The organism is Neolewinella marina, from assembly GCF_002631205.1.
Classification (GTDB): Bacteria; Bacteroidota; Bacteroidia; order Chitinophagales; family Saprospiraceae; genus Neolewinella; species Neolewinella marina.
This window is the reverse complement of record NZ_PDLO01000002.1, coordinates 633,519-689,026: the sequence shown is the minus strand read 5'-3', so window position 1 is coordinate 689,026 and position 55,508 is coordinate 633,519. Positions and strand designations below refer to the sequence as shown.

The 55,508-nt window shown below is 62.4% G+C and carries 59 protein-coding genes (2 of these 59 cut by a window edge); 38 read left to right on the top strand and 21 right to left on the bottom strand.

Features of this window, described 5'->3' with window-relative positions:
• The 3 genes from CGL56_RS08370 to CGL56_RS08360 all read left to right on the top strand — a co-directional run.
• A protein-coding gene (locus tag CGL56_RS08370) for a LamG-like jellyroll fold domain-containing protein (RefSeq protein WP_099106072.1) crosses the window boundary here: on the top strand, positions 1-293 show its end. It extends 547 nt beyond the left edge of the window; 293 of the gene's 840 nt are visible here — the last part of the coding sequence; its start codon lies beyond the left edge, outside the window; its stop codon occupies positions 291-293.
• A gap of 297 nt (positions 294-590) precedes the next feature.
• A complete protein-coding gene (locus tag CGL56_RS08365) occupies positions 591-1,814 on the top strand; it encodes a LamG-like jellyroll fold domain-containing protein (RefSeq protein WP_099106071.1) in 1,224 nt (407 codons plus the stop codon).
• Positions 1,815-1,915: 101 nt separating this feature from the next.
• A complete protein-coding gene (locus CGL56_RS08360) occupies positions 1,916-3,073 on the top strand; it encodes an aldose epimerase family protein (protein WP_099106070.1) in 1,158 nt (385 codons plus the stop codon).
• Between the two features lie 9 nt (positions 3,074-3,082).
• Here the strand turns inward: CGL56_RS08360 and CGL56_RS08355 are convergent, their stop codons facing one another.
• Positions 3,083-5,002 carry a sulfatase-like hydrolase/transferase gene (locus CGL56_RS08355; protein ID WP_099106069.1) on the bottom strand — a complete coding sequence of 640 codons (1,920 nt, stop codon included), beginning with the start codon at positions 5,000-5,002 and terminating at the stop codon, positions 3,083-3,085.
• A gap of 184 nt (positions 5,003-5,186) precedes the next feature.
• Between CGL56_RS08355 and CGL56_RS08350 the strand changes: the two genes are divergently transcribed.
• Positions 5,187-7,496 carry a glycoside hydrolase family 2 protein gene (locus tag CGL56_RS08350; protein WP_099106068.1) on the top strand — a complete coding sequence of 770 codons (2,310 nt, stop codon included), beginning with the start codon at positions 5,187-5,189 and terminating at the stop codon, positions 7,494-7,496.
• A gap of 4 nt (positions 7,497-7,500) precedes the next feature.
• Here CGL56_RS08350 and CGL56_RS08345 read toward each other — a convergent pair whose 3' ends face one another.
• The gene (locus tag CGL56_RS08345) at positions 7,501-8,370 is read right to left on the bottom strand and encodes a DUF6503 family protein (protein WP_099106067.1); all 870 of its coding nucleotides are present in this window, start codon (positions 8,368-8,370) and stop codon (positions 7,501-7,503) included.
• A gap of 144 nt (positions 8,371-8,514) precedes the next feature.
• Between CGL56_RS08345 and CGL56_RS08340 the strand changes: the two genes are divergently transcribed.
• The 8 genes from CGL56_RS08340 to CGL56_RS08305 all read left to right on the top strand — a co-directional run bounded on the left by CGL56_RS08340 (position 8,515) and on the right by CGL56_RS08305 (position 18,513).
• Complete coding sequence (locus CGL56_RS08340; RefSeq protein WP_099106066.1) at positions 8,515-8,829, top strand: hypothetical protein; 315 nt, start codon at positions 8,515-8,517, stop codon at positions 8,827-8,829.
• Positions 8,830-8,871: 42 nt separating this feature from the next.
• Positions 8,872-13,179, top strand: a complete 4,308-nt coding sequence (locus tag CGL56_RS08335) for a CusA/CzcA family heavy metal efflux RND transporter (protein ID WP_099106065.1) — start codon at positions 8,872-8,874, stop codon at positions 13,177-13,179.
• Complete coding sequence (locus tag CGL56_RS08330) at positions 13,172-14,413, top strand: efflux RND transporter periplasmic adaptor subunit (RefSeq protein WP_099106064.1); 1,242 nt, start codon at positions 13,172-13,174, stop codon at positions 14,411-14,413. The genes CGL56_RS08335 and CGL56_RS08330 overlap by 8 nt, the downstream gene beginning before the upstream one ends.
• Before the next feature lie 75 nt (positions 14,414-14,488).
• Positions 14,489-14,689 carry a hypothetical protein gene (locus tag CGL56_RS08325; protein WP_099106063.1) on the top strand — a complete coding sequence of 67 codons (201 nt, stop codon included), beginning with the start codon at positions 14,489-14,491 and terminating at the stop codon, positions 14,687-14,689.
• A 42-nt stretch (positions 14,690-14,731) separates the two neighbouring features.
• Positions 14,732-15,637 carry a cation diffusion facilitator family transporter gene (locus CGL56_RS08320; protein ID WP_099106062.1) on the top strand — a complete coding sequence of 302 codons (906 nt, stop codon included), beginning with the start codon at positions 14,732-14,734 and terminating at the stop codon, positions 15,635-15,637.
• Between the two features lie 40 nt (positions 15,638-15,677).
• The gene (locus CGL56_RS08315) at positions 15,678-16,214 is read left to right on the top strand and encodes a GNAT family N-acetyltransferase (protein ID WP_099106061.1); all 537 of its coding nucleotides are present in this window, start codon (positions 15,678-15,680) and stop codon (positions 16,212-16,214) included.
• Between the two features lie 168 nt (positions 16,215-16,382).
• Positions 16,383-17,189, top strand: a complete 807-nt coding sequence (locus tag CGL56_RS08310; protein ID WP_099106060.1) for a phosphatase PAP2 family protein — start codon at positions 16,383-16,385, stop codon at positions 17,187-17,189.
• Between the two features lie 160 nt (positions 17,190-17,349).
• Entirely contained in the window at positions 17,350-18,513 is a 1,164-nt protein-coding gene (locus CGL56_RS08305) for an MFS transporter (RefSeq protein WP_099106059.1), read from the top strand.
• A gap of 64 nt (positions 18,514-18,577) precedes the next feature.
• Here the strand turns inward: CGL56_RS08305 and CGL56_RS08300 are convergent, their stop codons facing one another.
• The 18 genes from CGL56_RS08300 to CGL56_RS08220 all read right to left on the bottom strand — a co-directional run bounded on the left by CGL56_RS08300 (position 18,578) and on the right by CGL56_RS08220 (position 37,937).
• Positions 18,578-18,796 (bottom strand): heavy-metal-associated domain-containing protein, encoded by a 219-nt coding sequence (locus CGL56_RS08300; protein ID WP_099106058.1) that lies wholly within the window; start codon positions 18,794-18,796, stop codon positions 18,578-18,580.
• A gap of 41 nt (positions 18,797-18,837) precedes the next feature.
• Positions 18,838-21,087 (bottom strand): heavy metal translocating P-type ATPase, encoded by a 2,250-nt coding sequence (locus tag CGL56_RS08295; RefSeq protein ID WP_099106057.1) that lies wholly within the window; start codon positions 21,085-21,087, stop codon positions 18,838-18,840.
• Positions 21,088-21,268: 181 nt separating this feature from the next.
• Positions 21,269-21,862, bottom strand: a complete 594-nt coding sequence (locus tag CGL56_RS08290) for a DUF2911 domain-containing protein (RefSeq protein ID WP_099106056.1) — start codon at positions 21,860-21,862, stop codon at positions 21,269-21,271.
• A gap of 42 nt (positions 21,863-21,904) precedes the next feature.
• On the bottom strand, positions 21,905-22,042 hold the full coding sequence (locus CGL56_RS18235; RefSeq protein WP_167641595.1) for a hypothetical protein: 138 nt from the start codon (positions 22,040-22,042) through the stop codon (positions 21,905-21,907).
• Positions 22,043-22,050: 8 nt separating this feature from the next.
• A complete protein-coding gene (locus tag CGL56_RS08285) occupies positions 22,051-22,605 on the bottom strand; it encodes a DUF2231 domain-containing protein (protein WP_143470664.1) in 555 nt (184 codons plus the stop codon).
• A gap of 24 nt (positions 22,606-22,629) precedes the next feature.
• Positions 22,630-25,155, bottom strand: coding sequence for a multicopper oxidase domain-containing protein (locus CGL56_RS08280; RefSeq protein ID WP_167641596.1), 2,526 nt, complete (start codon positions 25,153-25,155; stop codon positions 22,630-22,632).
• 65 nt (positions 25,156-25,220) lie between these two features.
• Positions 25,221-25,550, bottom strand: coding sequence for a four-helix bundle copper-binding protein (locus tag CGL56_RS08275; RefSeq protein WP_099106053.1), 330 nt, complete (start codon positions 25,548-25,550; stop codon positions 25,221-25,223).
• Between the two features lie 17 nt (positions 25,551-25,567).
• Positions 25,568-26,020: a DUF305 domain-containing protein gene (locus CGL56_RS08270; RefSeq protein ID WP_099106052.1), complete on the bottom strand. Its 453-nt coding sequence runs from the start codon at positions 26,018-26,020 to the stop codon at positions 25,568-25,570.
• Positions 26,021-26,097: 77 nt separating this feature from the next.
• Positions 26,098-26,622 carry a DUF3347 domain-containing protein gene (locus CGL56_RS08265; RefSeq protein WP_099106051.1) on the bottom strand — a complete coding sequence of 175 codons (525 nt, stop codon included), beginning with the start codon at positions 26,620-26,622 and terminating at the stop codon, positions 26,098-26,100.
• A gap of 82 nt (positions 26,623-26,704) precedes the next feature.
• Complete coding sequence (locus CGL56_RS08260) at positions 26,705-27,277, bottom strand: helix-turn-helix domain-containing protein (RefSeq protein ID WP_099106050.1); 573 nt, start codon at positions 27,275-27,277, stop codon at positions 26,705-26,707.
• 11 nt (positions 27,278-27,288) lie between these two features.
• On the bottom strand, positions 27,289-29,058 hold the full coding sequence (locus tag CGL56_RS08255; protein WP_099106049.1) for an efflux RND transporter periplasmic adaptor subunit: 1,770 nt from the start codon (positions 29,056-29,058) through the stop codon (positions 27,289-27,291).
• A 12-nt stretch (positions 29,059-29,070) separates the two neighbouring features.
• The gene (locus CGL56_RS08250) at positions 29,071-30,327 is read right to left on the bottom strand and encodes a TolC family protein (RefSeq protein WP_099106048.1); all 1,257 of its coding nucleotides are present in this window, start codon (positions 30,325-30,327) and stop codon (positions 29,071-29,073) included.
• Positions 30,324-33,920 (bottom strand): efflux RND transporter permease subunit, encoded by a 3,597-nt coding sequence (locus CGL56_RS08245; RefSeq protein WP_099106047.1) that lies wholly within the window; start codon positions 33,918-33,920, stop codon positions 30,324-30,326. The genes CGL56_RS08250 and CGL56_RS08245 overlap by 4 nt, the downstream gene beginning before the upstream one ends.
• A gap of 73 nt (positions 33,921-33,993) precedes the next feature.
• Positions 33,994-34,407: an HYC_CC_PP family protein gene (locus tag CGL56_RS08240; RefSeq protein WP_143470663.1), complete on the bottom strand. Its 414-nt coding sequence runs from the start codon at positions 34,405-34,407 to the stop codon at positions 33,994-33,996.
• A gap of 54 nt (positions 34,408-34,461) precedes the next feature.
• Positions 34,462-34,785, bottom strand: a complete 324-nt coding sequence (locus CGL56_RS08235) for an ArsR/SmtB family transcription factor (RefSeq protein ID WP_099106045.1) — start codon at positions 34,783-34,785, stop codon at positions 34,462-34,464.
• A gap of 2 nt (positions 34,786-34,787) precedes the next feature.
• The gene (locus tag CGL56_RS08230; RefSeq protein WP_099106044.1) at positions 34,788-35,264 is read right to left on the bottom strand and encodes a DUF6428 family protein; all 477 of its coding nucleotides are present in this window, start codon (positions 35,262-35,264) and stop codon (positions 34,788-34,790) included.
• Between the two features lie 76 nt (positions 35,265-35,340).
• Positions 35,341-37,335 (bottom strand): heavy metal translocating P-type ATPase, encoded by a 1,995-nt coding sequence (locus tag CGL56_RS08225; protein WP_099106043.1) that lies wholly within the window; start codon positions 37,333-37,335, stop codon positions 35,341-35,343.
• A gap of 32 nt (positions 37,336-37,367) precedes the next feature.
• Positions 37,368-37,937, bottom strand: coding sequence for an HD domain-containing protein (locus tag CGL56_RS08220; RefSeq protein ID WP_099106042.1), 570 nt, complete (start codon positions 37,935-37,937; stop codon positions 37,368-37,370).
• 230 nt (positions 37,938-38,167) lie between these two features.
• On the opposite strand from CGL56_RS08220, the gene atpD reads away from it, so the two are divergent.
• Entirely contained in the window at positions 38,168-39,685 is a 1,518-nt protein-coding gene (gene atpD, locus CGL56_RS08215) for a F0F1 ATP synthase subunit beta (RefSeq protein ID WP_099106041.1), read from the top strand.
• A gap of 81 nt (positions 39,686-39,766) precedes the next feature.
• Positions 39,767-40,078, top strand: a complete 312-nt coding sequence (locus tag CGL56_RS08210) for a F0F1 ATP synthase subunit epsilon (RefSeq protein WP_099106040.1) — start codon at positions 39,767-39,769, stop codon at positions 40,076-40,078.
• 76 nt (positions 40,079-40,154) lie between these two features.
• On the opposite strand, the gene CGL56_RS08205 is transcribed toward CGL56_RS08210, so the two are convergent.
• Entirely contained in the window at positions 40,155-40,991 is an 837-nt protein-coding gene (locus tag CGL56_RS08205) for an alpha/beta fold hydrolase (RefSeq protein WP_099106039.1), read from the bottom strand.
• 207 nt (positions 40,992-41,198) lie between these two features.
• On the opposite strand from CGL56_RS08205, the gene CGL56_RS08200 reads away from it, so the two are divergent.
• The 24 genes from CGL56_RS08200 to rpsE all read left to right on the top strand — a co-directional run.
• Complete coding sequence (locus CGL56_RS08200) at positions 41,199-41,792, top strand: HAD family hydrolase (RefSeq protein WP_099106038.1); 594 nt, start codon at positions 41,199-41,201, stop codon at positions 41,790-41,792.
• Positions 41,793-41,824: 32 nt separating this feature from the next.
• On the top strand, positions 41,825-42,787 hold the full coding sequence (gene ftsY / locus CGL56_RS08195; RefSeq protein ID WP_099106037.1) for a signal recognition particle-docking protein FtsY: 963 nt from the start codon (positions 41,825-41,827) through the stop codon (positions 42,785-42,787).
• 250 nt (positions 42,788-43,037) lie between these two features.
• Complete coding sequence (gene rpsL, locus CGL56_RS08190) at positions 43,038-43,412, top strand: 30S ribosomal protein S12 (RefSeq protein WP_099106036.1); 375 nt, start codon at positions 43,038-43,040, stop codon at positions 43,410-43,412.
• A 70-nt stretch (positions 43,413-43,482) separates the two neighbouring features.
• Complete coding sequence (rpsG, locus tag CGL56_RS08185) at positions 43,483-43,959, top strand: 30S ribosomal protein S7 (protein ID WP_099106035.1); 477 nt, start codon at positions 43,483-43,485, stop codon at positions 43,957-43,959.
• A 49-nt stretch (positions 43,960-44,008) separates the two neighbouring features.
• Positions 44,009-46,141, top strand: a complete 2,133-nt coding sequence (gene fusA, locus CGL56_RS08180) for an elongation factor G (RefSeq protein ID WP_099106034.1) — start codon at positions 44,009-44,011, stop codon at positions 46,139-46,141.
• A gap of 124 nt (positions 46,142-46,265) precedes the next feature.
• Positions 46,266-46,574: a 30S ribosomal protein S10 gene (gene rpsJ / locus CGL56_RS08175; RefSeq protein WP_099106033.1), complete on the top strand. Its 309-nt coding sequence runs from the start codon at positions 46,266-46,268 to the stop codon at positions 46,572-46,574.
• Positions 46,575-46,697: 123 nt separating this feature from the next.
• Positions 46,698-47,318, top strand: coding sequence for a 50S ribosomal protein L3 (gene rplC, locus CGL56_RS08170; protein WP_099106032.1), 621 nt, complete (start codon positions 46,698-46,700; stop codon positions 47,316-47,318).
• 27 nt (positions 47,319-47,345) lie between these two features.
• On the top strand, positions 47,346-47,999 hold the full coding sequence (rplD, locus tag CGL56_RS08165) for a 50S ribosomal protein L4 (RefSeq protein WP_099106031.1): 654 nt from the start codon (positions 47,346-47,348) through the stop codon (positions 47,997-47,999).
• Complete coding sequence (gene rplW / locus CGL56_RS08160) at positions 47,992-48,288, top strand: 50S ribosomal protein L23 (RefSeq protein ID WP_099106030.1); 297 nt, start codon at positions 47,992-47,994, stop codon at positions 48,286-48,288. Before rplD ends, rplW begins: the two co-directional genes overlap by 8 nt.
• A gap of 90 nt (positions 48,289-48,378) precedes the next feature.
• A complete protein-coding gene (gene rplB, locus CGL56_RS08155; protein WP_099106029.1) occupies positions 48,379-49,215 on the top strand; it encodes a 50S ribosomal protein L2 in 837 nt (278 codons plus the stop codon).
• Positions 49,216-49,218: 3 nt separating this feature from the next.
• Positions 49,219-49,485, top strand: a complete 267-nt coding sequence (gene rpsS / locus CGL56_RS08150) for a 30S ribosomal protein S19 (protein WP_099106028.1) — start codon at positions 49,219-49,221, stop codon at positions 49,483-49,485.
• Positions 49,486-49,651: 166 nt separating this feature from the next.
• Positions 49,652-50,050: a 50S ribosomal protein L22 gene (rplV, locus tag CGL56_RS08145; protein ID WP_099106027.1), complete on the top strand. Its 399-nt coding sequence runs from the start codon at positions 49,652-49,654 to the stop codon at positions 50,048-50,050.
• 6 nt (positions 50,051-50,056) lie between these two features.
• Positions 50,057-50,803 (top strand): 30S ribosomal protein S3, encoded by a 747-nt coding sequence (gene rpsC, locus CGL56_RS08140; RefSeq protein ID WP_099106026.1) that lies wholly within the window; start codon positions 50,057-50,059, stop codon positions 50,801-50,803.
• Between the two features lie 294 nt (positions 50,804-51,097).
• The gene (rplP, locus tag CGL56_RS08135; RefSeq protein ID WP_099106025.1) at positions 51,098-51,517 is read left to right on the top strand and encodes a 50S ribosomal protein L16; all 420 of its coding nucleotides are present in this window, start codon (positions 51,098-51,100) and stop codon (positions 51,515-51,517) included.
• 61 nt (positions 51,518-51,578) lie between these two features.
• A complete protein-coding gene (gene rpmC / locus CGL56_RS08130) occupies positions 51,579-51,839 on the top strand; it encodes a 50S ribosomal protein L29 (protein ID WP_099106024.1) in 261 nt (86 codons plus the stop codon).
• A gap of 7 nt (positions 51,840-51,846) precedes the next feature.
• Positions 51,847-52,281, top strand: coding sequence for a 30S ribosomal protein S17 (rpsQ, locus tag CGL56_RS18460; RefSeq protein WP_099106023.1), 435 nt, complete (start codon positions 51,847-51,849; stop codon positions 52,279-52,281).
• 33 nt (positions 52,282-52,314) lie between these two features.
• Positions 52,315-52,683 (top strand): 50S ribosomal protein L14, encoded by a 369-nt coding sequence (gene rplN / locus CGL56_RS08120; protein WP_099106022.1) that lies wholly within the window; start codon positions 52,315-52,317, stop codon positions 52,681-52,683.
• A 12-nt stretch (positions 52,684-52,695) separates the two neighbouring features.
• A complete protein-coding gene (rplX, locus tag CGL56_RS08115; RefSeq protein WP_099106021.1) occupies positions 52,696-53,064 on the top strand; it encodes a 50S ribosomal protein L24 in 369 nt (122 codons plus the stop codon).
• On the top strand, positions 53,064-53,627 hold the full coding sequence (rplE, locus tag CGL56_RS08110; protein ID WP_099106020.1) for a 50S ribosomal protein L5: 564 nt from the start codon (positions 53,064-53,066) through the stop codon (positions 53,625-53,627). The genes rplX and rplE overlap by 1 nt, the downstream gene beginning before the upstream one ends.
• Complete coding sequence (gene rpsN, locus CGL56_RS08105; protein WP_099106019.1) at positions 53,627-53,896, top strand: 30S ribosomal protein S14; 270 nt, start codon at positions 53,627-53,629, stop codon at positions 53,894-53,896. Before rplE ends, rpsN begins: the two co-directional genes overlap by 1 nt.
• 63 nt (positions 53,897-53,959) lie before the next feature.
• The gene (gene rpsH, locus CGL56_RS08100; RefSeq protein ID WP_099106018.1) at positions 53,960-54,370 is read left to right on the top strand and encodes a 30S ribosomal protein S8; all 411 of its coding nucleotides are present in this window, start codon (positions 53,960-53,962) and stop codon (positions 54,368-54,370) included.
• A gap of 60 nt (positions 54,371-54,430) precedes the next feature.
• A complete protein-coding gene (rplF, locus tag CGL56_RS08095) occupies positions 54,431-54,988 on the top strand; it encodes a 50S ribosomal protein L6 (RefSeq protein ID WP_099106017.1) in 558 nt (185 codons plus the stop codon).
• 13 nt (positions 54,989-55,001) lie between these two features.
• Positions 55,002-55,355 carry a 50S ribosomal protein L18 gene (gene rplR / locus CGL56_RS08090; protein ID WP_099106016.1) on the top strand — a complete coding sequence of 118 codons (354 nt, stop codon included), beginning with the start codon at positions 55,002-55,004 and terminating at the stop codon, positions 55,353-55,355.
• Between the two features lie 11 nt (positions 55,356-55,366).
• On the top strand, positions 55,367-55,508 hold the 5' portion of the coding sequence (gene rpsE, locus CGL56_RS08085; protein WP_099106015.1) for a 30S ribosomal protein S5. Its footprint extends 434 nt past the window's final position; only the first 142 of its 576 coding nucleotides appear in the window; the start codon lies at positions 55,367-55,369; its stop codon lies beyond the right edge, outside the window.

Here is a 55,508-nt window from a genome sequence, read left to right as displayed (position 1 = left end):
ATGCCACTCTCTACTACCGGCTGCGGCAGGTGGATCACGACGGCAGCGCGATGTACTCCAGCCTGGTCACCGTAGCTCCCCAGCAACGCAATGAATTGACGGTTTTTCCGAATCCGGCCTCCACTTCCCTGACGGTCAGCGGCAGCGGGGCCTACGCCATCCTGGATGGGTTCGGGAGGCGGGTAGCCTCCGGGACGGTAGTGGGGCAAGAGCGTATTGCGGTAGCCGACCTCCCCACCGGAACGTATACCCTTATGGTAAACCAGCAAGTTACCCGCTTCGTCAAGCAATAGCACACCCGGGCAATCGACCATCTCTCCTAGAGAATTTCTCTTGCAGAGCAACACCCCGCCTTCATTCGGAAGCGGGGCGCTTTTTTTATTGTGGAAAACCCGAAAAATATTTCTTAACACATAATTTCAGGTTGTTACACGGGTTATAATGGTGTCTCCGGCGACTATGAGGCAAAGTAGCGGTTGGAGAAAGGGGTTGTTCCGTCGCTTGGCGGGCAGCTTCGAATTGCTCTTGCCCCACCTGATGCGGGGCAGCGGGCATGTGTTTTGGTTTTTCACAGGTTATAAGACACTAACATGAACATTCACGCAATCCGTGTGAGCCTACTATTGTGGGCTCTCCCCCTGGCCGTTCTGGCCCAGGCCCCTTCCACCGATGGACTCATCGCCTACTGGAAATTTGACGAAACCTCAGGTACCACAGCCCTCGATCCGGCCGGATCCAACCACGCTACCCTCAATCCTGGTGCCAGTTTTGCCGTTGACCAGGGGCAGTCGGGCGGCGCTCTCTTGGTCGGGGACGGCCCAGGTGTTGCCACGGTTCCGTCTTTTGACATTGGAGGCAGCGCCATTACAATAGCCGCCTGGGTGTACCCCAACGTTAGCGGTGCGGGTGGCGTTGCCTCACCAGGACGCATCATTAGCAAAGCCAGTAGTAGTAAGGAATACTTTGTTCTTACCTTGGATACCCCCCGTTCCATTCAATTTCGCATGCGGTTAAACGATAAGACCTACACCTATTCGGCCCCAGCAAACTTGATTGACGAAGGGGCCTGGAGCCACGTAGCCTACACCTATAATGGTTCCCAGGTCAGACTTTACCACAATGGTGCCCTGGTGACGACTTACTCTGCCTCCGGCATGCTGACGGCGGGGCCCGGGGTGGATTTGGGAATTGGCAATAACCCCGCCGCCGTGGGTACGGGCAACCCCCTGAATGGGAAACTCGACGAGCTGCGGGTGTACAACCGCAGCCTGAGCGACAGCGAGATCGCCGCCCTGATCTCCGTCCAGGCTTACCGCCAGTTGCCGGTAACCTTCACATCTTTTCGGGCCGAGCCAGCTTTTGCCGGTGTGGAACTGAAGTGGACCGTGGAAGACCAGCGCGACAACGCGGGCTTCGCCGTAGAGCGGGCCACCGGCGATGAGGGCGTATTTACCGAAGTCGGATTTGTGGCAGCCCACGCTCACGGTGACTATCACTACACAGACTACTACGCCCCCCAGAATGCCACCCTCTACTACCGGCTGCGGCAGGTGGATCACGACGGCAGCGAGATGTACTCCAGCCTGGTCACCGTAGCCCCCCAACAGCGGCAGGAGCTGTCGGTCTACCCAAATCCGGCCTCAGCCTACCTGCGGGTAAACGGCAGCGGCCCCTACGCCATCCTGGATGCCTACGGGCGGCGGGTAGGGTCCGGAATGGCCACCGACCACCAATCCATCGCCGTAGCCGATCTGCCCGCCGGAACCTACACCCTGCACGTGAACCGGGAAGCGGTCCGCTTCGTGAAACAGTAAAGGAGGGACTTGCTATCTTGGAGGGTCATTCGTTTTCCGCCGTCTTCGGTCGGGCTTATCCCCGCTGGATTTCCAAGATGGCGACTGCTACAACCCACCACATGAAAGTGCTGCTCCCCTTCCTTCTCCTTTGCCTGGCTTCCTGTGGTTCCCCGGAACCCGCGGCCGCGCCCCCGGACACCCATACGGCCGACGACGGTGGGCTCACCGTCACCGAAGCCCCCTACGGCACCACCGAAGACGGGGCCGTAACGGAGTATACCCTGGAAAATGAGCAGGGGCTGCGGGTGAGCATTATCAACTACGGGGGAATCATCACCAGCATCTACGCTCCGGACCGGGAGGGGAGACTGGACGACGTGGTGCTGGGATTCGACAGCCTGGCGGGCTACGAGGGGGAACACCCCTACTTCGGGGCCCTGATTGGCCGCTACGGCAACCGCATCGCCGGGGGTAAATTCACCCTCGACGGAGCAACCTACCAATTGCCCACCAACAACGGACCCAACAGCCTCCACGGCGGTGACGTTGGCTTCGACCACAAGTGGTGGCGCGGCCGCCCCCTGCGGGAAGAAAACCGGGTAGGGGTGGAACTCACCGGCCGCAGCCCCGACGGGGAAATGGGCTACCCCGGCAACCTGGATGTGACGGTGCGGTACTGGCTCGACAACGACAACGCCCTCACCCTGGAATACGAAGCCACCACCGACCGGGCCACCCCGGTGAACCTCACCAACCACACCTACTTCAACCTGCAGGGCGCCGGCAAGGGCGATATCCTGGACCACGAGATCCGCATCCACGCGGAGCGCTTCACCCCGGTGGATGAGTCGCTCATCCCCCTGGGCGAACTGCGGGAAGTAGCGGGCACCCCCTTTGACTTCCGGCAGTCCACCGCTATCGGCGAGCGCATCGATGCCGAGGACGAGCAGCTGGGGGCGGGCGGCGGTTACGACCACAACTTCGTGCTGGACGGTGAAGGGAACGGGCTCCGCCCCGCCGCCACCGTCTACGACCCCGAAAGCGGCCGCACCCTGGAAGTGGCCACCACGGAGCCGGGGGTGCAATTCTACACCGGCAACTTCCTCAACGGCAGCGTGGTGGGCAAGGGCGGCAAGGCCTACGCCTACCGCACGGGCTTCTGCCTGGAAACCCAGCACTTTCCCGATTCTCCGAATCAGGAGGACTTCCCCTCCACCATCCTGCGGCCCGGCGATACCTACCGCAGTACTACGGTCTACACCTTCGGTACGCGGTAGCGGCCAACGTCAGTACGACAGCTCCCCTTCCCCGAGCAGGAAGAGGGTAGTCTCTACGCTGCTCCGCAGGTTGTAGGCCAGGTTTTCGTCTTCTCCCGGATCATCCTCCAATTGGCGCAGCTTTTCCCGGAGTACGGGCAGGAAGCTGCGGCGTGCTGCGCCCGCATACTGGATTTCCTGGAGGGCGGACAGTGCCCGGTAAGGTTCCTTTCCCAGGGCGTAGTGGCCCAGTAGCTCCGCCGCCCCTTCATCCGGGACGCCGTACCGCAGCAGTCCCCCCGCCGCCGCGATGGCTACCGAAGGGTGGGGGTCATCGAGTACAGCCCGGAGGGCAGCGGCGGTGGGCGGCGACAGCGAGTCCTGCCCGAGTGCCACGGCGGCGCGGTAGCGCACCAGCGGTTCCCGGCTCATCAGGTCCCGCCGCAGTTGTTCCGCCGCGGCCGGGCGGGCGGGGTCGAGCAGGGCCGTAGACAGGCCGGCGGCCAGCGGATAGGCCAGGGTGTCCAGCCGCCAGGTGTAGGGCATCTCCAGACCGGCCAGGGCTACCTCGGGAAGGAAATGGACGTCGCGCACCGCCAGAATATGGTCTTCCAGCGCCCGTCGCATCCGCTTTACCCGGTCGGCGTGGGCGGGGCTGTCCGCGAGGTTGTGCAGCTCCCAGGGGTCGGCTTCCAGGTCGTAGAGGGTTTTCCGGGGCTGGGGAGAGAGGATGCGCCGCTGGAGGGAGTCCAGCCGGTCGGCCCGCCCATCGGCCCGGATGGTGCGCACGATGTCGGATACGTCGGCGTACTTCTGGGGCTTCTGCGGCGGGAAGCGGGGCAGGAAATTGCGGGTGTATAGGTAGCGACCGTCGGTCACCGAGCGGGCCAGGTCGGGGGTCTCGTCTAGGCGGTTGCGGCCGGCGTAGATGTATTCGGGGGCCGGCGTACGGTGGGGGCCGAGCACCGCCCGCCCGTCCATGTAGTCCGGCACTTCGCCGCCACCCAAACTGACCACGGTGGGCCCGAGGTCGAGGAAAGAGAGCAGCTCTTGACTGACGGAACCGGTTTCCCAGGGCGATAAATGGCGGTAGGCCTCCGGGAACCAGACCAGGAAGGGGACCCGGTAGCCCAGTCCGCTGGCCGTGGCCTTCCCGCCCGGCATCGCCTCCCCGTGGTCGGCGTAGACGAAGATGATGGTCGAGTCGCGCAGCCCGTCCGCTTCCAGGCGGTCGAGGAGCTGCCCCATTTTCAGGTCGGCGTAGTTGATCGAGTTATAGAGGCGGGCCAGGTGTTCCCGCATCTCCGGGGAGCTGCGGTAAACCGGCGGAACCTCCAGCTCACCCGCCCGGGTGACCAGGGAATCGGGCAACTGACCCAGGACGTGCTCCTCGTACCAGGCCCGCGGGTGGGTCATGGTGCGCGACTGGTGGCTTTCGTTGAAGTTGAAAACGCTGAAGAAGGGCTGCCCCGGGGCCCGGTCCCACCAGCCGGCTTTGTTGGAGGACTCGTCCCAGGAGGCGGCGATGAGGGCCTTGGCGCGACTGGTATTGTAGTCGGTCTTGGCGTTGTTGGTGGTGTAGTAGCCCACGTCCCTCAGGTAGGCGGGGAACCCCCGGATAAAGTCCGGGATCGGATAATTGCTGCGGTGGTTTCCCGTACCCAGCTTGTCCGGGTTCACCCCGGTAATCATGGCGTTGCGGGCAATGGCGCACACCGGAGCGGGAGCAAAGGCCCGGGTGAAGCGGACACCCTCCCGCGCCAGCCGGTCGATATTCGGGGTGTGTACGTAGGGATTGCCGTAAGCCCCGATGAACTGGGGCGAGGTGTCCTCCATGGTGAGCCACAGGATGTGGGGGCGTTCCTCCGGAACTCGCGGACCCGCCGCCCCGTCCTGAGCCGCAAGGGAACACGATACCAGCAGGAAAAGAAAGACAATAAAACGGGTCATATACAGAAGTTTGGGCGCTGCCGCGGGTGCCGGGAAAGGGGTAAACGGCCAAAAAGATAGTACGGCGCCGCGACTACCGTGGCCGAAGCCCTTTCGCCGTTGCTCCGGGGCGACAACGCGGTGGGTAAACGGGCGATATGTGCTACTTTTCAGGACTTTCCTTCACCGCTGACCTTTTCTCTCTATGCGAACCCTGCTGCTCGTTCTCTCCTGGTTCACCGCAACTACCCTGGTGGCCCAGGAACGCGGCGTACTCGATTTTGATCTGTCTACCCCCTGGACCGACCAGGTAAACCGCAACCAACCCTGGGACGTCTACCCCCGCCCCCAGATGACCCGCGAGGGCTGGACCAACCTCAACGGTCCCTGGGACTACGCCATCCGACCCGTGGCCGAATCACAGGCCCCGGCGCGGTGGGACGGCAAGATCCTGGTTCCCTTCGCCGTGGAATCCCAGCTGAGCGGGGTGAAAAAGCTGGTCGGGGAAGACCACTACCTGTGGTACCGCCGCAACTTCACGGCGCCCCGGCTGGCCGACGGCGAGCGGCTGCTGCTGCACTTCGGCGCGGTGGATTTCCGCGCGACGGTCTACGTAAACGGACAGGTGGTCGGCGGCCACGAAGGCGGCTACGTACCCTTCAGCTTCGACGTGACGCCCTACCTGAAGGGCAGGGGAGCCCAGGAACTTTCGGTGCGCGTATGGGATCCAACCGACGCGGGACTGCAGCCCCGCGGCAAGCAGGTCAACGAACCCGGCGGCATCTTCTATACCCCCGTCACCGGCATCTGGCAGACGGTCTGGCTGGAAGTGGTGCCCGGCGATCACCTCACCGACCTGCGCATCACCCCGAACGTGGATGAAGCGGCGGTGGATGTCCAGCTCCTCACCAGCCCCCTGAGTCGCGACCTCACTGCCCGCCTGAGTCTGACCCGGGCGGACGGCAGCGAAGTGACCGTGCAGGAGGTGCCGTTGGTGGCCGGCAGTGCGTCCGCGGCCGTGCGCCTGCCCCTGTCGGAGGCCCGGCTGTGGTCGCCCGAGGACCCTTATCTCTATCCGCTGGAAGTAGTCCTTACCGACAGGAACGGCATGGTAGTGGACCGGGTGGATAGCTACGTGGGCATGCGCAAGGTGAGCCTGGGCAAGGACGCCAACGGTTACACCGTTCTGCTGCTCAACGACCAACCCTATTTCCAGTTCGGCCCCCTCGACCAGGGGTGGTGGCCCGACGGGCTGTACACCGCGCCCACCCCCGAAGCGATGGTCTTCGATATTGAAATGACCAAAAAGTGGGGCTTCAACATGCTGCGCAAGCACGTCAAGACCGAGCCCGCCACCTTCTATCACGCCTGCGATACCCTGGGCGTGCTCGTCTGGCAGGACATGCCCAGCGGCTACATCCACGACCGCACCTTCGTAGCGCCGGAGGCCGCCCGCGACGCCCGGCAACCCTTCGCTGATCGCATCCACTTTGAGCGGGAGTACCGGGAAATGATCGATGCCCTCTACGACTTTCCCAGCATCGTGGTGTGGGTACCCTTCAACGAGGGCTGGGGGCAATACGACACCGAGCGGATCGCCGACTGGACGCGGGCCTACGACCCCAGCCGCCTGGTCGACGCCCCGAGCGGCTGGACCGACCGCGGGGTCGGAGACATGTACGACGCTCACCTCTACCCGGGCCCCGGCATGGAAGCTCCCGAAGAAAACCGGGCCTCGGTACTCGGTGAGTTCGGCGGCCTCGGACTGGTCGTGCCCGACCACCTCTGGTGGGACAAGCGCAACTGGGGCTACCAGAGCTATACCAACCAGGAGGAGCTGAACGCCGGCTTCCGTTCGCTCATTGAGGCGCTGTACGGACTGCGCGCCCGGGGGCTGGGCGCGGCCATCTATACCCAGACCACCGACGTGGAAGGGGAGGTGAACGGACTCATGACCTACGACCGCAAGGTGATGAAACTGGATACCAACCGCTCGCCGGAGCTTTTCGCCCCCCTCTACGCAGCAGCCCCGCGCCACCGCGTACTGCTGCCGACTTCAAAAACGGAGCCGCAGCTTTGGCAAATGGTCACCGCGGAGGGGGAGGACCTCCTGGCCGACGGGCGGCTGCCGGAGGACGCGCCGGTGCGTAGGGTCAATGGCCCCTTTGCTACCTACGCCGACTTCTTCCAGCCCCGCGGCACCCAGTGGGCGGTGGACGAATTCCTGTACCTCAGCCGTAGCTTTCGTGTAAATCGCCTGCCGCAGCACCTCTTCGCGGAGTTCTATAACCAGCGGGTGGATTTCGTGGTCTACCTTAATGGTGAGCTGCTGATGGACGTGAAGGCCGGTGGGGGTGGATTCGGCCACTACAACGTGCGGCGGATTGACGACAGCCTCAGTCAGCTCCGCGAAGGAGAAAATACCGTGACCATCCGGGTAAAGCGGGCGGGCGACGCCGAGAACCTGTCGTTCGACTTCGGGCTGTTCGGCACCGAGACCACCGGCGGCCGGTAGGTCGCTACTCCGGCAGGTCGTTGAACACCCGGGCGTCGGCGGGCATGTTGAAGAAATCATCCCCCAGTTCGGGGCGGAAGGCGTAGTCCGTCACCTGGGTTTCGGTGACCTTCTCTCCGGGGTTGCCGTCGTTCCAGTAGTGGGTGTCGTAGCCGGTGGGCAGGGTGATGCCGTCGACCTTGGTCTTGCCGGTAACCTTCATCAGTTTCTCGGGCGTCTGGCCGCCGTCGGGGAAGTATCCGGGGTAGGAAACGATGTACCGCAGGGCGTCGAGCTGGGCGGTTTCCGGGTTCAGGTAGAGGACGTAGTAGTCCTGATCGGCGTCGCCGGTGCCCTCGGCGTAGGTCACCTTCACCAGGTCGTAGGTGGTGCCGTCCAATTCCTCGGCGGGCAGGGCCTCGAAGTGGATGCCCTCATCGGCCAGCACGAAGGGGAGCCCTACGAAGTAGTAGGGCGTCAGCGACCAGAAGCGGGGGCTCATCCCGTCCACCCGTTCGCCGGTCATGGACCAGGCCTGCTGCCCGTCGAATCCGAACCGTTGGGTGGTGTCGGTGGCCAGCAGGTGGACGGCCCGGCTGCGGCGGTAATCGTTGTAGGCCAGGGTGTTGCGCGGGGAGCCGTCGTCGAGCGGCTGGTAGTTGAAGTGGAAGTACAGGGGACTGTTGGCGTACCAGGCCTCGAGGCCGCCGTGGGCTTCGATGGCGCGCAGCACTTTTTGCGCCGGAGCGCTGGTGCCGAGGCGTTCATAGGCCGCCGCGACCCGTTCGGCGTAGGGATCCATGGACATTTCCGGGGCGGGGGCTTCGGTTTCGGGCGCGGGGTCCGACTGGCAGGCCATGAGCGCGAGCAGGAGCAGGAGGGCTAGGTAAGGCATGGGGTTGGTTTGGGGTTAAGGACAATGGAAGGGGGGAAAGGTTGTGTCAGACATCGGATGTCTGTCAAAATGACAGACATCCGATGTCTGACAAGTTGTCACCACCCTCAACCCTTCCCGCCGCCGGCGTGTCTTCCATCCACCATGCGCGTTGCCCTCCTCCTGCTGGCCCTTCAGATGACCTTTCTGGCCCTGTCCCCCTGTGGGGACCTGGTAGCCGGCGTGGAGTGCGGGGAAACCACGGAAGCGGAGGACCACGGCGCTCCCGACCACGACGACGACTGCGCGTCTTTCTGCAGCTGCTCCTGCTGCGGACTCCTTGCCGACGCTCCGCCCGCCCTTGCGGAACTCGAAATGGCGGAAACGCCCCCGCCCACCGGCCAGGCCCGCCCCGCGAGCCACCAGGACTGGAAGACCATTGTCCCTGATACCGGCACCGGACCACCGCCCCGCGGCTAGCTACTCCGTTTCACTCTTTCGGTTTAGCTAATCCTTTCCTACATGTTTGATGCTATCATTGCTTATTCCGTGCGGAATAAGCTAGTGGTCGGACTATTCGTCCTGGCCCTTATTGTCTGGGGTATTTTCTCCCTGCGGCAAATCCCCATCGATGCCGTCCCCGACATCACCAACAACCAGGTGCAGGTCATCACCACCTCACCTACCCTGGCCACCCAGGAGGTGGAACAGTTCATCACCACTCCCGTGGAGCTGGCCCTGCAGAACCTTCAGGACCTGGAGGAGATCCGCTCCATCTCCCGCTTCGGGCTTTCGGTGGTGACGGTGGTCTTCGAAGAGGACACCGACATTTACCTGGCGCGGCAACTGGTCACCGAGCACCTGCGGGAAGCGACCGAAAACATCCCGCCCGGCCTCGGCAGCCCCACCCTGGCGCCCATCTCCACCGGCCTCGGCGAGATCTACCAGTACGTGCTGCGGCCCGAGCCGGGCTACGAGGACCGCTATTCCCCCACCGAGCTGCGCAGCATGCAGGACTGGATCGTGAGCCGCCAGCTCTCCGGCATCGAAGGGGTAGTGGAGGTGAACAGCATGGGGGGCTTCCTCAAGCAGTACGAGGTAGCCGTGGACCCCGACCAGCTGAAGGCCATGGCGGTGACCATCCCCGAGGTGCTCTCCGCCCTGGAGAACAGCAACGAGAATACCGGCGGAGCCTACATCGAGAAGAACCCCCGCACCTACTACATCCGCACCAACGGCATCACCCGCACCCTGGACGACATCCGGAAGATCGTGGTAGCCGTGCGCGGCGGGCGGCCCATCCTCATCCAGGATGTCGGCACGGTCGGCTTCGGCGCCGCCCCGCGCTTCGGCGCCCTGGTGCGCAACGGCGAGGAGGTCGTCGGGGGCCGGGTGATGATGCTCCGCGGCGCCAATTCCGCAGCGGTCACCGAGCGGGTGAGGGAAAGGGTGGAACAGGTACAGAAGTCGCTGCCCGAAGGGGTAGTGATCGAGCCCTACCTGGTGCGCGACAAGCTGGTGACCACCGCCGTGCGCACCGTGGCCACCAACCTGATTGAGGGAGGGCTTATCGTGGTCTTCATCCTGGTCCTGCTGCTGGGCAACTGGCGGGCCGGACTGGTGGTTGCCTCCGTCATCCCGCTGTCGATGCTCTTCGCGATCTCCATGATGAACCTGCTGGGCATCTCGGCCAACCTGATGAGCCTGGGGGCCATCGACTTCGGCCTCATCGTCGACGGGGCCGTCATCATCGTGGAGGCGATCGTCCATCGGCTGGGCAGCCGCTTCCCCGGCCAGCGGCTCACCCGTTTCCAGATGGACGAGGAGGTCACCACCGCCGCGGTCCGCATCCGCAGCTCCGCGGCCTTCGGGGAGATCATCATCCTGCTGGTCTACCTGCCCATCCTGGCCCTGGTGGGCATCGAGGGCAAGATGTTCCGCCCCATGGCCCAGACCGTCATGCTGGCCATCGCCGGCGCCCTCATCCTCTCACTCACCTACGTGCCGGCTTTATCGGCCCTGGTGCTGAAGAAGCACATCAGCAACCGCCGCACCTTGGCCGACCGCATCATCGGGTTCTGCCAGCGGCTCTACGCGCCGGTCCTGCGCGCCGCCCTGCGCTGGCGCGGACTTACGGTAGCGGGCACCGCCCTGCTGTTCCTGCTTAGCCTGTGGCAATTTACCCGCCTCGGGGGGGAGTTCATCCCTACCCTGGAGGAGGGCGACCTGGCCATGCAGCAAATCCTGCCCCCCGGCACCTCGCTTTCCCAAAGCGTAGAGGTCACCCGCAAGGTGCAACGGCGCATTCTGGAAGAGATCCCGGAAGTGACGGACGTGGTCACCGCCATCGGCTCGGCCGAGATCCCCACCGACCCCATGCCGGTCGAGGTGGGCGACTACACCCTGGTGATGCTGCCCCGCGACGAGTGGGAAACGGCCGACGACCGCCAGGGAATGTTCGAGGCCATCGAGGAGGCGCTGGAGGTGTTTCCCGGCGTGGGACTGGAGTTCTCCCAGCCCATCCAGCTGCGCTTCAATGAACTGATGACGGGCACCAAGGCCGACATTGCCATCAAACTCTACGGTCCTGACCTGGACCTGGCCTACCGCAAGGCCAGGGAAGCAGAAGCCATCATCGCCGGCCTGCCCGGGACGGGCACCGTCACCGTGGAGCAGACCACGGGCATGCCGCAGATCGTGGTCGACTTCGACTACGGCAAGCTGGCCCAGTACGGACTGCAAGTCCGCGACGTCAACCGCGTCGTCGAGGCCGCCTTCGCCGGCCGCTCGGCGGGGACCGTCTACGAGAACGAGCGCCGCTTCGACCTGACGGTACGGCTGCAGTCGGCCGACCGTACCGACCTCCAGGACGTAGCCAATCTCTACATCCCCCTGTCCGGCGGCGGGCAGGTGCCGCTGCGCGAAGTGGCTGCGGTGCGCCTCATCGATGCTCCCATGCAGATCAGCCGGGAGAACACCAACCGCCGCACCGTGATCGGCGTAAACGTGGGAGATACCGACGTGGAAAGGCTAGTGAAGAACATTCAGCAGGCCCTCGACGACCAGCTCCAGTTGCCCCCGGGATACTACCTGACCTACGGCGGGCAGTTCGAGAACCTGCAGGCGGCCAGCGCCCGGCTCGCGGTGGCGGTACCGGTGGCCCTGGCGCTCATCTTTTCCCTGCTCTTTTTCACCTTCGGCAGCTTCTCCCAGGCCCTGTTGATCTTCGTGGCCATCCCGCTCTCCGCCATCGGTGGGGTATGGGCCCTGGAGCTGCGGGGCATGCCCTTCAGCATCTCGGCCGGCATCGGTTTCATCGCCCTGTTCGGGGTGGCCGTGCTCAACGGCATCGTGCTGGTAGGCTACTTCAACCAGTTGAAGGAGGAGGGGTGGACCGACGTGCGCGACCGCATCGTGGAAGGTACGCGCGTCCGGCTCCGACCGGTGATCATGACGGCCGCCGTGGCCTCGCTCGGCTTCCTGCCCATGGCCCTGTCCAATTCCGGGGGCGCCGAGGTGCAGCGCCCGCTGGCCACGGTGGTCATCGGGGGGCTTATCACCGCTACTTTCCTTACGCTGGTGATCCTGCCGATCGGCTACTACTGGCTCGAGCGGTGGCAGGACCGCCGTACGGGCCGGACGCGCAATCTGGTTATCCTGTTGCCGCTGCTGTTCGCTTCCGTGGGCGCCGGCGCGCAGGTGCCAAGGATTCCGGTCGAGGATGCCGTGAACCGGGTACTCGACCTCCATCCCGACCTGAAGGCCGCCAATAAGTCCCTGGAAAGGGACCGCGCCCTGCTCGACCTGCCCTACGCTCCGGGAACCACCGACCTGAGCTACAACGGCGACGGACTCTTCCGGGAGAACGGGCAACGGATGAGTCAGCTCTCGGTCCTCCAGCGGTTCGATCACCCCGGGGCGCTCCGGGCGGCCAATGCCCTGCAGGATGCCGTGGTGGCCGGTGACCTTGCCTCCCGCGACCTCACCGCGGCTGAGGTCCGGCTGTCGGTACGTACCCTCTTCGGCCGCATGCGGTTCCACGAAGCCCTGGACCGCCACTACCAGCGGTTGCTGGACACCTACGCCGGCTTCGACCGCATCGCCCGCGCCCGTGCCTCGGCCGGTGCGACCAATCTGGCCGAAGCCCTGCGGCTGGAAGCCGAAATGGACCTCATCCGCCAGCGGGCAGAAGCCAATCTGACGGCCCTGGAGGGACTGCAATCACAACTCTCCCTGCTCGCCGACGGACAATCCTGGCTGCCCGCCGATACCCTCCGCCTGGAAGTGTACACGGGACCACCCGGCAGCGGCGATCCGGATCACCCGAGCGTAGCCCTGGCCCGCCGCCGCGTGGAGCAGCGTACCGCCGCGGTGGACCTGACGGCCGCGGAAACCCTGCCCACCTTCCGGCTCGGTTATTCCGGCCAGCAGTTCACCGAGGGGGGGTACCTGAGCGGACTGGAGGCCGGGCTGACCCTCCAGCTCTTCACCGCCCCCAACCGCCGCCGGGTGGAGTCCCGCCGCATCGACGTTGCCCGCGCCGAATCCGAACTGGCGGCCACCGAGCTGGCCTACCAGCGCGAAATGGTCCGGCTGGAGACCGAGCTCAGCCAGTCGGCCACCAACGTACTCCGCTACCGGGAGCGGGCCGAAGGGGTCATCCCCGAGCTCGTCCGCATTACCCGCCTGAACTACCGCGCCGGCGAATTGGGCTACCTGGAAGTCCTCGACGCCCTACGCAGCCTGGCCGATACCCGCCACGACCTCCTCCAGGAAATCCTGACCCACAACCTGGCCCTCTACCGCCTCCAATACCTCCGCAATGAATAAGTACGGAATCAACTGTCTGGCCCCCGCCTTCCGGAGCCTCACCGCCCTGCTCTTGCTGGCCTTCCTGGGCACCTGCGCACCGGCGCCCGATGATCAAGACGACCACGATGACCACGAAACGGGCCACCACGAGGATGCGCACGGCGACGACCACCATGAAGAAGGGGGTAGCATCCACCTGACCGCCGCGCAACTGGACGCCATGGACATCCGCTTCGGGGAAGTCCGCGACCTGAAACTGAACGACTACCTCACGGCCACCGGTACCCTGGGGCTGCCCCCCAACGGCTACGCCGCCGTGAGCGCCCGTGCCTCGGGCTTCGTGCGCGACGTGGCCAACTACGTGGAGGGCGACTACGTGAAGCGGGGTGCCCTGCTCGGCTATCTCGAAAACCCCGAGTTCATCGACCTGCAACAGCGCTACCTGGAGGTCCGGGCCCAGCTCGGCTACGCCGAGCAGGAACTCGCCCGGCAGGAGCAGCTATACGCCGATTCCGCCGGGGTACTGAATACCGTGCAGCGGCTGCAGGCGGAGGTTGCTACCCACCGCGCCACCGTGGCCGGACTGCGGCAGCGACTGGAATACCTGGGCCTACCGGTTGACGGGCTTACCCCGGAATCCATCAGCCGGCGGATCCAGCTCCGGGCCCCCCGGGCCGGCTACATCACCAGCATCGTCCTTCACGACGGCATCTACGTGGAGCCCCGCACCGAGTTGATGGAGTTGATCGACGAGGACCACCTTCACCTGGAACTCGACGTATTCGAGCGCGACATCGGCAAGGTGGAGGTCGGGCAGCGGGTCACCTACCGCATTCCCTCCCTCACCCCCGAACCCTACACCGCCGAGATCCACGTGGTGGGCAAGGACTTTGATGCCACGAACAAGACCGTGCGGGTACACGCCCACCTGGTCGGGGAGCAGCCGCCCTTCATCCGCGACCGCTTCGCCGAGGCCCGCATCTGGCTGGCGGAGGGCACCGTTCCCGCCCTGCCGGAATCGGCCATCGTACGGGAGGGGGAGCTGCATTACGTATTTGCCGCCCCGCCGCAGACGGAAGGGGAGAACGAAGTTGAGTTTACCCGACTGCGGGTGAATCCCGGCGTGACTGAGGATGGCTTCACGGCGGTGCGCTTCGTGGATTCCCTGCCCGCCGGTCACCGGCTGGTGACCGACAATGCCTACTTCGTGCAGGCCCAGGGGATGGCCAGTGAGCTGGGGCACGAGCACTGATTTTTTGTCAGACATCGGACGTCTGTCATTTTGACAGACATCCGATGTCTGCTAAATTGGCATAAAATCAACGCCATGGCAAATCCGCCTACCCCAAAGCCACTTGTCGAAGCGGATTTCGGTCCGGACTTCAGCGACTACGAACCCAAGCTCAGGCAAATGGCCCTCGAGATCGGCAACGAACTGCTGCGGGACGAGCCGGAAAAAACCCGGACCGATATTATCCGGATTGCCCTGGAGCGGGCCCGCCGCTGGTGGCTTGACCGGGCCGGGTGAACACCGAGGGTGGTCACATCCTTTCACCCACAAACCAGATCCATGGCGAACGACCATCATCATCACGCTGCCGGCGACAACGGAAAGGGCGTAGCGACGGCCTTTTTTCTCAATCTCGCCTTCACCGTAGTAGAGATCATTGGCGGGTTCTGGACCGGCTCCATCGCCATCCTGTCCGATGCGCTCCATGACCTGGGCGACAGCCTGTCGCTCGGAGTAGCCTGGTATTTTCAGCGGTTGTCGCGCAAGGGGCGGACGCCGAACTTCACCTACGGGTACAAGCGCTTCAATACCCTTGGCGCCATCATCACTGGGGTGGTGCTAGTGGCAGGGTCGGTCCTCATTCTTACGCGGGCCGTTCCTGCGCTATGGGATCCCGGGGAGCCTGAAGCGGAAGGTATGATCTACCTGGCCATCTTGGGGGTGGTCGTCAACGGCGCGGCGGCCTTCCGCGTCCGCAAGGGTGGCGACAGCCTGAACGAGCGGGTCATCAGCTGGCACTTACTGGAGGACGTACTCGGCTGGGTAGCGGTGCTGGTGGGCAGCATCATCATGTATTTCTATGACCTGCCGTGGATCGACCCGGCCCTGTCCATCGGCATCACCCTCTACATCCTCTACGGCGTGGTGCAGCAACTCTGGAAAGCCGGCAAAATCATTGTACAGGCGGCTCCGGAAGGACTGGACTACTCAGACATCGAGCAGCGACTCAAAAGCGTGGCCGGAGTGACCGATGCCCACCACCTCCACCTTTGGACGCTGGACGGACAGTACCACCTGGCCTCGGCCCACCTGGTGGTGGAGGACGCCACCTCCGTAGCAGACCTCAGGGAACTCAAGGAGCGGGCGCGATCGGTACTCCACGAGGCAGGGGTGGAACACGCTACCCTGGAGTTCGAAACGGAGGAGGAGTGGGCCGGGCACCGGCCTGACACACCGGATGTCTGACATCCTGTCAGACATCCGATGTTGTCCGTAGCTTTGCCACATGGAAATTTCTCCCCCGGAGATCAGCTACGCCCCCCTGCGGGAATCCGATCAGCCCCAGTTGGCGGAGTTGATGGACCGCATCTATCCGCCAGCCTACGCCCACTTCTGGCCCGACGGTGGCAGGTGGTACCTGGACAGCCAGTACGGCCCGGAGAACTTCGCCCGGGAAATGGCCGACCCTGCGGCCGTATACCAGTTCGTACTATATGAAGGCCGCGAAGTCGGCATTGTACGCACGCTGCCCGGCCTGTCCCCCCCGGAGCAGCCCGGGGCCAGCGCGACCAAGTTGCACCGGCTTTACCTCGATCCCCGTCTCCACGGCCGTGGCCTGGGCCGGCGGGTAGTGGAGGACGTGAGCCGCAGCAGTCGCCAACGCGGTGACGAATTACTGTGGCTCGAAGCAATGGATACTTCGTCCCCCGCCTTGGCCTTCTACGACCGCCTGGGGTTCGCTCGCCTGTCCCACTTCACCCTGGATATGCCCCGGATGTACCCCGCCCGCCGGGGTATGTGGCGACTGGCCAAATCGTGGTAAGCCGGACGAGTGTCGCCCCTGCGCCATAGCAGAGGCAATAAAGAAGCCGCAAAAACCGCCTATCTTATAGCGGCCCGACGGCTGCCCCGACTTCCTTCCCCCGTGCACCACTGCATCCCTCCCCGCCGCCCGCGCTGCAGTGCAAATGCATACGTACCCACCGGCAGAATGCGCTTTATCGTCCATCTCCTGATTTTATTGGTGCTCTTGCTGAGCGCCCCCCTATCCCTCGTGGGGCAGACCGTCGAGGCACGGCAGCCATACTACCTGGGACTGAAACGCGACCTGCTTTACGGGGCCGGGGCCGCGGGTTCCGTGGTACTCGGGAAGGTCCTTCGTGAACGGACGCCGGACATCGTGCTGGCCGATCTGCGCCTGAACAGTATACCCGACTTTGACCAGGTAGCTACCCAGTTCAGCTCCCCAACGGCCCGCAACTGGTCGGATCATTCCCTTTACGCTTCCGCCGCCCTCCCGGGTTTGCTGCTGCTGTCACCCGCCGGCCGTAAACATGCGTTTTCGATCGGCGTACTCTTCGCCGAAACCATGCTGCTGAACCAGGGGCTGACCGACATCATCAAGTCGTCCGCCAAGCGGCCGCGCCCTTACGTTTTTGACGAGAACCTGCCCCCGGAAACCGTCATCAAGGGGAATGACCGCGCGGCATTCCTGTCGGGCCATACCAGCACCTCGGCGGCGGCCGGCTACTTCTTCGCCCGGGCCTTCGCCGACCTCCACCCCAATTCCAATTTGCGGCCCTTCGTTTGGGGATTGGGAGCTGGCCTCCCGGCCCTGACGGGCTACCTGCGGATCCGCGCCGGACAGCACTATCCGTCCGACGTACTGGCGGGCTACGTTCTGGGAGGCGTAATCGGCTACCTCCTCCCCGCCCTACACCGGCGGCCCACCCGGAAACGGCGGCTGGCCCTCACCCTTAATGGGGCGGGTGGGCGCCTGGTTTACCGCCTGCAATAAGTGAAAGGGATACCCCGCTTCGGGGTATAAGCGGAGGTTTGTGCAGGAATATTTCTGGCCTCCGGCGGCGGACTGCCTGAATTGCGGGTTATACCCCCAGCCGGGGAGTATAGCCTGAAGCCGCGCCAAGCTGTTCTCCGGTGGCAATCTTAAAAGATTCATGCGCCCCCGGATCATTACCCGCACCGTCTTGTTGCTTGGCCTGGTGAGTCTGCTCACCGACGTGGCCAGCGAGATGCTCTATCCGGTCATGCCGCTCTACCTGGAAAGCATCGGCTTTTCGGTAGCGGGTATTGGGCTGCTGGAAGGAGCTGCTTCGGCCACGGCGGGCCTCAGTAAGGGCTACTTCGGACAGTGGTCTGATCGCCTGGGACGGCGACTGCCCTTCGTACAGATAGGTTACGGGATCAGCGCGGTGGCCAAGCCGCTCATGGCGGTCTTTATTGCACCCTGGTGGGTGTTCCTGGCCCGTACCGCCGAGCGCCTGGGCAAGGGCATTCGTACCGGTGGCCGCGACGCCATGTTGTCGGGTGCGGCTACCCCGGCGACCAGGGCCCGGGTATTCGGTTTCCACCGGGCCATGGATACGACCGGCGCCGCGCTGGGTCCCCTCCTGGCCCTGGCTTTCCTGTGGTTTTTTCCGGGGCAGTACCGCTGGTTGTTCATTGCCTCGGCCCTGCCTGGCCTGCTAGCGGTGGTGGCCACCCTCCTGCTGAAGGAGCAGCGGGTACCGCCCCAGGAGGGGGGGAGGCCGGGGCTACTGGAATTTGCCCGTTACGTCAGAGCGGCCGACCCCGCCTACCGCCGCTTGTGCTGGGGGCTGATCTCCTTCGCCTTGATCAACAGTTCCGACCTTTTTCTCCTCCTCATGCTCAAGCAAGCCGGACTGTCCGATACCGCCCTGATTGGGTGGTACGTTTTTTACAACCTGGTCTATGCAGTACTGGCTTACCCCTTCGGCGGACTGGCCGACCGCTGGGGACCCAAACCCGTCTACCTCGGTGGTTTGCTGGTATTCGCCGGGGTGTACCTCGGCTTGACGCAAGCCGTTGCTTGGTGGCACTTCGGCATCCTGTTCGCGGCCTACGGACTGTACGCCGCGGCCACGGAGGGCGTGGCGAAAGCCTGGATCAGCAAACTCGTGCCCCAGCGTGACCTGGGGACCGCCATCGGGACCGTCAGCGCGGGCGAAAGCCTGGCCACCCTGGTGGCCAGTACCGCCGCGGGAGTAGCTTGGTTGACCTTCGGAGCCGAGGCCCTCTTCATCGGTACGGCAGTCCTGTCGCTGCTCGTGGCGGGCTACGTGAGTCGGTTGGCAGGGTAGGCAGGCGTACCGCTGAGTACCCGGACCCGGGGCTGGATACGGCACCCGCGCGCCGCCGCCCCGATCAGCTTCCGATCGGCTGGGCATTGAAGCCGGCGTCGGCCACCACCGCACTCACCTCGTGGGCCGTGATCTCGTCGTCGGCCTCCACGGTCAGGATGCGGTCCTCGCTCTCCAGGTCGACCTTCCAGTCGCGGATGTGCTCGTTATCATTCAGGGAGGGTGTAACGCCGCGGACGCAGCCGCCGCAATTGATGTTGGTTTTGAATTTCAGGGTTTGCATGTGAAATCTGGTTTGGGTTAGGAATAATTCGTGGCGGGTCGTCAGCCAATGTTGCGCATTCTCAAGCGCAGGCTGTTGGTGACCACCGATACCGAGCTGAGCGCCATGGCGGCACCGGCAATCATCGGGTCCAGGAGAAAACCGTTGATGGGGTAGAGGACCCCCGCCGCGATGGGAATGCCAATCAGGTTGTAGATGAAGGCCCAGAAAAGGTTCTGGCGGATGCCCTGCACGGTTAGCTTGGATAATTCTAGGGCTTTGGGAATGGCCTGGAGATCGGAGGTGATCAGGGTCATTTTGGCCACATCCATGGCGATGTCGCTGCCGTGGCCCATGGCGATGCTCACGTCGGCGGTGGCCAGGGCCTGGCTGTCGTTGATACCGTCGCCTACCATTGCCACCACTTTGCCCCGTTGCTGCAGGTCCTTTACGAAGTCGGCCTTGTCCGACGGCATTACCTCGGCCCGGTACTCGGTGAGGCCTACTTCCCGGGCTACGGCTGCGGCGGTCTGGGCATTGTCGCCGGTAAGCATATACACTTCCACCCCCCGTTGCTGCAGGTTGCGGATGGCGGCGGCGGAAGACTCCTTCACGCGGTCGGAAATGGCGAGCAGGCCGAGTACCTCCACCTCGTTGGCAACAAAGACGACCGTACGGGCGGCGTCGCGCAGGTGGGAAGCCTGGTCTGCAAGCCCCGCGGAGAGGGTCAGCCCGTTTTCCCGCATCAGGCGCTCGTTCCCTACCCGGTAGGTGGTACCGGCGTGTACTACGGATACGCCCCGGCCGGTCAGGCTCTCGAATTCGGTAACCGGCGCGGCGGGGATCCCCTCGGCTTCCAGCCGGTCGGCGATGGCCCGGGCCAGGGGGTGCTCGGAGCGGGATTCCGCGGCCAGCAGGATGGATTTCAGCTCATTCACCTTCGCTTCCGGGCTCCAGTGCTCGTCCGTTACTTCCGGGCGACCCACGGTGATGGTCCCGGTTTTGTCGAGGACGATGGCGTTGACCCGTTTGCCGAGTTCGAGGCTCTCGGCGTCCTTGATGAGGATGTTGTTTTCGGCTCCCTTGCCGATACCGACCATGATGGCGGTAGGGGTGGCCAGGCCGAGGGCACAGGGACAGGCGATGACCAGCACGGCCACCGACGCCAGCAGGGCATGGGAAAAAGCCTCCTCGCCCCCCAGCAGCATCCAAACGATGAAGGTGACCACGGCAATGCCCAGTACGGCGGGTACAAATACTCCCGCGATCCTGTCCACCAGTTTCTGCACCGGGGCCTTGCTGCCCTGGGCTTCCCGTACCAGCCGGATGATCGAAGCCAGCAGGGTAGTGCTGCCCACCTTTTCCGCGGTCAGCCGAAAGCTGCCGCGCTGATTTACGGTACCGGCAAATACCTCCGCCCCCTCCGCCTTGCGTACCGGCACCGGCTCTCCGGTGATCATACTTTCGTCGACGAAGCTTTCCCCTTCACTGACCTTTCCGTCTACCGGTATTTTCTCCCCGGGCCGTACGATGAGTGTCTGTCCGACCGTCACCTCGGAAATGGGGAGCTCCACTTCCTTACCGTCCACAAGGGCGTGGACGGTGTTGGGCTGCAGGCCGATCAGTTTCTTGATGGCCGAGGAGGTATTTGATTTGGCCCGCTCCTCCAGCAGTTTTCCTAGGGAGATGAATACGATAATCACCGTGGCGGTCTCAAAATACACGTGGGGCTCCAGCCCGCGCGACAGCCAGAAAGCCGGGTAAACGGTGTTGAACGCACTGAAGAGGTAGGCGATGCCGGTACTCAGTGCGACCAGGGTATCCATATTGGCTACGCCATGCCGCGCCTGCCGGTAGGCGCCCTCGAAGAAGTGGCGTCCGAACCAGAAAAGCACCACGGCGGAGAGCAGCAGGGAGATCCAGCGGCCGGCTTCCCAGTCCATGTAGAACATGCCGATCACCACCACGGGTACGGTGAGCACGGCCGCCCACAGGGTTCGCTGCCGGATGGTCTGGTAGGCCTCTTCCCGCAATTCCTCCTGCAGCGTATCCGGGTCTTCGACGTCGATGATGAGGTCGTAGCCCACCGCCTGGACGGCGTTTCTCAGCTCCTCGGCCGAGATCCGGGCGGGGTCAAAGTCCACCTGTGCAGTGGTGTTGGCATAATTGACACTCACGCTGCGCACGCCCTCGACCTTCGAAAGGATGCTTTCCACGCTGGCCGCGCAACTCGCACAACTCATTCCCGTAACGGGAAAGGAGGTGGGAGAAGCGGTCCGGTCGGTAGTCAGCGGTTCGGTTTGTGCACTCATCGGTTTGTATTTACCCAGTGATCAGGGTTGGTGGTCACCTTGGTTCCCGTAGCCATTAAGCCTGCCTGAAAGCCGGAGAAGCTTGGTGGTACGCCCACATACCAAACAGTTGGCTTTCCGCGAGGTTGGGGCGGCGCTGGTGGCGGCAGACGTACCCCGATTTGATCATGCCTGGTGGTTTTTATTCAATGGCAGAAACGGGCAGGGCAACCTTCAGCGAGTCCCAGGCGACGGTGATGGCGCCACCCGCCCCGTCGGCCGCAGGCTCCACGGCGTAGGTGAGGGACTCTACCGGTTCCGCCAGTTTTTCCGGTTGCACGGTCACCCGGACGAGATCCAGGCTTTGGTCGTAGTCGTCGGCCAGGTGCTGGTCGTAGTTCTCATTCAGGATGATGGTCCACTCTTCCCGCCCGGGAATGGTGAAGAAGCCGTAGGTGCCGGCGGCGATTTCGGTGCCCCCGACGCGAACCGGCTCACTGAACGTGACGGCCGTAGCATTGTGTGCCCCGGTCGACCAGACCTGGTCGTAGGCTACCAGTCCGCCCCAAATGGTGCGGCCCCTTACGCTGGGGGAGGAGTATTCGATGTGGACGTGGGCGTCCCCGATGTTGCCCATGGCGGTGGTGTGGGGGCTTTTGGACTTCCCGGCGGTGGCTTCGGCCGCGGGGGCAGCCTCGTGGTGGTGGCCTCCGTCTTCGGGAGCCTCGTTTTCGGCACAGGAGCCCAGGAACAGGAGGAAGGCAATTAGGGTCAGGGAGCGAAGTGTAATCTGCATAATAAAAGAGTATTAAAGTGAGTGATGGTTATTCAGTTGGTGCTACCCGGCCATGACTTTGAGCAGCGCGAGCACTGCGCCACCGGCCAGGACAAGGACGACGATGATGGCCGTCAGGTTATTCAGCAGCCGTTTTACGGGGCCGGTAGAATTATTTTCGGAGTTGCAACAGTCTTTCATAGGGTCATTCAGTGTTCGTGATCGGACTCACCGGTAACGTAGTTTCCCTGAACCCCTACGCCGTGCAGGTAGACCAGGGTGGCACCGTAGTGGCCGGCCATGGAAACGGTGAAGGCCGACCCGGCAAGCACCAGGGTAGTGAGCAGTTCAAGCCAGCGCTTCTTCTGGAAGAGCCATAGGTCTCCAGTTTTAAGTATCAACGCCGTGGTGCTCAGCCCCACCGTCCAGTAGGCGTAGCTATCGTGGCGGTCCAGCACTTCCTGAGCGGCGGAGGTGAGATCAAGGGTGTGGGGGTGGAAGATCAGGCCCGCCGCCACGGCACCCGCGACCCCGCCCGCCAGGGCGATTAGGGTTACCCAACCGAGTGGCTGCTTCCAGAGGAAGAGGGAAGCAACCTGGGTTGCCAGGGCTACGGGAAGGAGCATGATCGGTAGGTGCACGATCAGGGGGTGGAGGTTCGCAAAATCATTCAGCGAGGCGTCTACCACGGTTGACTCTTGCAGCACCTGGGCAAATACTGCCAGGGGCAGCAGCAGCAAGGAACATGACAGTAGTTTACGCATGGTGGTTGATCTTTGGGTTACCGGTTACCAGATGATTTTCAGTCCGCCGCCCAGCCCGTAATCGCTATCGTACAGGGCCGCGAGTCCCCAGTACTGCCCGATCTGGTAGCTGGTGCCCAGGGTGTATTCCAGTTCCCCGTGGCTGAAATTGTATCGACCTGCGGCCGAGGCCCGCCAGCGGGTGGTCAGTGGGATGTCTTCCCTTTCCAGTTGAACCTCTATGCGACCCCGGTGGTCGATCCGCAGGTCGGACCACACCATCATCGGCAGGAAATAGCGGACGCCCGCGAGGGCGGAAACTTCGGTGACCAGGGTTTCACTCCCCGTTTCTGCCGCCATCCGTTGCTCACCGTCCACCTCCACGCCCAGGTAGGCGGAGAAGAATTGCCGGGGATCGATGTAGCGCATCGCCTTGGCTTCCGCTTCAAAGTTCCCCTGGTAATCGGCCTCTCCCTCCAGGCTGAATTCCTTGTTGAGGTTGAAATAGGCGAGGTCGGCCCATGCGCCGTTGGAGAGTGCGGTGAGACCGCCCATCCCGAAATACTTCCGGTCGTCCATGGCGAACATGTCGTAGTCGGCCTGGTCGGCAATCAGCAGGTCGCTGCTGCCCTGGTAGCCAATGATGCGGGCCATGCCTGACATCATGTGGTACAACAGGTGGCAGTGGAAGAACCAATCCTTGTCTTCCGTCGCGGCAAACTCTATAATGGTGGTTTCCATGGGGGCCACGTTGACGGTATGTTTAAGGGGGGCGTATGCGCCCTGCTTGTTGACCACCCGGAAGAAGTGGCCATGCAGGTGCATCGGGTGGCTCATCATGGTGGTATTGTGAAAGACGAAGCGGACGTTTTCCCCCCGCTCAATCATGATCTTATCTGCGGCCGATAGTGGCTGGTTGTTGATCATCCACACGTAGCGGAGCATATTGCCCCCCAGATAGAGGTGGACGACCCGCACCGGCCGGTTGTCGTGGAGTTCCGTAGGCACCGGGGAGCGCAGCATATGGTAATCGAAGATCTTTTCATCCGGGTTTGCCTCCTGCAGTTCGTAGTAGCCGGTCATCATGACCCCCATGGGAGCGTCAGCCCCCATATGGCTGCCCATATCCATGGTTTTCCCGTCCATTTCCCGCGCGGATATGGTACGGCCCTGCGGCAGGGAATCTTGGTTTGGGGCGGGTTGGTCGTGACCCATCTTACCGTGGTCCATACCCGGCATATTGTGGTCCATTTCCGGCTTGGGCGTATTGTCCTGCTTCGTGGGGGGCATGCCATGATCCATCTTACCGTGGTCCATGCCCGGGGCGGGTTGGGGGGGCTCCATGTCCATCTGCATCCCCATTTTCATCATGGATTCCATCTGAATGTCGGCGTTGCTGGGAGCCATCCCGGCGGGGTAGACCCTTGGTGGGGGGATGTCGGAGGGGGCTTTTCCCATCTGCATGTCCGGCATGTCAGCCATCATTTCCTTCATTTCCTGGGTCAGGGCATAGTAATCAACTGGAGGAAGGTCGGGGGCTGGATGCTCGCTTCCGGTGCCAAGCCAGACGGTGGTATGCCGGTAGCGGTCCCAGGAAGTGGCGCGGAATTCGTAGCTGCCGTCGGCGGGCAGGGTGACTTCGATATCGTAGGTTTCCGCGGTTGCGATGAGCAGTTTGTCCACCGCTACGGGTTCTACTTCCTGGCCGTCGGCTGCAACGATGGTCATTTTTCCTCCCGCGAACTGCAGCCAAAAATGGGAGGAAGCCGATCCATTGATGATGCGGAGCCGCAAGGTTTCACCAGCCTGAACATCCGGATAGGCTTCGGCGAGCTTGCCGTTGGCGAGAAAGGCGTTGTAATACACGTCGGCCAGGTCCATGCTGGGCATGCGATTCCATTCCAGCCAGAGTTGTTTGCCCAGGTTTCCCGTGGCCAGGGCCCTGCCATAGCTCTGTACGGCATTGCGTTTGATGGCGTACCAGTCGGTGTGCCGCTTGATCTGCCGCAGCACCTCGTGGGGGTCCTGCTCGGTAAAGTCGGAGAGTACCACCACTTTTTCCCGGGTTGGCAAACCATCTTTCGGTTGAATAACGATTGGACCATACATCCCTTTTTGCTCCTGGAATTCGGTGTGGGAGTGGTACCAGTAGGTACCGTGCTGAATAATGGGGAAAGCCGCTACGTAAGTATCGCCCGGCTGGATGAGCTCAGTGTTCAGCAGGGGCACACCGTCAAATTCGTTCGGCAACAACAGCCCGTGCCAGTGGAAGGAGACCGTGCCGCCGGTTTGATTCGTTACGTAAATCCGTGCCGAATCCCCCTCGGTAAAGGCCAGCACGGGAGCGGGTATCGATCCATTGGTGGCCAGGGCCGGGGTGGGGTTTCCCGTAAAATTTACGGTAGTGTCCGCTACGGTAAGGTGATAGGTCACCACCTCGCCGGAAAATGCCGTTACGCTTTGCCCGGGGATCATTTCGTAAGTACTGCTCATCCCATCGCCGGCCTCCTGGGCAGCGCCGCGGAGAGAAGTGAACAAGAGGAGCAGTAGAAGGGCTGAATATCTGATCATGGCGGCGGGTGAACGGGTGAGGAAATAAAAAAGGCGCTGCACCGGATGGTGCAGCGCCTTCGGGCTTAAGCAGCCAGTTTGCGACATTCCTCGACGCACTTGCGGCAGCTTTCGGCGCAGCGCTGGCACCAGTCTTCGTCGTGCTCGGCGCAGTGCTTGGCGCAGTATTCGCACACCTTGGCACAGAGCTGGCAGTGCTCCACGGCGAACTTGCTGTCGGCCGCCATTAGTCCGATGGTAGCCTGCAGCACGTCGATGGCCTGCACGCAGCAGTAGGGGCAGTCGTTTTTGGATTCCATCGTGGCCATTTTGCTCAGGCACACCTTGCAGTCGATCAGGCAGGCCTGGCAGGCTTCGATACAGTCCAGGTATTTGGTGTTTATTAAAGCACTCATAGGTAAAACGGGTTTGGTTAGTCTTCCTGCTCCAGGCGGTAGAGGATGCGCCGCATCTCGGCGATCTCCCGCTCCTGGGCTTCGATAATTTCTTCGGCGAGTTTGATGGCCTGGGGGTCGCTCAGGTGGGCCTTCTGGCTCACCATGATGGCGGAGGAGTGGTGGGGGATCATGGCCTTCATCCATTGCTCGTCGCTCACGAAGGTCTGCTGCCGCAGTCCGATGAAGCAGAGCACGAAAGTCACCACCGCGGCCCCGATGATGAGCCAGTTGTAGAGCTTGTTCTTGTACATGCCCCACATGAAGCCCATCATGATCACCACCATGGGAGTGATCATAAGGAAGGTCATGTAGGTACGGGTAGGGCTGAGGAGGATGTGGTCGAAGACGTCCACGTTGAAGAACATGGCCGCGTACATGACCACGAAGGAAACGGCCATCATCAGGCCAAATTTCAGGTAGGGATTCATAGTGTGGCAGTTTTAGAGGGCGGCGGTACGCGGGTGCCGTACCGCCGCCGTAAAGCAAAGGGGGGTAGGAGAGATTCCTACATCTGGATGGTCTCTTCCACCTTGCCGCAGGTCAGCATTTTTTCCCCGTAGTAGGGGTTGCGGACCTGGTCGACTTCCGAGTACCAGTCGCCGCCCTCGCCGTCGAAGGCCATGGGGCAATGCATCCGGTAGATGGTGCCGGCCGACAGGCCGGATTCGAGCAGGTCGCCCAGTTGGCCGGTCAGTTCGCGGAAGTGCTCCCGCTGGACTTCCAGGTCACCGGCGTCGGCGATCTGCTGGGCCAGGGTACGCAGCTCGGCGCGGTCTTCGGTGAAGGTGTCGGCCATGTTGCCCGCGGCGGTGGCGGCGGCGGCCTGGTCGGAGTCCACCAGCGCACTACGCAGGGTGAGGTAGTTCTGGAACACCTTGTCAACCAGGGGGTCCTGGAACTCGGCGTCGGCCCGGGCTACGGTCTCGGTCGGGGTGTCCAGACCCACTTCGGTGGCGTTTTCCGTGGTCGAACCGTCCGAGCAGGCGGTCAGAATAACGAGAGGGAGAAGAGGCAGATACTTGATAATCATAACGATACACTGGTTTTAGAGAAACCCCTTATTTAGGTAAGGTGCTTTCTCATTGTTTGATAAGAGTTGCGAAAATTTGCTTTTATAGGCTGTCCAGGGCTTTGGGCTGGTATTCTCCCCGTTCACGGAACTCAGTAGGGGAGAGCCCGGTAGCTTCCCGGAAGGCCGCAGTAAACCGCCCGCAAGTGGCATAGTGCAGCCGGTAAGCGATCAGGGAAACCTGTTCATCGGTGGTGACCAGGAGCCTGCGTGCCCGCTCCATGCGCTGGATTCGGTAGAACTCCGTAATGGTGCGGCCTTCCTCCCGCTTGAAGAGGCGGCTCAGGTGGGGGTAGCTCTGGCCGATGTCCTGGGTGATCAGGTCGGAAATCCGGGTAGAGGAGTTGGCCAGGTCGTCGTACACAAAGGCGATGATCAGACCCTTGATGCGGCTGATCACATCGCCGGAACCCTGCCGGAGGCGGAAGCCCACGGTGGCCAGCTGTTCGGCGAGGCTGTCCAGCTGCTCCTCGGTGGAGCGGGGAGGGACGCCAGTGAGGCGACCGAGTTCGAGCGATTGAATGCGCCATCCCAGGTTCGTTGCGATCTGACGGACGGCGGTTTTACATCGGTCACAGACCATGTGGTCAATGTAGACGGTTTGCGTTTTGGTCATCGGGTCGCTGGTTATTGGGTAAGGGTATCCAGGGTAGAGCCGCAGGTCAGCATCGCGTCCCCGAAGTAGGGGTTGCGGATGGCCGGGTCAGCGCTGAGCCAGTTGGCACCCTCGTTGTCGAAGGCCATGGGGCAGTGCTGAACGTAAAGGGTATCGTTGGCGCCGAAGGCCGTCAGGGTATTGATCAGGGCCTGGGACAGGAAGCCGAATTCCCGGCGCTGTTCCTCCAGTTCCTCGGCACCCGCGAGCGCGCCCAGGTGGGAATTCAGGGCGTTGAACTGCTCCATCCAGAACTGGTGGGGCTGGTCTTCCAGTAGGGACATATCCACCCGCGCCAGGGCCGACCGCAGGGGCAGCAGCAGGTCCTCATCCGCCGGCTGGGAGGCGACCATACGGTCCTTCAGGGGCAGGTAGGCTTCGGCTACGGCCGTGAGCTGGTCCCGGAAGGGGGCCGGCGTCTGTTCCCGGAAGTCGGGCAGCGTCATGGCGGTCATACCCCCGGGTTCGCGGCCGCGGATGACCACATCGCGGTTCATCATGCTGGACTGGTTGTTGAGCTGGGCGGCGGCATCGATCTGGAATACGCCGTTGGTGACCACCCGTTCCCCCCGCTCGAGGCCCGAGAGTACCTGGTACCCCCCGGCGGCAGCCGCGCCCAGTTCCACTTCCCGGAACTGGTAGGTGGGCACCTCGGCGTCGGGCACTTCCACGTAGACCACCGATCGGTTGCCCGTCCAGAGGACGGCGGTGCGGGGCACGTAAAGTTCGGTGGCGGCTTGTGATCCGCTGCGGGGGGAACCCGTCTCGATCGTGCCGGTGATGAACATTTCGGGTTTCAGCTTGCCGCGGCGGTTGGCTACCTCGGCGCGGATGCTGGCGGTGCGGGTGGCGGGGTTGATCAGGGGGTCGATGAAGGTCACCCGGGCGGTGAACTCCTCACCGGGCAGGGAGGCTACGGTGAAGGTCACGCGGTCGCCCACGTCCACCGCCGCGAGATCCCGCTCGTAGGCGTCGAACAGGGCCCAGAGCTGGCTGAGGTTCGTCAGGGTGTAGAGGGCCTGTCCGGCGCTCACGTAGTCGCCCACCCGGGCGCGGACTTCCAGCACGGTGCCGCTGCGCTCGGCGTACACCGGGAAATCAGTGATTACCTCTCCGGACTGCTCAATCTGGGCGATTTGCTCGTCGGTGATCTTTAGGTTGCGCAGCTTGTTGCGGGCGGCGACCAGCAGCTCGGGCGACAGCTCCTGCAGGCGGCGCGCCTCCAGCAGTTCCTGCTGGGCCACCACCAGTTCGGGAGAATAAATGGTGGCGATGCGCTGCCCGGCGGTAACCTGTTCCCCCGGATAGGTAATACGCAACCGTTCAAGCCGGCCGGGGTAGTTGATGGCCTGCACCTGGGTAGATTGCTCGTCCAGCGCCAGGCGACCGGTGAGTCGGCGGGTGTCCGGTCCGGGGGCGTCGGGGCCTTCCGCACTGCCGCCAACGGTGGTGGTGCGTACCCGGGCCAGGGCCACGGCGGCTTCCGTCATGGTGAGGATGGTCGGGTCGGACCCTACGCCGGTTTCCAGGGGGATGAGGTCCATACCGCAGATCGGACAATCACCGGGTTCGTCCCGCTGAATCTGGGGGTGCATGGAGCAGGTCCAGGTGGTGCCCTCCGCCCCGTGGTCGTGGGCCCCGGCAGTTGCGGAAGCGGCTTCCGTTCCACTGAACAGCAGGTATCCGCCAAACAGTCCGATCAGGAGCGCCAGCAGGATATAGAGAATGACTTGAATTTTCATATCGCTTGGGATTTAGCGCCGGGGCAGGTAGCGGTCGACGGTGGCGGCCTGGATGAGAAGGGTACGTTGGGCCTCAATGGCTTCGAGGCGGTAGTCGATGAGCTGGTCCTGGACTTCCAGCAATTCATCGAAGGGGCGCTGGGAGTTGGCGTACTCACTGCGGGCGATCTGCAGGATGGCGTCCAGGGTAGCGACCTGGTCGGCCAGAAAGGACAGCCGCGCCGCGGCATCCAGGCGGGCAATGTCCGCCCGCTCCAGGGCGGCGACCAGTTGCCGGGTTACCGCCTCGCGTTGGGAGGCGATGGACTGCAGGCGGAGTTGTTCCTCCTCCCGCTTGGCCCGGTACTTGCCGCCGCTCAGCGGCACGCTCACCATCACGCGGGGCATGATGGCGTCGCGACCGTTGCCGTTGACCCGCATGTCCATCCGCCTGCCCACAAGCATGTAATCTACGCCTACGCCAAAGTCCGGCCGGGCCTCCAGGTCGTTCAGGGCGACGGCCCGGCGGGAAATCTCTTCCTGTAAACGGAAGATGCGCAGCAAGGGATGGCCTTCCAGTTCTTCCCTGGCCGGCAGGGGGCGGGCAACGGGCGGGGTGACCGGAAAGGCTTCGCGGGGCAATTCCTGGTTCACCAATTCCTCGATCATCGTCCAGGCCATCGCCTGTTCCGCCTGCAACTCCTGGATGCGGCGCTGGGCGGCCGTGAGCTGCACCTCGGCGCGGTAGACGTCCACCGAACTGCCCCGCGAAGATTCGACCCGGCTCAGGGCCAGGCGCCGCAGGCTGCGGTAAAGCTGCAGGGTGGTGTCGAGTACTTCAATCTTGGCCTCGGCGGCGAGTACCTCGAAGTAGCTTGTCTCCAGCTGGTAGATCAGGTCGAGTTGCATGGCCGCCGCCTCTTCCAGTACCGGCTGGGCCTGGGCATCGGCTAGGGCCGCCATAGCGGCCAGGGTGCCCGGCCAGGGCAGCATCTGGGTGGCGCCGAAGCGGGCCTCCTGGGGCCCGAGGCGGGTTTCCACGGGCATGACGGACACCATGGTGCCAATTTCCAGGTCGGGCAGCTGCGACATCTGGCGACCGACGGACAGGTTCGCCCGGTATTCGTATGCCAGCGCCTGGAGGTCGGGGTTGTTTTCCCGCAGCAGTTGCCGCAGGCTGTCCAACGGTTGAGCCCCCAGCAGCCCGCCCAGGAGGAACAGGAAGGGGAGCAAGCTCCAACGCCGGAGGGGAACGGAGGTACGCGGACCAGTTATAGGGTTGATCTTCATCGTTGTGCTCGTTTAATCCGACGTTTTACTTTCCACTCCTCCCGGATGGCCCACAGCACCGGCACGGTGAACATGGTAACCACCTGCAGCAGCATGCCCCCGAAGCTCGGAATGGCCATGGGGACCATGATGTCGGCCCCCCGGCCCGTAGCCGTGAGCACCGGCAGCAGGGCCAGAATGGTCGTGGCGGTGGTCATGAGTGCAGGGCGGACGCGCCGCAGGCCGCCTTCCACCACCGCCTCCCTGACTTCGGTTACGGTGGTCGGTTCATTGCGCTGGAAGCTGTCGCGCAGGAAGGTGGCCACCAGCACCCCGTCGTCGGTGGCGATGCCGAAGAGGGCCAGGAAGCCTACCCAGACCGCCACGCTCAGGTTGATGGTGCGCATCTGGAAGAGATCGCGAAGGTTGGTGCCGAAGAAGTTGAAGTTCAGGAAGTCCGGATCGGCGTAACCGGCCAGCAGGAGGAAGCCACCGCTGAAGGCCACAAACACTCCGCTGAAGACCATCAGGGTGGTGCTCACGGACTTAAACTGGAAGTACAGGATCAGGAAAATCAGCGACAGGGCAATGGGCAGCACCAGCATCAGCCGGGCGTCGGCCCGCACCTGCTGCTCGTAGTTGCCGGCGAATCGGTAGCTGACCCCCGGGGGGACGTCCAGTTCGCCCGTGCGGGCCAGCGATTCCAGGTACTCCTGGGCGTTGTTGACTACCTCTACTTCGGCGTAGCCGTCCTCCTTGTCGAAGAGAACGTAACCCACCAGGAAGCCGTCTTCGCTCTTGATCATCTGGGGGCCCTGCTCGTAGCGGATCTCCACGAAGTCGCCCAGGGGGATCTGCTGTCCGTTGCCCACCGGCACCAGGATCCGGCTGATGGAGGACGGGTCGTCGCGTAGTTCGCGGGGGTAGCGCAGCCGCACCTGGTAGCGTTCCCGTCCCTCCACCGTGGTAGTGAGGGGCATACCACCGATCGCCGTCTCGATCTGCTGTTGCACCTCCGTGATGGAGAGGCCGTAGCGGGCGATGGCGTCGCGCTTGATGTCCAGGAGGAGGTAGGGCTTGCCCACGATCCGGTCGGCGAATACCGCGGCGTCCTTTACCCCTTCCACGTTTTTAAGTTCGCGCTCAAGTTCCAGGCCAAACCCTTCGATGGTCTCCAGGTCGGTACCGCGGACCTTGATGCCCATGGGGGCCCGCATACCGGTTTGTAGCATCACCAGGCGGGTTTCGATGGGCTGCAGCTTTGGCGCCGAGGTAACCCCGGGGAGATTTACCGCACTGACGATCTCCTGCCAAATGTCATCCGGGCTGCGGATGTGGTCCCGCCACTGCCGGAAGTAGCGGCCGTTGCCGTCCGGGATCAGGTCGTCCACTGACAACTGGTCCGACCGGGAGTTGCTGGAGCGGGTTACCCAGTTGCCCTCCTCGTCCACCTGGAACCGCAGTCGGCGCCCGTCCGCATCGGTGGCGTACTCGCTTTTGTACTGAATGACGTTCTCGTACATGGACAGCGGGGCCGGATCCAGGGCGCTGTTTACCCGGCCGGCCTTGCCCACGATCATGTCTACTTCCGGAATGGTGGTGACGGCCATGTCGAGGGTCCGGAGGTTATTCAGGTTTTCGGCGACGCCGGCGTGGGGCATGGCCGTAGGCATGAGCAGGAAAGCTCCTTCGCCCAGTGCGGGCATGAATTCTTCACCGATGCTCCGGTACACCCCGAAGCCGGCGGCGGTAATCAGGACGATCAGCAGTAGAAATAGATATTTCACCCGCAGCAGGAAGCGCAGGATCTGCTCGTAGAAGTGGATGACCACCCAGAAGAAACCCAGGAATCCGCCGGCGACCACGACGATGAAGAGAAAGTTCAACCACTGGCTGTCGTCGACCCCCAGGGGCATCCAGATCCCGGCCAGCAGCCAGGTCAGGAGAAGGGCCAGCAGAATATTCACCGCCCGCTTGCCGTAGGTTAGGTAGGCCGGGCGCGGACGGTTGACAGTGGCACCCGCGCGCCGCCGCGCCCTCAGGGAAAACAGCTGGTGCGCCAGGGCGGGAATGAAGACGATGCTGACCAGGATGGCCGCCACCAGGGCAAAGGTCTTGGTGAAGGCCAGGGGGCGGAACAGCTTGCCCTCGGCGGCCTCCATGGTAAATACCGGCAGGAAGCTGATTACCGTCGTCGCCACCGCCGTCAATACCGCCGAGGCCACCTCCATGGTCGCTTCGTAGATGCTTTCGAGCTTGCTTTCTCCGGGGGGCGGGTTCTCCAGGCGGTTGACCATACTCTCCGCCAGAATGATGCCCATATCCACCATGGTGCCGATGGCGATGGCGATGCCGGACAGGGCCACGATGTTGGCGTCCACCCCGAAGTAGCGCATGGCGATGAAGCAGATCAGTACCGCCACCGGCAGGGTGCTGGCCACCAGCAGGGAGGAGCGCAGGTTGAACAGCACCAGGATGATCACGATCGCAGTAATGAGTATCTCCAGGGAGAGGGACTCCTCCAGGGTGCCGATGGTTTCCCGGATCAGGTTGCTGCGGTCGTAAAAGGGTACGATGGTGACCTGACTCACGGTACCGTCGGCCAGGGTGCGGGTAGGCAGCCCCGGGGCCAGTTCGCCAATGCGGGCCTTCACGTTCTCGATTACTTCCAGAGGGTTGGCGCCGAAGCGTGCGACAACCACTCCGCCCACGGCCTCGGCGCCGGACTTGTCCAGCAGCCCCCGCCGCTCGGCGGGACCTATGGTTACGCGCGCCACGTCAGCCAGCCGGATGGGCACGTTGTTCGCCTCGGCAACCACGGCGGCCTCCAGGTCTTCCAGGCTCTGCAAATAGCCCAGTCCGCGCACGAAGTACTCCGCCAGGTTGATCTCCAGGGTAGCCGCGCCGATGTCCTGGTTGCTGCCCCGGATGGCGGCCATCACCTGGTCGAGGGTAATGCCGTACACCCGCATCTTCTCGGGGTCGACGTCCACCTGGTATTCCTTCACGTGACCGCCGATGCTGGCGACCTCGCTGACGCCACCGGCGGCGGCGAGTCCATAGCGGACGTAGAAATCCTGGATGCTGCGCAGCTCGTCCAGGTCCCAGCCCCCCACCGGCTCGCCCTCGGGGTTGTGGCCTTCGAGGGTATACCAGTACACCTGCCCCAGGGCGGTGGCGTCGGGGCCCAGGGCGGGTACGGCTCCTTCAGGGAGCAGCCCGCCCGGCAGGCTGTTCAGCTTTTCCAGGATGCGGCTGCGCGACCAGTAAAACTCCACGTCTTCCTCGAAAATGAGGTAGATGCTCGAGTAGCCGAACATGGAGGTGGAGCGCACCGACTGCACGCCGGGAATGCCCAGCAGGGCGGAGGTCAGGGGGTAGGTCACCTGGTTCTCCACGTCCTGGGGCGACTGTCCCGGCCAGTCGGTAAAGACGATTTGTTGGTTCTCCCCGATGTCGGGGATGGCGTCGACGGCCACGGGGTCGCGGGGCAGCCAGTCCAGGCCGTCCCAATTAAAGGGCGCCGTGGCCACGCCCCAGCCGACGAAGCCGAGCAGGAGGAGCCAGACGACTACCTTGTTTTCCAGGAAAAAACGAACGATTGTAGCTAACATAGATCAAGCCTTATCACAACGAGGATAACCCCTGCCGAATACGCGGCACGGGGCAACAAGAGGGATAAGGAAACTACAACCGGAAGACCTGCCAGCGGCTCGGCACATCGATGACGAGCGGGGGCGGTCGGTAATGCTGGTAGCGGCGCAGGGCGGCGTCGAGCAGGTGCAAGGCGGGTGCAGAGAAGCCCGCGGGCGGGGCGGGGGGCAGCGCCCAGGCCAGGGCGGGCAGGGGAGCCGTTTCGCTCAGTTGCCGGTCGTCGTCCCACTGCACGAAATCCTGCTCATCGTCGCAGCAGCCCTTCTTTGCGGGGGCGGCGTGCATCGGGCAGGCCGGAGCCTCGGCGAGGGCCATGGCGCAGGGCTGCTCCTCACCGAATAGGGAAAGCGATTTGAGTTCCCCCATGCAGAAATGGCGGTTCACCGTCACGCCGACGGAGCCAGCGAGCACGGTAAAGGCCAGGAAGAGGGATAACAATCGGTTCACGTGGCAAAAGTAGTTAGATAAATACAACTCACTGCCCCGGTAGTTCATCGGTGATCAACATCCACCGTCGCGGAAAGCCGCAAACAGGGCATTGGTGAGCCCCTGGACCTCCCGCCACCTATGCGGCGCGATGCGGTAACGGCGGGTGGTGCCCGCCACGGCATCCTCAATGAGGCCCACGTCCTGCAGCTCCCGCAGGTGGCGGGAGAGGGTGGGCTGCGAGAGGTCGATGCAGTCCGTCAGGTCGCGGCAGATGCAGCAGTCCACCTCGAGCAGTTTCTCCAGGATGGCGATGCGCGCCGGATGCCCCAGCGCGCGGAACAGGGCCGCCATCTCCAGCTGGGGCTCGGTGTAGGCCTCGGTTTTCGTGACGCCCATGACTAGCAGCATCCATTTCCGGGGACGCAACCGCTGGCGGCAGCGGCCACGTAGGCACCCAGGGAAACGGCCTTGGGCTTCTCGGGGATTCCGCATTTGTCTTTGGCCAGACAGTCGGTCGTGAGGGGGGTGAGCTCGAGTCCTTCCCCGGCAATCGCCAGGCCGAAACGCTGAATGGTTTCCGTGCCCTGGTACTCCACTTCGAGGTCCAGGTCGCCGAGGCCGAGCTGGGTTTCCGCCAGTTCGATGATGTGCACCAGCTTGCCGGGGGCCAGCCGGTGGTTGTAGTCGTCGGCCGACCAGAGCTGGAGGCTGGCCATGCGCTCACGTCGCAGGGTGCCACCGCAGTCGATGAACGATTTGGTCACTTCGCCCACCTCGGTAACGTGGAAATGGGAAGGGACCAGGCTGCCGTCCGGGAGGCTGATGGTGAAGTTGTCCACCTGACGTAGCCAGGTCTTGAGCTGGGAGAGTTTCATGGATTGTGGGTTTGTTAATATAGCAATATTGCTATGAACGGCGCGGGTAACCGGGAAGTTGCTCCCTGAGAAATATTTAGTCGTAGGCCAGCAACCGCAGGGCGTTGAGGACCACCACCATGGTGGAGCCCTCGTGGGCAATGACCGCCGGACCCAGGCTGGCGATGCCGAGGAGGGTGAGGGGTACCAGCACCGCCACTACGCCGAGGCTGATCCAGAGGTTCTGGCGGATGATGCGGTGGGCCGCCCGGCTGAGGCCGATGGCGAAGGGGAGGTTGTCGATGCGGTCGGCCATCAGGGCTACGTCGGCGGTTTCCAGGGCTACGTCGGAACCGGCGGCACCCATGGCCACGCCGACGGTACTGCTGGCCATGGCCGGGGCGTCGTTTACCCCGTCGCCGATCATGGCTACCCTACCTTCTTCGGCCATCAGCCGCCGGATGGCGTTCACCTTGTCTTCGGGCAGCAGGCTGCCGAGGGGGTCGGTGATGCCGATGTCGCGCGCCACGGCGTCGGCCACCCGCTGGTTATCGCCGGTGAGCATGACCATGCGCTGGATGCCGAGCTTGCGCAGGGCCGCCAGGGTGGGCCGGGCGGTGGGCCGGGCGACGTCCATCACGGAGATGATGCCCAGGTAGGTATCGCCCCGGTGCACCAGCATGGCGGTGTGGCCGGCGGTCTCCAGTTCCGTCATCTGGCGGTCGATGTCGGGGGGAACATCCCTGCCCGTCGTTTCCTGCAGCAGCCGGCGGTTGCCGATGTGGACGGTCTGTCCGTCGTAGCGGGCCCGGATGCCGCGGGCGGTGAGGGCCTCGAGGCCGCTGGCGCGGATTTCCACGGGGCCGCCCAGTTCCTCTTCTCCTCCGGCGACGATGGCCGCAGCCAGGGGGTGATCGCTGAGTTCCTCCACCGCAACGGCGGTGGTGAGCAGCTCTCGCCGGCTGATACCGGCCGCGGGCAACACGGCCGTAAGCCGGGGTTTCCCTTCGGTGAGGGTGCCGGTCTTGTCGAAGGCGATGGCGGTAAGGCCGCCGAGGTCCTCCAGGGGGCGGCCGCCTTTGACCAGTACACCCCGCTGGGCCGCACGGGCCACTCCTGCCAGTACGGCGCTCGGGGTGGAAATGGCCAGGGCGCAGGGGGAGGCGGCTACCAGGACGGCCATGGCCCGGTAGAAGCTCTGCTGGAAGGTTTCATCGAGGACCAGAAAAGCGAACAGCAACAGGCTCACCAGCACCAGCACGGCGGGCACGTAGTTGCGCTCGAAGCGGTCGGCGAGCTGCTGGGTCGGCGATTTCTGGTTCTCGGCCTCCTGGACCAGGGTAATCAGTTTGGCCAGGGTGCTGTCGCGGGCGGGTTTCAGTACGCGGACCTCCAGTACGGAGCCTCCGTTGACGGTACCCGAGAAGGTGCGGTGCTCGGGCGGTAAGGTCGCCAGATCGATGGCCCGCTTGGTGGGCCCCACGGGCATCTTCTCTACCGGGACGCTCTCGCCGGTGATGGCCGACTGGTCCACGGCGCCGGTCCCGCTGATCACCACCCCGTCGGCCGGGATCTTGGTGTTGGGCTTGACGACCACCACGTCGCCCACGCGGAGGTCCTCCACGTCAACCTCATGGGTATCGCCGTTTCCGTCGCGCAGCAGGGCCGTGGCCGGGGCGAGTTTGGCCAGGGCGGAGATCGACTTGCGGGCCCTGGCCATGGCGTAGTGCTCCAGGGCGTGGCCGAGGCTGAACAGGAACAGCAGCAGGGCGGCTTCCCCCCACTTTCCCAGGGCGGCCGCGCCGGCCGCGGCGACGATCATCAGGAAGTCGATCTCGAAGCGGCCCGCCCGCACGCCTTCATAGGCCTCCAGGGTGGCGTAGTAACCGCCGAATAGTATGGCGGCGACGTAGAGGATAATGCCTACGGGTTCGGACAGATCGGTGAGCAGGGCCAGCAGGAGTCCAGCCAACCAGAACACGCCGCTGGCGGCGGCGAAGTAGAGTTCCGTGCGTTCCCCCAGCAGCCCCGGGGCGTGGGCGTGCTGAGCCGCGGCACTTTCGGTTGCGGGGGGTGGGGGAGGGTGGTTCATAGGGGCGGTGAATGCGCAGGGTCGACTACAACTTACACGCTTTTCCGGGATTCCAGGGTGCGCCGCCCGTAGTCGGTGAAGTAGCGGTGGCCGCTCAGGAAGGCGGCGTTCTGCTGGTTCCAGTCCTCGTCGCTCACGTCGATGCCGAGCTCGCGCCGCCACTCCTCGCGGAGCATTTCCTGGTAGTGGTCGTAGGTGTTGAAGGAGAGGTGGTACAGGTCGGCGTCGCAGATCACGGCCTCCAGCTTGGTCTTTGGATGTTGCGGCATGGTCGTCACCTCGATGCAGCGCACCACGGCGTCGATGCGGTCGGGCGGATACTGCTCGCCCTCCAGCCACCGGCGGGCGATCTCGGCGCTCACTTCCTCGTGGCCGGTGTAGGTCCTGATGTGGCCGGTGTCGTGGAACCAGGCGGCCAGCATGACTACCTCCAGTTCCTCCTCGGTGAGCTGCTCCTCCCGCCCGATCTTCAGGGCGCCCTGGGTGACGTTAATCGTGTGGTGGAGGTTGTGGAAGACCCGGTCCTTGGGCAACTGGTGGATGAGCAACTGGGTCACGTAGCGGCCGGCACGGTAGAGGATGGAGTTGCGGTGGGTATTCATGGGGGTCGGTGAAGGCGGGGAAGGGGGGAGCAGGCGGTCCGGGGCGGCGGGGCCGGTCCGGGTCGACGAAAAATACCACACATTGTTAATAATGTGTCATTTAACCCCTCTGCAGCCCGTGTTCCGCCCGTCCCCGCAGGGAATATTGTCCGCAGCTCCCAAGTTTGAAAATCCTTTCTTACTTTTGCGCCTCAATTGTAACCCCTTCCCTTACTTAGAAGCTCAGATAAATGGCCAACATCGGTAAAGTCAAGCAGGTAATCGGACCCGTCGTCGACGTATCCTTCGCCACCGAAGGCGCCACGCTGCCCGCCATCCTCAACGCCCTCGAGATCACCCGTGAAAACGGGGAGAAGCTGGTGCTCGAAGTGCAGCAGCACCTGGGCGAAGACGCCGTCCGCACCATCGCCATGGACGCCACCGACGGCCTGACCCGCGGCGTTGACGTGCTCGACACCGGTATCCCCATTGCCATGCCCGTAGGCCCGGCCATCAAGGGACGCCTCTTCAACGTAGTCGGCGAGCCCATCGATGGTATGCCCGCCGTACCCAAGGGAGCCGACGCCCGGCCCATCCACGCCGACGCGCCGATCTTCGAAAACCTGGCCACCGACCGTGAGCCCCTCTTCACCGGCATCAAGGTGATCGACCTGATCGAGCCCTACACCAAGGGTGGCAAGATCGGTCTCTTCGGCGGTGCCGGAGTAGGCAAGACCGTACTCATCCAGGAGCTGATCAACAACATCGCCAAAGGATACGACGGTATCTCGGTATTCGCCGGGGTAGGGGAGCGTACCCGTGAGGGCAACGACCTTCTGCGCGAAATGATCGAAGCTGGCATCATCCGCTACGGCGATGCCTTCAAGGAGGACATGGAGCACGGCGGCTGGGACCTCAGCAAGGTAGACATGAAGGAGCTCGAGCAGTCGAAGGCCACCTTCGTGTTCGGACAGATGAACGAACCTCCCGGCGCCCGCGCCCGGGTAGCCCTTTCGGGACTGACCATCGCGGAGTACTACCGCGACGGCGACCTGAGCGACCCCACCGGCGGCCGCGACATCCTCTTCTTCGTCGACAACATCTTCCGCTTCACCCAGGCCGGTTCGGAAGTATCCGCCCTGCTGGGCCGGATGCCCTCCGCCGTAGGCTACCAGCCCACCCTGGCCACGGAAATGGGTCTGATGCAGGAGCGGATCACCTCCACCAAGCGGGGATCCATCACCTCGGTACAGGCCGTATACGTTCCCGCGGATGACCTTACCGACCCCGCTCCCGCTACGACCTTCGCTCACCTCGACGCCACCACGGTACTGAACCGGAAGATCGCTTCCCAGGGCATCTACCCCGCCGTAGACCCCCTCGACAGCACCAGCCGGATCCTCGACCCCGCCATCATCGGTGAGGAGCACTACAACACCGCCCAGCGCGTGATCAACATCCTGGCCCGTTACAACGAGCTACTGGACATCATCGCCATCCTGGGTCTGGACGAACTCAGCGAAGAAGACAAACTGGTTGTAAGCCGCGCCCGCCGGGTACAGCGCTTCCTGAGCCAGCCCTTCCACGTGGCCGAGCAGTTCACCGGCCTCAAGGGCGTCTTTGTCGACATCAAGGACACCATCAAGGGCTTCAACATGATCATCGACGGAGAGGTAGACAAGTACCCCGAGGACGCTTTCAACCTGGTAGGCACCATCGAGGACGCCATCGCCAAGGGTGAAAAGCAACTCGCCGCCAACGCAGCATAATCAGTTACGGCAGTACGGTAGCCCCGTACTGCCGTACTAACTCTACTGAAGTACTGCCGTCTTACCCCCAACGCGACTACTATGAAGATCTCCATCCTCACCCCCGACCGTACCATCTTCCAGGGCAACGTGACCAAAGTGGCCCTGCCCGGTACCGACGGCAGTTTCCAGCTGCTGGACAACCACGCTCCCCTGGTTTCGAGCCTGACGGAGGGACGGGTGACCATGGTGACCGCCGCCGGCGAGTACAGCTACTACGACGAGGACGCCAAAGGGATGACCAAGGACAGCACCGCAAACCGGAGCCTGACCTTCACCATCGACCGCGGCTTCGTGGAGGTGCTCAACAACGAGGTGAACCTGCTGGTGCAGGGCGCGCGCAATATGCGGTAGCCCCCCGGCCCCCGGGTTTTCACTCCCCCTTATTCCAATTTTCGCTGATTAATTATACCGGCCGGCTCCCGCAGCTTCAGGGTGCCGCCTGACTTGCCGTGGGCCGTGCTACGGGCTTCCCCAGGAACTGGAGGACGGCCTCGTTAAAGCGCTGCACCTCTTCCAGGTTGCAGAGGTGGCCACAGCCCTCGATCACCACCAGCTGGGCGTGGTGGGCCTGCTTCTTGGCAAAGCGCTGGGCGGCCTCAAGGAAGACGTGGTCCTGCCCGCCCATTACGATGAGGCTGGAGGTATGCAGCTTGCGGCGGTAGAAGCGGCGTACGATCGAGAAGAAATCGCGGTACAGCCCCAGCCACTTCAGGAACTCCCCCGGGGTGAGCTTCTTCGACTGCAGGCGATAAAGCCGGCGGCTGGGGGCGTGGTTCTCCCGCGGCAGAACGATCAGGATGAAAGTATCGTAGATCCAGCGGAAGGGTACGAAGTAGCTCAGAAATTTCCCGCTATGGGCGAAGAGGCGGATCTTCCAGTCGGCCTTGAACACCCCACCGGCCATGATCATGGACTCGATCAGCTCGGGGCGGCGGTCGTAGAGGCGCTGGAGCACGATGCTGCCCAGCGACAGCGAGAGGAAGTGGGCGCGGGTCACGCCGACGTGGTCGATGGTGCGCAGCACGTCGTCCGTCACGATGTCGAAGTCGTAGGTGCTGTATTCTGGCTCCAGGTCCTTGCTGTAGCCATGGTCGCGCATGTCGATAAGGAGCAGGTTGAAAAAGGGCTTGAAGGCCTTCACCTGGTGCTTCCAGGTGATGGAGCTGCCCCCGGCGCCGTGGATAAATACCATCCACTCCGCCGGCGCGTCCTGCCGGTGAATCGTATGGTGAAGGATGCCTGCGGCGCGGACTTTCTGCTTCATAGGGGTACTAACGTCCTACCATCGTTAAGGGTTTGTAAGGTAATGGCCCGGAAGCCGCCCCTGGTATTAAGCCTACATTAAATCCTGGTCCGGGCCGGGCGCAGCCTCACTTTATACCTTAATTTCACGTTTGCAAACAACTGCCAGCCACCAGTTTAGCGCATCAGTAAACGAGATCACCACCCCGTGTCCTATCACTCCCGTCGGATGAACGACCGTTACCTTCAGCTCGCCGTTTTCCGGCTCAACGACATGTGCGTTGGGGTGCAGGAGGGTATGGATCGCTTCCTGGCCACCGCCGCCCTGGAGAAGATGCCCGGGGTGGAGGCCACCTTCTCGTGGCTGCGCAAGCGCGGGGTACGCATCTGTCTGCTCAGCGACTACAACCGCGCCGATACCGAGCTGCTGCTGCGGCGGCTGGGCTGGACGGTCGACGAGACCGGCACGGTACAGGAGATCATCACCAAGCAGAAGCGGTACGACAACGCCATCGGCCTGGCCCTGGAGCACGCCGGCCTCGAGGGGCCCGGGCTGTGCTTCGCCGCCGTGGACACCCCCCGCCTGCTGCGGCAGGCCTCGGCGGCCCGCGTCCACTTCGCCCTGGCGGTATGCAACGGCCGCCACACCTACCAGGAATTGGCGGTGGCCCCCCACCACGCCATGCTGGATTCCCTGATCCAGCTGCCCAATTTCCTGCTCGAGCACCTGCCCGAAACGGAAACCCGTCCGCCGGCTCCCCAGGCGGGTGGCAGGTTCTCCCTGCCGCGGCTCCGGCTGCCCCGACCTTTATCCAGGCGGTAAGCGTTACCTTCGCGGCTGCAAACCGCCGAAGTATGAGTTTCTTTAAGAAGTTTTTTACCCCCGAGAAGAAGGAAGACCTCGACAAGGGGCTGGAAAAGACCAAGCAGGGATTTTTCAACAAGTTGGGGCGGGCCGTGGCCGGCAAGGACCGGGTCGACGAGGAAGTACTCGACGAGCTCGAGAGCGTGCTCATCTCCAGCGACGTGGGCCTGGACACCACCATCAAGATCATAGACCGCATCGAGGCCCGGGTGGCCGAAGAGCGTTACCTGAACACCAGTGAGCTCAACGAGATCCTGCGCGACGAGATCGTCAAGCTCCTGGCGGAGCAGAACCAGCGGGACTTCGACGACTACGAGCTGCCCACCACGGAGCGGCCGGCCGTCATCCTGATCGTCGGCGTCAACGGGGTAGGGAAGACCACCACCATCGGCAAGCTGGCCCACCAGTTCAAGCAGCGGGGCCACCGCGTGGTCCTGGGCGCGGCGGATACCTTCCGGGCGGCGGCCGTCGATCAGCTCGGCATCTGGGCCGAGCGCGTGGGCTGCGACTTCTACAGCAAGGGCATGAACACCGACCCGGCCGCCGTGGCTTACGAAACCGTGCAGTACGCCATGAAGAACAACTGCGACGTGGCCATCATCGACACCGCCGGACGACTGCACACGAAGTTCAACCTGATGAAGGAGCTGTCGAAGATCAAGCGTTCCGTTACCAAGGCCCTGCCCGGCGCGCCCCACGAGGTGATGCTGGTGCTGGACGCCACCACCGGGCAGAACGCCATCGAGCAGGCCAAGGCCTTCACGGAGGCCACGGAGGTGAACGCCCTGGCGCTGACCAAGCTCGATGGCACGGCCAAGGGCGGGGTAGCCATCGGCATCACCGACCAGTTCCAGGTACCCATCCGCTACATCGGGGTGGGCGAGGGCATCGACCACCTGCAGGTATTCAACAAGCGGGCGTTCGTCGACAGCCTCTTCGGTGATACTTTCTAGGGCCGCCGGCGCGCGGGTTCCCAGGCACCCCGAAAGGGCCGCCAGCGTGGCAGCTGACCCCGCTATAACGGACTGCGGACCCGGCACCGCCCGGGGCGAAAAGACCCGGCACCTGCCCTCCGGGGCAAAAAAATGGTCCGGATAGTCAAGACGTTAGGTTTTACCAAAAGAAAAACATACCTTTGTGCTCGCTTTTTCAGGAGGTAGGCCTCTGGTAACATAAAAAGCGTTCGTAAAGCAAAGAAAACGTATGCCTACAATCAATCAACTAGTGCGGAAGGGCCGCAAGCAGATCAAGGAGACGAGCAAGTCGCGCGCCCTGGATGCCTGTCCGCAGAAACGCGGCGTCTGTACCCGCGTGTACACTACCACTCCCAAGAAGCCTAACTCCGCCCTGCGGAAGGTGGCTAAGGTGCGTCTTACCAACGGTATCGAGGTGATCGCCTACATCCCGGGTGAAGGACACAACCTCCAGGAACACAGCATCGTGCTGATCCGCGGCGGTCGTGTAAAAGACCTTCCCGGTGTACGCTACACCATCGTACGGGGTGCCCTGGATACGGCTGGCGTTGCCAACCGCAAGCAGGCCCGCTCGAAGTACGGTGCCAAGCGTCCCAAGAAGTAATTAATAAGTAAGAGGTCACCTCCCAATAGGTGGCCACCGGTCGGGAACGGCCATCTGAAGTTCAGCAACTATGCGTAAAAGAAAACCAAAACTCCGGATCGTTACTCCGGACCCCCGCTTCGGGGACACGCTGGTCACCCAGTTCGTTAACAACCTGATGTACTCCGGCAAGAAGAGCACGGCCTTCGCCGTCTTCTACGACGCCATGGACATCATCAAGGAGCGGGTCGCCAACGAAGAAATCGACGAATACGAAGTGTGGAAGCGCGCCGTCAACAATGCCATGCCGCAGGTTGAGGTCCGCAGCCGCCGCATCGGTGGAGCTACCTTCCAGATCCCGACCGAAATCCGTGGCAAGCGGAAGATGTCGATCGGCATGAAGTGGCTCGTCCGTTTCGCCCGTCAGCGCAGCGGTAAGGGGTTTGCCGAGAAGCTCGCCGCCGAGCTCCTCGCCGCCAGCCGCAACGAAGGCCTGGCCGTCAAGCGGAAGGAAGAGACCCACAAGATGGCCGAATCCAACCGCGCCTTTGCCCACTATGGGCGGTAGAAATTGAGCATCCTCAATTTCCAATTCTAAATTATAAATATCCCCTGCCATGGCAACGGATCTGAAATATACCCGAAACATCGGTATTGCTGCCCACATCGACGCGGGTAAGACCACCACTACCGAGCGTATTCTTTACTACACCGGCATCTCCCACAAGATCGGTGAGGTGCACGACGGTGCGGCCACCATGGACTGGATGGAGCAGGAGCAGGAGCGTGGCATCACGATCACCTCCGCCGCCACCCACACCAAGTGGATCTGGAAGGATCAGAGCTACACCTTCAACATCATCGATACCCCCGGCCACGTGGACTTCACCGTAGAGGTGAACCGCTCGCTGCGCGTACTGGATGGTCTGGTGTTCCTGTTCTGCGCCGTATCCGGTGTGGAGCCCCAGTCGGAAACCAACTGGCGCCTGGCCAACAACTACAAGGTGCCGCGGATCGGATTCGTCAACAAGATGGACCGTTCGGGTGCAGATTTCTTCGCCGTTGTCAAGGACGTAGAGGAGAAGCTCGGTTCCAAGGCCATCCCCCTGCAGGTACCCATCGGTGCCGAGGAGCGCTTCAAGGGCGTGGTTGACCTGATCACCATGCAGGCCATCGTCTGGAACGAAGAGGACCAGGGCATGACCTTCGAGGTAATCGAAACCCCCGAGGACCTGGTCGAAACCGTAGAGGAATGGCGCGAGAAACTGCTCGAGGCCGTTGCGGAATACGACGAGAGCCTGCTGGAGAAGTACTTCGAGGATCCCGAAAGCATCAGCGTAGAGGAGGTCCGCAAGGCCGTCCGCGACGCCGTCACCGACGCCGCTTTCGTACCGATGATGTGCGGTTCCGCCTTCAAGAACAAGGGTGTACAGGCCGTCCTCGACGCCGTCTGTGCCTACCTGCCCAGCCCGCTGGACGTTCCCGCCATCAAGGGTACCCACCCCGACGACGAGGAGAAGATCCTCACCCGCAAGGCATCCGTCGATGAGCCCTTCGCCGCCCTGGCATTCAAGATCGCTACCGACCCCTTCGTTGGCCGCCTGGCCTTCATGCGGGTTTACTCGGGCAAGCTCGAGGCCGGTTCTTACGTAAAGAACACCCGCAGCGACTCCAAGGAGCGGATCAGCCGCCTCTACCAGATGCACGCCAACAAGCAGGAGAGCATCGACAAGGTAGAAGCCGGTGACATCGCCGCCGCCGTAGGTTTCAAGGACATCCGTACCGGTGATACCCTCTGCGACGCCGACCACCCCATCGTACTGGAAAGCATGGTCTTCCCCGACCCCGTAATCGGAGTAGCCGTGGAGCCCAAGACGCAGAAAGACATCGACAAGCTGGGCATGGCCCTGAGCAAACTGGCCGAGGAGGATCCTACCTTCCAGGTCAAGTACGACGAAGACACCAACCAGACCGTCATCAGCGGTATGGGTGAGCTCCACCTGGAGATCATCGTCGACCGCCTGAAGCGGGAGTTCAAGGTGGAAGCCAACGTAGGTGCCCCCCAGGTAAACTACAAGGAAGCCCTCTTCAACACCGTCACTCACCGCGAGCGCCTCAAGAAGCAGTCCGGTGGTTCGGGTCTGTTCGCCGACATGAGCTTCGACCTCGGCCCCGCCGACGAGGAGTTCCTGGAAAGCGAAGACTTCAAGAGCGGCAAGGAAAGCCTGCAGTTCGTCTGGGACATCGTTGGTGGCTCGATCGACAAGAACTACCAGAAGCCGATCCGTGACGGATTCAAGGCGATGATGAAGAACGGCGTTCTGGCCGGCTACACCATCGACAGCATGAAGGTGCGGGTATTCGACGGTGCCATGCACTCGGTCGACTCCAAGCCGATCGCTTTCGAACTCTGTGCCAAGGAAGGCTTCAAGGCTGCCGCCAACCAGGCCCAGCCCAAGCTGCTCGAACCCATCATGGAGGTCGTCATCATCACCCCGGAAGAGTACACCGGTAACGTAATCGGTGACCTCAACCGTCGCCGCGGTCTGCCCAAGGGACAGAACCCCGTAACCGGCGGTGCCGTCCGGATCACGGCCGACGTTCCCCTGAGCGAAATGTTCGGCTACGTAACCGACCTGCGTACCATCACTTCCGGCCGTGCTAACTCGAGCATGACCTTCAGCCACTACGCCGAGGCCCCCCAAGGCGTAGCCAAGGAGATCATCGCCAAGGCACGCGGCGAGGCTTAATCACTAAATCAACCCCGGAGAGAATGCTCTTCGGTTCTCAAGGGGTAAAGGCGTAAGGGAGGGTAGGGCAGTGCCCGCCTCCTTTACTCCCTTACTCCTTACCATCTTGAAATTTAAAACTGGCATGAATCAGAAAATTCGCATTAAGCTGCGGTCCTACGATCATAACCTGGTAGACAAGTCCACGGAGAAGATCGTCAAGACCGTAAAGAACAGTGGGGCCATTGTAACCGGCCCGATTCCGCTGCCCACCGAGAAAGATATTTACACCGTTCTGCGCTCGCCGCACGTAAATAAAAAATCCCGGGAGCAGTTTCAATTGCGCACCCACAAGCGCCTCATCGAAATTTACACCCCCAACCAGAAGACGGTTGATGCCCTGGCGAAGCTGGAGCTTCCCAGCGGGGTGGACATTCAGGTGAAGCTCACCTAAGCGCTGCTCGCTTGCCGCTTCGGCGGCGGTTGGACCATTATTTAGTTAACTGCTCCCTTCCCCAACGGCCGGGAGCATACCGCCCGCTCCCCACTCGCGGGGAAGGCGGATAAATTTAGACCAATGAACGGTATAATTGGTAAGAAAGTCGGGATGACCTCCATCTTCGACGACGCGGGCCGCAACGTGGCCTGTACGGTCATTGAGGCCGGACCCTGTGTAGTTACGCAGGTAAAGACTGACGATACGGATCAGTACAACGCCCTGCAGCTGGCCTACGGCGAGCGCAAGGAGAAGAAGACCAGCAAGCAGCTGGCCGGCCACTTCAAGGCCGCCGATACCACCCCCAAGACCGACGTGATCGAGTTCCGGGACATGAACCTCTCCAAGGCGCTGGGCGACACCGTCACCGTCGATGAGGTATTCGTGGAAGGCGACCTCTGTGCCGCCGTCGGAACCAGCAAGGGCAAGGGCTTCCAGGGTGTGGTCAAGCGCCACAACTTCAAGGGCGTCAACGATGCCACCCACGGTCAGCACAACCGCCAGCGCGCTCCGGGTTCGATCGGTGCCGCCAGCTACCCCGCCCGCGTCTTCAAAGGCATGCGGATGGCCGGTCGCGACGGTGGTGGACGGGTCACGATCAAGAACCTCCGGGTACTGAAAGTATTCCCCGACCGCAACCTGATCCTGGTAAAGGGCGCCGTACCCGGACCCAAGGGTGGAACCGTAATTCTTCACAAGTAAGGCACCCGCCACAAAAAATACATAAACATGAAACTCCAAGTTCATAGTGCAACGGGTGCCGAAACCGGCCGCGAGGTCGAGCTGCCCGAGAACATCTTCGGCGTCGCTCCCAACGAGCACGCCGTTTACCTGGCCGTCAAGGCCTACCTGGCCGCTCAGCGTCAGGGCACCCACAAAGCCAAGGAGCGCGGCGAAGTAGCCGGCTCGACCAAGAAACTGCACAAGCAGAAGGGTACCGGTGGATCGCGTAAGGGCGACATCAAGAACCCGCTGTTCCGCAGTGGTGGTCGCATCTTCGGCCCCCGCCCCCGCACCTACGGCATCAAGCTGAACAAGCGCGTCAAGCTGACCGCCCGGGCCTCGGCCCTGTCGGCCAAAGCCGCCGCCGGAAACATCAAGCTGGTAGAAGACCTCCAATTCGATGCCCCGAAGACGAAGGAATTTGTTAAATTCCTGGACGCCGTGAAGGCCACCGAAGGAAAGGTACTGCTGATCACCGCCGAGAACGACGCCAACGTCTTCCGCAGCGGCCGCAACCTGCCCAACAGCACCATCGTCAGTGCCAGTGCCCTGAACACCTACGAAGTAATGCGCGCCTCCACGATCCTCATCGCCGAGGGTGCAATTGATAAACTGAAGGAGCAATTCGCCGCCTTCGAAACCACAACGACCAATGGCTAAGAATATCCTCATCAAGTCGGTAGTTTCGGAAAAGGCCGAACTACTCAGCGAAACCCGCGAGCAGTACACCTTCGTGGTGAACAGCACCGCCAACAAGATTCAGGTCCGCAACGCCATCGAGGCCCGCTACGGGGTAACCGTAGACTCGGTCAACACGATGAACATGCCGGGCAAGAGCAAGAACAGATCGACCAAGTCGGGCGTCATCCGCGGTCGGGTCTCCGGTTACAAGAAAGCCGTAGTCACCCTGATCGAAGGCGACACCATCGACTTGTACAACGAATATTAAAATAACCCCGGTGGGTGGGGAGCAGCGGGCCAGGGTCGATCTGGGTCACCGTCTTTTTGCTCCGAGATTCACCGGACAACCAGTGCAATAATGCCAATTAAGAAGTTTAAGCCGGTATCCGCCGGATCCCGCTTCCACATCGGTAACAAGTTTACCGAACTGACGGGCGACAAGCCGGAGAAGAGCCTGCTGGCCCCCGTAAAGCGGACCGGCGGTCGTAACCGGACCGGTAAGATGACCGTGCGCCAGCGCGGCGGTGGCCACAAGCGCCGTTACCGTATCGTCGATTTCCGTCGTGAGAAGGACGGCATCCGTGCCGAGGTCAAGACCATCGAGTACGATCCGAACCGTACCGCCTTCATCGCCCTGGTGGAGTACACCGACGGAGAGAAGCGCTACATCATCGCCCCCCAGGGCCTGACCGTAGGCGATACCATCATGAGCGGCCCCGAGGCTACCCCGGACGTAGGCCACTGCATGCTGCTGGGTGACGTGCCCCTGGGTTCCCAGATCCACAACATCGAGTTGCAGCCCGGCAAAGGTGCCGCCCTGGCCCGCTCGGCCGGAACGAACGGCGTACTGATGGGCAAGGAAGGACGCTTCGTGTCCGTCAAGCTGCCCAGCGGTGAGGTGCGTCGCATCCTCAAGACCTGCCGCGCCGTCATCGGAGCTACCTCCAACCCCGACCACGCCCTGACCGTTGCCGGTAAGGCCGGCCGGAACCGTTGGCTGGGTCGCCGTCCCCGCGTTCGTGGCGTAGCCATGAACCCCGTCGATCACCCCATGGGTGGTGGTGAAGGACGTGCCTCTGGCGGTCACCCCCGTTCGCGCACCGGTATCATGGCCAAGGGCCAGAAGACGCGCAACGTCAACAAGGCAAGCAACAAAATGATCATCAGCCGTCGCAAGACCAAGAATAAGAAGTAAATTATGGCACGTTCCCTCAAGAAAGGCCCCTACGTATTCCACAAGCTTTACGACAAGATCGTGAAGTCGCAGGAAGGCGGTCGCAAAGGCATGATCAAGACCTGGTCGCGGGCATCCATGATCGTTCCCGATATGGTCGGACTGACCATCGCGGTACACAACGGTAAAACCCACGTTCCGGTCTACGTTACGGAGAACATGGTAGGACACAAGCTCGGTGAGTTTGCCCCCACCCGTTCCTTCCGCGGCCACGGCGGTAAAAAGAAGTAATTAAAGTACCAGGAACCAAGGTCTGAGTACGAAAGACAGGCGTAACACCCTCGAACCTCGTACTTCAAACTTAGAACTTCGTACTTATCACAGAGTGAAGGAAGAGTAGGTCCTCGCCCCTGGTGGCCCGGCTTACTAACCCGTTCCCTCGTAATTATCCTATCTAATGGAAGCAACAGCAAGTTTAAATAGCATTCCGATGTCGGTCCGCAAGATGCGGCTCGTCGTCGACCTGATCCGCGGCAAGCGGGTAGGAGAGGCTCTGGGTATTCTGGAGTACAGCAAGCAGGAGGCCGCCATCTGGCTGCGCAAGAACCTGCTTTCGGCCATCGCCAACTGGGAGTACAAGACCGACGGACTGGAAAGCGCCGACGAGTACGACCTGGTCATCAGTGAGATCTTCGCCGACGCCGGTGCCCAGATCAAGCGGTTCCGCCCGGCTCCCCACGGCCGCGCCCACCGTATCCGGAAGCACAGCTGCCACATTACCATCAAAGTATCCAACAGCGTTCCCCTGCCCAGCGAGGGAGTGGAAGCGTCCGAACCCGAAACCGTCCAAGAATAACATACCATGGGTCAGAAGACAAATCCAATTGGTAACCGACTCGGTTACATTCGCGGCTGGGACAGCAACTGGTTCGCTGATAAAGACTACGCAGCCAACGTCATCGAGGACGAGAAACTGCGCACCTACCTCGAAACCCGGATCCACAAGGGCGGCATCGCCCGGATCATCATCGAGCGTACCCTCAAGCGGGTAACCCTCACCATCCACACCTCCCGCCCCGGTATCATCATCGGTAAGGGTGGTAAGGAGATCGACCAGATCCGCGAGGAGCTGCGCCGGCTGACGGACAAGGACATCCAGATCAACATCATCGAGATCCGCAAGCCGGAGCTGGATGCCAACATCGTGGCCGAATCCATCGCCAACCAGATCGAAGCCCGGATCAACTACCGCCGCGCCATCAAGACCAGCATCGCTTCCACGATGCGGGCCGGTGCCGAAGGCATCAAGATTCGCATCTCGGGCCGCCTCAACGGTTCGGACATGAGCCGTACCGAAGAGTACAAGGAAGGACGTACGCCCCTCCACACTTTCCGGGCCGATATCGACTACGCACACAAGGAAGCCCACACGGTCTACGGCCGTATCGGCATCAAGGTGTGGCTCTGTAAGGGTGAGGTACTCGGCAAGCGGGACCTGAACCCCAACGCCGGACTGGCTACCAAAGGCGATCGCGACGATCGCCGCGGTGGCGGAGGCTCCGGTGCAGGCGGCGGCCGTGGCGGCCGTCGGGGAGGTGGACGCCGCTAGGCCCCGCCCCAACCAACCCTACTCCAACGCCGGTCGCCTGCCCCGTCCCCTCCGGGCGGGGCAGGCACACCGCCGGCCGACTTAACCGCCCTGGGCGAGAACAACTGAACCGGGGACCATCAAAGAAACCTTTGCGCTGGTCCTCATCCCTGATAAGCAGGGTAGCAGCCGGGAAGACGCCCGTTGCTACCTTGCTTTCTTTTGCTCGGAAGAAAACGGGCCACGGACTTTCGATTGTCCGAGGAAAATCGTACCTTTGCCCCGCTCTAAGAGAGCCCTCTTAAAAATAGTAAAATGTTACAGCCGAAAAGAACGAAATACCGCAAGCAGCAGAAGGGCCGCAACCGTGGCCTGGCTGGACGTGGTACCTTGGTTTCCTTTGGAAGTTTTGGGCTCAAGAGCCTGGATTCCGGCCGGATCACCAACCGGCAGATCGAAGCCGCCCGTATTGCCATGACCCGTCACATGAAACGGGAAGGCAAGGTGTGGATTCGCATCTTCCCCGACAAGCCCATTACCAGCAAGCCGCTCGAAGTGCGGATGGGTAAGGGTAAAGGTGCCCTGGACCACTGGGTTGCCCAGGTACAGCCCGGACGCATTCTCTTCGAACTGGACGGCGTGAGCCGCGAAGTTGCCGAGGAGGCCCTGCGCCTGGCCGCACAGAAGCTGCCCGTACTGACCAAGATCACCACGCGAGTAGACTACCAGGGATAACCCTGCATTCAATAATTCAAAGCTAAATCCGCCGGCCTGCCGCGCGGTCAATCACTTTCCGATGGCGAGTAATAAAACCCTAGAGCTGCGGGACATCTCCGACGCCGATCTTCAGGATCAGCTGAAAGAGTCTACCAGCAGCCTACAGAAAATGACCTTCGATCACACCGTAAACGGTATCGAGAATCCTCTGCAGCTGCGGACCGTCCGTCGTGATGTAGCACGGATCAAGACCGAAATCCGCCGCCGCGAGCTTGAGGCCCTGCCCCAGGAAGAGCTCGCCAAGCGTGACAACATCCGCCGCCGTCGTCGTAAAAAGTAATTACAACATGAGTAACGAGGAAAAGAACACTCCGGAGAACGAACAGCCCAAAGGCAAGACCCAAGAGGGTGGCGTTCTGGAAACGATTACCGGTGCCGCCGATTCGCTGGTAGAATCCGCTACCCACGCCGTGGAGCAGGTTGCCAAGGCCGTCTCCGGTGGCGATGACGCCGCCGCCGCCAACACTTCCGGCCGCAACGAGCGCAAGACGCGCGATGGCTACGTGGTGAGCAACAAGATGGACAAGACCATCGCCGTGGCCATCGAGCGCCGCCTGCAGCACCCGATCTACGGAAAGTACGTAAAGAAAACCAAGAAGCTGATCGCCCACGACGAAGCGAATGAGTGCCAGATTGGCGACCTCGTCCGCATCATGGAGTGCCGGCCCCTCAGCCGGCGCAAGCGCTGGCGCCTGATTTCCGTCCTGGAAAAGGCCAAGTAACCCAATCGTAAACGGCAGTAAAAGAAATTTGAAATGATCCAACAGGAATCACGTTTGCGCGTAGCCGACAACAGCGGAGCCAAAGAAGTACTCTGTATCCGGGTACTGGGCGGTTCTAAGCGTCGCTATGCCACCATCGGCGATCAGATCGTAGTCAGCGTCAAGGAAGCATCCCCCGGTGGCAACGTAAAGAAAGGCTCGGTCTCCAAGGCCGTAGTCGTACGCACCAAGAAAGAGATCCGCCGCAAGGACGGCTCCTACATTCGCTTCGACGACAACGCAGTAGTACTGCTCAACGCCGCCGAAGAGCCCCGCGGAACCCGCATTTTCGGCCCCGTTGCCCGAGAGCTTCGCGACCGCGATTATATGAAGATCGTATCACTCGCCCCCGAGGTACTCTAAATAAAAGCAGCCATGGCTAACAAGACCTATAAAGACAAGCAGAAGCGGCACACGCCCAAGCTGAAGATCAAAAAGGGCGATCGGGTGGTCGTAATCAGCGGCGCCTACAAGGACCGCACCACCGCCCGTGAGGTGCTGGAAGTATTTCCGGCCGAGAACCGGGCCCTGGTCGACGGCGTCAACATCCGCAAGAAGCACCAGAAACCCACGGAGGATTCCGCCGGCGGCATCGTCGACAAGGCTTCCCCCATTCACATCAGCAACCTGATGCTGGTCGACCCCTCCTCGGAAGAGGTAATGCCCACCCGCGTGGGCCGCAAGCGGGACGAAAACGGTAAACTCCAGCGCTACGGTAAGCGTAACGACAACATCATCGCATAATGAGCTACACGCCAAGACTAAAGAAAAAGTACGACGAGGAAGTACGCAGCAAGCTGCAGGAGCAGTTCGGCTACAAGTCGCCCATGGAGGTGCCCCGTCTGCTCAAGATCGCCATCAACCAGGGCGTTGGTAAGGGTACTCAGGACCGCAAACTCGTAGAGAACGCCGTCAAGGAGATGACCCTGGTCGCCGGCCAGCAAGCCGTCACCACCAAGGCCAAGAAATCGGTATCGAACTTCAAGCTGCGCGACGGCATGGCCATCGGAGCCAAGGTCACCCTGCGCCGCGAGAAGATGTACGACTTCCTCGATCGCCTGATTTCTACCGCCCTGCCCCGTGTCCGCGACTTCCGCGGCATCAACGACAAAAGCTTCGACGGCCGTGGTAACTACACCATGGGCGTATCCGAGCAGATCATCTTCCCGGAGATCAGCCTGGACGACGTGGCCAACATTACCGGTTACGACATCACCTTCGTAACCAGTGCCAAGACCGACGCCGAGGCCCTGGCCCTGCTCCGTGAGCTTGGCCTTCCATTCAAGAATCAGAACAACAACCAGTAATGGCCCGTAAATCACTCATCGCCCGCGAACGCAAGCGGGAGCGCATGGTCGCCAAGTACGCCGAAAAGCGTGCCGCGCTGAAGGCCGCCGGAGAATGGGAAGAGCTGGACAAGCTCCCCCGCAACTCCAACCCCATCCGCCTGCACAACCGCTGCGGACTCACCGGTCGCCCCAAGGGCTACATGCGTAAGTTCGGCCTGTGCCGCGTCAAGTTCCGTGAAATGGCCCTTGACGGCAAAATTCCGGGTGTCCGCAAGGCTTCCTGGTAAACCCCTTACTATTCACAGCCCCGGAAGTTCCACCAGGAAAACCACAGGGCGCAATCTCCTATCATGGCAGTCACTGACCCCATCGCCGACTATTTGACCCGCATCCGCAACGCTCAGATCGCCGGTCACCGCGTAGTAACGGTCCCCGCTTCCCGTACCAAGAAGCGCATCACCGAAATCCTCTACGATCAGGGCTACATCCTGAAGTACAAGTTTGACGACGAAGCTGGCAAAGGACAGCAGGGCGTTATCAGCATCGCGCTCAAGTACGAGCGGGAAACCAAGCGCCCCGTCATCCGCAAACTCGTCCGCGTTTCCAAGCCCGGCCTGCGGCAGTACGCCAAGGCCGATGCCATGCCCCGCGTCATCAACGGCCTGGGTATCGCCATCGTATCCACCAGCAAAGGGGTAATGACGGGCCGCCAAGCCACCGATGCGAACGTCGGCGGCGAAGTACTGGCTTACGTATACTAATCCGCATAGTCCACCTCTGCAGGGCCGCCCCCGGCGGTCCGTAAGATCAACCACAATATTATGTCTAGAATTGGCAAAAATCCGGTAGCGATCCCCTCGGGCGTCACCGTGTCCGTCTCCAAGAGCAACCTGGTGACGGTCAAGGGCCCCAAAGGCGAGCTGACCCAGCAGGTCAACCCCGACATGGGCATTGAAATCGGCGACGACGAGGTACTCGTTACCCGTCCCTCCGACAGCAAGCGCCACCGCAGCTTCCACGGCCTGTACCGTGCCCTCATGGCCAACATGGTCGAAGGCGTAACCAACGGCTACACCCTTACCCTGGAAGTCATCGGCGTCGGTTACCGCGCCGAGAACAAGGGCAACCTGCTCATCCTCACCCTCGGATTCTCCCACCCCGTATACTTCATGGTTCCCGCCGAAGTCAACGTGGAGACCGTGAACGCCAAGGGTAAGAACCCCCTCATCAAGCTTACCAGCAACGACAAGCAACTCGTCGGACAGGTAGCCGCCAAGATTCGCGCCCTGCGCAAGCCCGAACCCTACAAAGGAAAAGGTATCCGCTTCGAAGGCGAAGAAATCCGTCGCAAAGCCGGTAAAACCGCCGCTAAGAAGTAAAAAGATAATAGCCATGCAACTAACGAAACTGAAGCGGCGCAAGCGGATCCACAGCCGCGTCCGGAAAAAGATCCAGGGTACGGCCGAGAAGCCCCGCCTGAACGTATTCCGTTCCAACCGCTATATCTACGCCCAACTCATCAACGACGAGAACGGCACCACCCTCGCCAGCGCCTCGAGCTTCGAAGCCGCCGTTGCCAACGAAGGCAACAAGTCGGACCAGGCCCGCGAAGTGGGCAAGCTCATCGCCGAGCGCGCCAAGGCCGCCGGTATCGACAAGGCCCTCTTTGACCGGGGCGGCTATTTGTATCACGGTCGGGTGAAGTCACTCGCGGAAGGTGCCCGTGAGGGTGGCCTCAACCTTTAAACTAAGCTCCAATGGCTGATAATAGAAACAACAGCGGCGGTGGACGTAGCAACCGGCGCGACAACCGTGACAACCGCGGACGTAACAACCGCGGCGACCAGCACGAATCCGACCTGAAGGAAAAAATGGTAGCCCTTAACCGGGTATCCAAGG

Bases quoted from the DNA above. Each gene is read 5' to 3' on its own strand.
- CGL56_RS08365 (WP_099106071.1), top strand. From the start codon at position 591: ATGAACATTCACGCAATCCGTGTGAGCCTACTATTGTGGGCTCTCCCC.
- CGL56_RS08360 (WP_099106070.1), top strand. From the start codon at position 1,916: ATGAAAGTGCTGCTCCCCTTCCTTCTCCTTTGCCTGGCTTCCTGTGGT.
- CGL56_RS08355 (WP_099106069.1), bottom strand. From the start codon at position 5,002: ATGACCCGTTTTATTGTCTTTCTTTTCCTGCTGGTATCGTGTTCCCTT.
- CGL56_RS08350 (WP_099106068.1), top strand. From the start codon at position 5,187: ATGCGAACCCTGCTGCTCGTTCTCTCCTGGTTCACCGCAACTACCCTG.
- CGL56_RS08345 (WP_099106067.1), bottom strand. From the start codon at position 8,370: ATGCCTTACCTAGCCCTCCTGCTCCTGCTCGCGCTCATGGCCTGCCAG.
- CGL56_RS08340 (WP_099106066.1), top strand. From the start codon at position 8,515: ATGCGCGTTGCCCTCCTCCTGCTGGCCCTTCAGATGACCTTTCTGGCC.
- CGL56_RS08335 (WP_099106065.1), top strand. From the start codon at position 8,872: ATGTTTGATGCTATCATTGCTTATTCCGTGCGGAATAAGCTAGTGGTC.
- CGL56_RS08330 (WP_099106064.1), top strand. From the start codon at position 13,172: ATGAATAAGTACGGAATCAACTGTCTGGCCCCCGCCTTCCGGAGCCTC.
- CGL56_RS08325 (WP_099106063.1), top strand. From the start codon at position 14,489: ATGGCAAATCCGCCTACCCCAAAGCCACTTGTCGAAGCGGATTTCGGT.
- CGL56_RS08320 (WP_099106062.1), top strand. From the start codon at position 14,732: ATGGCGAACGACCATCATCATCACGCTGCCGGCGACAACGGAAAGGGC.
- CGL56_RS08315 (WP_099106061.1), top strand. From the start codon at position 15,678: ATGGAAATTTCTCCCCCGGAGATCAGCTACGCCCCCCTGCGGGAATCC.
- CGL56_RS08310 (WP_099106060.1), top strand. From the start codon at position 16,383: ATGCGCTTTATCGTCCATCTCCTGATTTTATTGGTGCTCTTGCTGAGC.
- CGL56_RS08305 (WP_099106059.1), top strand. From the start codon at position 17,350: ATGCGCCCCCGGATCATTACCCGCACCGTCTTGTTGCTTGGCCTGGTG.
- CGL56_RS08300 (WP_099106058.1), bottom strand. From the start codon at position 18,796: ATGCAAACCCTGAAATTCAAAACCAACATCAATTGCGGCGGCTGCGTC.
- CGL56_RS08295 (WP_099106057.1), bottom strand. From the start codon at position 21,087: ATGAGTGCACAAACCGAACCGCTGACTACCGACCGGACCGCTTCTCCC.
- CGL56_RS08290 (WP_099106056.1), bottom strand. From the start codon at position 21,862: ATGCAGATTACACTTCGCTCCCTGACCCTAATTGCCTTCCTCCTGTTC.
- CGL56_RS18235 (WP_167641595.1), bottom strand. From the start codon at position 22,042: ATGAAAGACTGTTGCAACTCCGAAAATAATTCTACCGGCCCCGTAAAA.
- CGL56_RS08285 (WP_143470664.1), bottom strand. From the start codon at position 22,605: ATGCGTAAACTACTGTCATGTTCCTTGCTGCTGCTGCCCCTGGCAGTA.
- CGL56_RS08280 (WP_167641596.1), bottom strand. From the start codon at position 25,155: ATGATCAGATATTCAGCCCTTCTACTGCTCCTCTTGTTCACTTCTCTC.
- CGL56_RS08275 (WP_099106053.1), bottom strand. From the start codon at position 25,550: ATGAGTGCTTTAATAAACACCAAATACCTGGACTGTATCGAAGCCTGC.
- CGL56_RS08270 (WP_099106052.1), bottom strand. From the start codon at position 26,020: ATGAATCCCTACCTGAAATTTGGCCTGATGATGGCCGTTTCCTTCGTG.
- CGL56_RS08265 (WP_099106051.1), bottom strand. From the start codon at position 26,622: ATGATTATCAAGTATCTGCCTCTTCTCCCTCTCGTTATTCTGACCGCC.
- CGL56_RS08260 (WP_099106050.1), bottom strand. From the start codon at position 27,277: ATGACCAAAACGCAAACCGTCTACATTGACCACATGGTCTGTGACCGA.
- CGL56_RS08255 (WP_099106049.1), bottom strand. From the start codon at position 29,058: ATGAAAATTCAAGTCATTCTCTATATCCTGCTGGCGCTCCTGATCGGA.
- CGL56_RS08250 (WP_099106048.1), bottom strand. From the start codon at position 30,327: ATGAAGATCAACCCTATAACTGGTCCGCGTACCTCCGTTCCCCTCCGG.
- CGL56_RS08245 (WP_099106047.1), bottom strand. From the start codon at position 33,920: ATGTTAGCTACAATCGTTCGTTTTTTCCTGGAAAACAAGGTAGTCGTC.
- CGL56_RS08235 (WP_099106045.1), bottom strand. From the start codon at position 34,785: ATGGGCGTCACGAAAACCGAGGCCTACACCGAGCCCCAGCTGGAGATG.
- CGL56_RS08230 (WP_099106044.1), bottom strand. From the start codon at position 35,264: ATGAAACTCTCCCAGCTCAAGACCTGGCTACGTCAGGTGGACAACTTC.
- CGL56_RS08225 (WP_099106043.1), bottom strand. From the start codon at position 37,335: ATGAACCACCCTCCCCCACCCCCCGCAACCGAAAGTGCCGCGGCTCAG.
- CGL56_RS08220 (WP_099106042.1), bottom strand. From the start codon at position 37,937: ATGAATACCCACCGCAACTCCATCCTCTACCGTGCCGGCCGCTACGTG.
- atpD (WP_099106041.1), top strand. From the start codon at position 38,168: ATGGCCAACATCGGTAAAGTCAAGCAGGTAATCGGACCCGTCGTCGAC.
- CGL56_RS08210 (WP_099106040.1), top strand. From the start codon at position 39,767: ATGAAGATCTCCATCCTCACCCCCGACCGTACCATCTTCCAGGGCAAC.
- CGL56_RS08205 (WP_099106039.1), bottom strand. From the start codon at position 40,991: ATGAAGCAGAAAGTCCGCGCCGCAGGCATCCTTCACCATACGATTCAC.
- CGL56_RS08200 (WP_099106038.1), top strand. From the start codon at position 41,199: ATGAACGACCGTTACCTTCAGCTCGCCGTTTTCCGGCTCAACGACATG.
- ftsY (WP_099106037.1), top strand. From the start codon at position 41,825: ATGAGTTTCTTTAAGAAGTTTTTTACCCCCGAGAAGAAGGAAGACCTC.
- rpsL (WP_099106036.1), top strand. From the start codon at position 43,038: ATGCCTACAATCAATCAACTAGTGCGGAAGGGCCGCAAGCAGATCAAG.
- rpsG (WP_099106035.1), top strand. From the start codon at position 43,483: ATGCGTAAAAGAAAACCAAAACTCCGGATCGTTACTCCGGACCCCCGC.
- fusA (WP_099106034.1), top strand. From the start codon at position 44,009: ATGGCAACGGATCTGAAATATACCCGAAACATCGGTATTGCTGCCCAC.
- rpsJ (WP_099106033.1), top strand. From the start codon at position 46,266: ATGAATCAGAAAATTCGCATTAAGCTGCGGTCCTACGATCATAACCTG.
- rplC (WP_099106032.1), top strand. From the start codon at position 46,698: ATGAACGGTATAATTGGTAAGAAAGTCGGGATGACCTCCATCTTCGAC.
- rplD (WP_099106031.1), top strand. From the start codon at position 47,346: ATGAAACTCCAAGTTCATAGTGCAACGGGTGCCGAAACCGGCCGCGAG.
- rplW (WP_099106030.1), top strand. From the start codon at position 47,992: ATGGCTAAGAATATCCTCATCAAGTCGGTAGTTTCGGAAAAGGCCGAA.
- rplB (WP_099106029.1), top strand. From the start codon at position 48,379: ATGCCAATTAAGAAGTTTAAGCCGGTATCCGCCGGATCCCGCTTCCAC.
- rpsS (WP_099106028.1), top strand. From the start codon at position 49,219: ATGGCACGTTCCCTCAAGAAAGGCCCCTACGTATTCCACAAGCTTTAC.
- rplV (WP_099106027.1), top strand. From the start codon at position 49,652: ATGGAAGCAACAGCAAGTTTAAATAGCATTCCGATGTCGGTCCGCAAG.
- rpsC (WP_099106026.1), top strand. From the start codon at position 50,057: ATGGGTCAGAAGACAAATCCAATTGGTAACCGACTCGGTTACATTCGC.
- rplP (WP_099106025.1), top strand. From the start codon at position 51,098: ATGTTACAGCCGAAAAGAACGAAATACCGCAAGCAGCAGAAGGGCCGC.
- rpmC (WP_099106024.1), top strand. From the start codon at position 51,579: ATGGCGAGTAATAAAACCCTAGAGCTGCGGGACATCTCCGACGCCGAT.
- rpsQ (WP_099106023.1), top strand. From the start codon at position 51,847: ATGAGTAACGAGGAAAAGAACACTCCGGAGAACGAACAGCCCAAAGGC.
- rplN (WP_099106022.1), top strand. From the start codon at position 52,315: ATGATCCAACAGGAATCACGTTTGCGCGTAGCCGACAACAGCGGAGCC.
- rplX (WP_099106021.1), top strand. From the start codon at position 52,696: ATGGCTAACAAGACCTATAAAGACAAGCAGAAGCGGCACACGCCCAAG.
- rplE (WP_099106020.1), top strand. From the start codon at position 53,064: ATGAGCTACACGCCAAGACTAAAGAAAAAGTACGACGAGGAAGTACGC.
- rpsN (WP_099106019.1), top strand. From the start codon at position 53,627: ATGGCCCGTAAATCACTCATCGCCCGCGAACGCAAGCGGGAGCGCATG.
- rpsH (WP_099106018.1), top strand. From the start codon at position 53,960: ATGGCAGTCACTGACCCCATCGCCGACTATTTGACCCGCATCCGCAAC.
- rplF (WP_099106017.1), top strand. From the start codon at position 54,431: ATGTCTAGAATTGGCAAAAATCCGGTAGCGATCCCCTCGGGCGTCACC.
- rplR (WP_099106016.1), top strand. From the start codon at position 55,002: ATGCAACTAACGAAACTGAAGCGGCGCAAGCGGATCCACAGCCGCGTC.